General features: G+C 57.2%; 52 protein-coding genes (2 of these 52 running past the window's edge). 23 read left to right on the forward strand and 29 right to left on the reverse strand.

The features are described 5' to 3' along the window. Positions 1 to 553, forward strand: the final stretch of a protein-coding gene (gene ppk1 / locus ACT3UM_RS04800) for a polyphosphate kinase 1 (RefSeq protein ID WP_498896588.1). The gene continues 1637 nt to the left of window position 1, outside the view; the window shows 553 of its 2190 coding nt (coding positions 1638-2190); its start codon lies off the left edge, out of view; the stop codon is at positions 551 to 553. Positions 554 to 620: 67 nt separating this feature from the next. On the opposite strand, the gene metE is transcribed toward ppk1, so the two are convergent. Further along, complete coding sequence (metE, locus tag ACT3UM_RS04805; protein WP_498896590.1) at positions 621 to 2918, reverse strand: 5-methyltetrahydropteroyltriglutamate--homocysteine S-methyltransferase; 2298 nt, start codon at positions 2916 to 2918, stop codon at positions 621 to 623. A gap of 115 nt (positions 2919 to 3033) precedes the next feature. On the opposite strand from metE, the gene ACT3UM_RS04810 reads away from it, so the two are divergent. Further along, positions 3034 to 3972: a LysR family transcriptional regulator gene (locus ACT3UM_RS04810; protein ID WP_498896592.1), complete on the forward strand. Its 939-nt coding sequence runs from the start codon at positions 3034 to 3036 to the stop codon at positions 3970 to 3972. On the opposite strand, the gene ACT3UM_RS04815 is transcribed toward ACT3UM_RS04810, so the two are convergent. From ACT3UM_RS04815 to ACT3UM_RS04830, 4 genes are all read right to left on the reverse strand, one after another. Continuing rightward, positions 3935 to 5530, reverse strand: a complete 1596-nt coding sequence (locus tag ACT3UM_RS04815; RefSeq protein WP_498896594.1) for an ATP-binding protein — start codon at positions 5528 to 5530, stop codon at positions 3935 to 3937. The genes ACT3UM_RS04810 and ACT3UM_RS04815 overlap by 38 nt on opposite strands. Before the next feature lie 20 nt (positions 5531 to 5550). Further along, entirely contained in the window at positions 5551 to 6309 is a 759-nt protein-coding gene (locus ACT3UM_RS04820; protein WP_498896596.1) for a winged helix-turn-helix domain-containing protein, read from the reverse strand. 483 nt (positions 6310 to 6792) lie between these two features. Further along, positions 6793 to 7308, reverse strand: coding sequence for a retropepsin-like aspartic protease family protein (locus ACT3UM_RS04825; RefSeq protein ID WP_498896597.1), 516 nt, complete (start codon positions 7306 to 7308; stop codon positions 6793 to 6795). Between the two features lie 58 nt (positions 7309 to 7366). Continuing rightward, on the reverse strand, positions 7367 to 8719 hold the full coding sequence (locus ACT3UM_RS04830; RefSeq protein WP_498896599.1) for an MFS transporter: 1353 nt from the start codon (positions 8717 to 8719) through the stop codon (positions 7367 to 7369). A 221-nt stretch (positions 8720 to 8940) separates the two neighbouring features. Between ACT3UM_RS04830 and ACT3UM_RS04835 the strand changes: the two genes are divergently transcribed. Genes ACT3UM_RS04835 through ACT3UM_RS04845 form a run of 3 tightly spaced genes read left to right on the forward strand, consistent with a single transcriptional unit; the run spans position 8941 to position 11687 of the window. After that, positions 8941 to 9645: a substrate-binding periplasmic protein gene (locus ACT3UM_RS04835; protein ID WP_498896601.1), complete on the forward strand. Its 705-nt coding sequence runs from the start codon at positions 8941 to 8943 to the stop codon at positions 9643 to 9645. 6 nt (positions 9646 to 9651) lie between these two features. Further along, on the forward strand, positions 9652 to 10404 hold the full coding sequence (locus tag ACT3UM_RS04840) for a substrate-binding periplasmic protein (protein ID WP_498896603.1): 753 nt from the start codon (positions 9652 to 9654) through the stop codon (positions 10402 to 10404). Further along, the gene (locus tag ACT3UM_RS04845) at positions 10401 to 11687 is read left to right on the forward strand and encodes a GGDEF domain-containing protein (RefSeq protein ID WP_498896605.1); all 1287 of its coding nucleotides are present in this window, start codon (positions 10401 to 10403) and stop codon (positions 11685 to 11687) included. Before ACT3UM_RS04840 ends, ACT3UM_RS04845 begins: the two co-directional genes overlap by 4 nt. A gap of 40 nt (positions 11688 to 11727) precedes the next feature. On the opposite strand, the gene ACT3UM_RS04850 is transcribed toward ACT3UM_RS04845, so the two are convergent. Together ACT3UM_RS04850 and ACT3UM_RS04855 are read right to left on the reverse strand one after the other, a co-directional pair. Further along, positions 11728 to 11880, reverse strand: coding sequence for a hypothetical protein (locus tag ACT3UM_RS04850; RefSeq protein ID WP_498896606.1), 153 nt, complete (start codon positions 11878 to 11880; stop codon positions 11728 to 11730). Between the two features lie 85 nt (positions 11881 to 11965). Next, on the reverse strand, positions 11966 to 13591 hold the full coding sequence (locus tag ACT3UM_RS04855; RefSeq protein ID WP_498896608.1) for a BCCT family transporter: 1626 nt from the start codon (positions 13589 to 13591) through the stop codon (positions 11966 to 11968). Positions 13592 to 13820: 229 nt separating this feature from the next. On the opposite strand from ACT3UM_RS04855, the gene ACT3UM_RS04860 reads away from it, so the two are divergent. After that, entirely contained in the window at positions 13821 to 14192 is a 372-nt protein-coding gene (locus ACT3UM_RS04860; RefSeq protein WP_498896610.1) for a hypothetical protein, read from the forward strand. A gap of 27 nt (positions 14193 to 14219) precedes the next feature. On the opposite strand, the gene ACT3UM_RS04865 is transcribed toward ACT3UM_RS04860, so the two are convergent. From ACT3UM_RS04865 to trmB, 6 genes are all read right to left on the reverse strand, one after another. Next, positions 14220 to 15113 carry an AEC family transporter gene (locus tag ACT3UM_RS04865; protein WP_498896612.1) on the reverse strand — a complete coding sequence of 298 codons (894 nt, stop codon included), beginning with the start codon at positions 15111 to 15113 and terminating at the stop codon, positions 14220 to 14222. Between the two features lie 69 nt (positions 15114 to 15182). Next, positions 15183 to 18170 (reverse strand): bifunctional [glutamate--ammonia ligase]-adenylyl-L-tyrosine phosphorylase/[glutamate--ammonia-ligase] adenylyltransferase, encoded by a 2988-nt coding sequence (gene glnE / locus ACT3UM_RS04870; protein ID WP_498896613.1) that lies wholly within the window; start codon positions 18168 to 18170, stop codon positions 15183 to 15185. A gap of 48 nt (positions 18171 to 18218) precedes the next feature. After that, positions 18219 to 18590 carry a diacylglycerol kinase gene (locus tag ACT3UM_RS04875; protein WP_035585554.1) on the reverse strand — a complete coding sequence of 124 codons (372 nt, stop codon included), beginning with the start codon at positions 18588 to 18590 and terminating at the stop codon, positions 18219 to 18221. A 34-nt stretch (positions 18591 to 18624) separates the two neighbouring features. Then, entirely contained in the window at positions 18625 to 20097 is a 1473-nt protein-coding gene (gene dacB, locus ACT3UM_RS04880) for a D-alanyl-D-alanine carboxypeptidase/D-alanyl-D-alanine endopeptidase (RefSeq protein ID WP_498896615.1), read from the reverse strand. Positions 20098 to 20106: 9 nt separating this feature from the next. Next, the gene (locus tag ACT3UM_RS04885; protein ID WP_035585558.1) at positions 20107 to 20436 is read right to left on the reverse strand and encodes a DMT family transporter; all 330 of its coding nucleotides are present in this window, start codon (positions 20434 to 20436) and stop codon (positions 20107 to 20109) included. Continuing rightward, positions 20433 to 21098, reverse strand: a complete 666-nt coding sequence (trmB, locus tag ACT3UM_RS04890; protein ID WP_498896618.1) for a tRNA (guanine(46)-N(7))-methyltransferase TrmB — start codon at positions 21096 to 21098, stop codon at positions 20433 to 20435. Before trmB ends, ACT3UM_RS04885 begins: the two co-directional genes overlap by 4 nt. 217 nt (positions 21099 to 21315) lie before the next feature. Between trmB and ACT3UM_RS04895 the strand changes: the two genes are divergently transcribed. The 7 genes from ACT3UM_RS04895 to ACT3UM_RS04925 all read left to right on the forward strand — a co-directional run bounded on the left by ACT3UM_RS04895 (position 21316) and on the right by ACT3UM_RS04925 (position 28433). Further along, positions 21316 to 23199 (forward strand): beta-ketoacyl synthase, encoded by a 1884-nt coding sequence (locus ACT3UM_RS04895; RefSeq protein WP_498896711.1) that lies wholly within the window; start codon positions 21316 to 21318, stop codon positions 23197 to 23199. Continuing rightward, a complete protein-coding gene (gene coaD / locus ACT3UM_RS04900) occupies positions 23196 to 23690 on the forward strand; it encodes a pantetheine-phosphate adenylyltransferase (RefSeq protein ID WP_498896620.1) in 495 nt (164 codons plus the stop codon). Before ACT3UM_RS04895 ends, coaD begins: the two co-directional genes overlap by 4 nt. Positions 23691 to 23763: 73 nt before the next feature. Continuing rightward, positions 23764 to 24012 carry a YfhL family 4Fe-4S dicluster ferredoxin gene (locus tag ACT3UM_RS04905; RefSeq protein ID WP_035585565.1) on the forward strand — a complete coding sequence of 83 codons (249 nt, stop codon included), beginning with the start codon at positions 23764 to 23766 and terminating at the stop codon, positions 24010 to 24012. Between the two features lie 5 nt (positions 24013 to 24017). Next, positions 24018 to 25307, forward strand: coding sequence for an MATE family efflux transporter (locus ACT3UM_RS04910; RefSeq protein WP_498896622.1), 1290 nt, complete (start codon positions 24018 to 24020; stop codon positions 25305 to 25307). A gap of 152 nt (positions 25308 to 25459) precedes the next feature. Then, entirely contained in the window at positions 25460 to 26770 is a 1311-nt protein-coding gene (locus ACT3UM_RS04915) for a short-chain fatty acid transporter (protein WP_498896624.1), read from the forward strand. 87 nt (positions 26771 to 26857) lie between these two features. Continuing rightward, positions 26858 to 27394, forward strand: coding sequence for an acyl-CoA thioesterase (locus ACT3UM_RS04920; RefSeq protein WP_498896626.1), 537 nt, complete (start codon positions 26858 to 26860; stop codon positions 27392 to 27394). Positions 27395 to 27428: 34 nt separating this feature from the next. Beyond that, positions 27429 to 28433, forward strand: coding sequence for an ion transporter (locus tag ACT3UM_RS04925; protein WP_498896628.1), 1005 nt, complete (start codon positions 27429 to 27431; stop codon positions 28431 to 28433). Between the two features lies 1 nt (position 28434). Here the strand turns inward: ACT3UM_RS04925 and ACT3UM_RS04930 are convergent, their stop codons facing one another. Then, complete coding sequence (locus tag ACT3UM_RS04930; RefSeq protein ID WP_498896630.1) at positions 28435 to 29829, reverse strand: aminotransferase-like domain-containing protein; 1395 nt, start codon at positions 29827 to 29829, stop codon at positions 28435 to 28437. Between the two features lie 96 nt (positions 29830 to 29925). Here ACT3UM_RS04930 and ACT3UM_RS04935 point away from each other — a divergent pair, with 96 nt between their 5' ends. Continuing rightward, positions 29926 to 30531, forward strand: a complete 606-nt coding sequence (locus ACT3UM_RS04935; protein ID WP_498896632.1) for a LysE family translocator — start codon at positions 29926 to 29928, stop codon at positions 30529 to 30531. Here the strand turns inward: ACT3UM_RS04935 and ACT3UM_RS04940 are convergent. Together ACT3UM_RS04940 and ACT3UM_RS04945 are read right to left on the reverse strand one after the other, a co-directional pair. Further along, the gene (locus ACT3UM_RS04940) at positions 30528 to 30899 is read right to left on the reverse strand and encodes an I78 family peptidase inhibitor (protein ID WP_498896634.1); all 372 of its coding nucleotides are present in this window, start codon (positions 30897 to 30899) and stop codon (positions 30528 to 30530) included. The genes ACT3UM_RS04935 and ACT3UM_RS04940 overlap by 4 nt on opposite strands. 101 nt (positions 30900 to 31000) lie before the next feature. Beyond that, a complete protein-coding gene (locus tag ACT3UM_RS04945; RefSeq protein WP_498896636.1) occupies positions 31001 to 31132 on the reverse strand; it encodes an entericidin A/B family lipoprotein in 132 nt (43 codons plus the stop codon). A 174-nt stretch (positions 31133 to 31306) separates the two neighbouring features. Here ACT3UM_RS04945 and ACT3UM_RS04950 point away from each other — a divergent pair, with 174 nt between their 5' ends. Then, entirely contained in the window at positions 31307 to 31726 is a 420-nt protein-coding gene (locus ACT3UM_RS04950) for an HIT domain-containing protein (RefSeq protein WP_498896638.1), read from the forward strand. Between the two features lie 8 nt (positions 31727 to 31734). Here the strand turns inward: ACT3UM_RS04950 and ACT3UM_RS04955 are convergent, their stop codons facing one another. From ACT3UM_RS04955 to ACT3UM_RS04970, 4 genes are all read right to left on the reverse strand, one after another. Beyond that, a complete protein-coding gene (locus tag ACT3UM_RS04955; protein WP_498896640.1) occupies positions 31735 to 32748 on the reverse strand; it encodes a nickel/cobalt transporter in 1014 nt (337 codons plus the stop codon). 79 nt (positions 32749 to 32827) lie between these two features. Beyond that, positions 32828 to 33487, reverse strand: a complete 660-nt coding sequence (locus ACT3UM_RS04960; protein ID WP_498896642.1) for a DUF1007 family protein — start codon at positions 33485 to 33487, stop codon at positions 32828 to 32830. After that, the gene (locus tag ACT3UM_RS04965) at positions 33484 to 33843 is read right to left on the reverse strand and encodes a hypothetical protein (RefSeq protein WP_498896644.1); all 360 of its coding nucleotides are present in this window, start codon (positions 33841 to 33843) and stop codon (positions 33484 to 33486) included. Before ACT3UM_RS04965 ends, ACT3UM_RS04960 begins: the two co-directional genes overlap by 4 nt. Next, positions 33840 to 34394 carry a hypothetical protein gene (locus tag ACT3UM_RS04970; protein ID WP_035561998.1) on the reverse strand — a complete coding sequence of 185 codons (555 nt, stop codon included), beginning with the start codon at positions 34392 to 34394 and terminating at the stop codon, positions 33840 to 33842. Before ACT3UM_RS04970 ends, ACT3UM_RS04965 begins: the two co-directional genes overlap by 4 nt. A 106-nt stretch (positions 34395 to 34500) precedes the next feature. Between ACT3UM_RS04970 and ACT3UM_RS04975 the strand changes: the two genes are divergently transcribed. Together ACT3UM_RS04975 and ACT3UM_RS04980 are read left to right on the forward strand one after the other, a co-directional pair. Next, positions 34501 to 35634, forward strand: coding sequence for a glycerate kinase (locus ACT3UM_RS04975; protein WP_498896646.1), 1134 nt, complete (start codon positions 34501 to 34503; stop codon positions 35632 to 35634). A 251-nt stretch (positions 35635 to 35885) separates the two neighbouring features. Continuing rightward, a complete protein-coding gene (locus ACT3UM_RS04980) occupies positions 35886 to 36362 on the forward strand; it encodes a Dps family protein (RefSeq protein ID WP_022522067.1) in 477 nt (158 codons plus the stop codon). Positions 36363 to 36425: 63 nt separating this feature from the next. Here the strand turns inward: ACT3UM_RS04980 and ACT3UM_RS04985 are convergent, their stop codons facing one another. After that, entirely contained in the window at positions 36426 to 37892 is a 1467-nt protein-coding gene (locus ACT3UM_RS04985; protein WP_498896649.1) for an aminoacyl-histidine dipeptidase, read from the reverse strand. 27 nt (positions 37893 to 37919) lie between these two features. Then, on the reverse strand, positions 37920 to 40082 hold the full coding sequence (locus ACT3UM_RS04990; protein WP_498896651.1) for a tRNA(Met) cytidine acetyltransferase TmcA: 2163 nt from the start codon (positions 40080 to 40082) through the stop codon (positions 37920 to 37922). Positions 40083 to 40441: 359 nt separating this feature from the next. Between ACT3UM_RS04990 and dctP the strand changes: the two genes are divergently transcribed. The 4 genes from dctP (at position 40442) to ACT3UM_RS05010 (ending at position 45331) form a co-directional block, all read left to right on the forward strand. After that, complete coding sequence (gene dctP / locus ACT3UM_RS04995) at positions 40442 to 41545, forward strand: TRAP transporter substrate-binding protein DctP (RefSeq protein WP_498896653.1); 1104 nt, start codon at positions 40442 to 40444, stop codon at positions 41543 to 41545. 62 nt (positions 41546 to 41607) lie between these two features. Further along, positions 41608 to 42111 (forward strand): TRAP transporter small permease subunit, encoded by a 504-nt coding sequence (locus ACT3UM_RS05000; protein ID WP_498896655.1) that lies wholly within the window; start codon positions 41608 to 41610, stop codon positions 42109 to 42111. Continuing rightward, positions 42108 to 43445, forward strand: coding sequence for a TRAP transporter large permease (locus tag ACT3UM_RS05005; protein WP_498896657.1), 1338 nt, complete (start codon positions 42108 to 42110; stop codon positions 43443 to 43445). Before ACT3UM_RS05000 ends, ACT3UM_RS05005 begins: the two co-directional genes overlap by 4 nt. 200 nt (positions 43446 to 43645) lie before the next feature. Continuing rightward, complete coding sequence (locus ACT3UM_RS05010) at positions 43646 to 45331, forward strand: ABC transporter permease (RefSeq protein WP_498896659.1); 1686 nt, start codon at positions 43646 to 43648, stop codon at positions 45329 to 45331. A 6-nt stretch (positions 45332 to 45337) separates the two neighbouring features. Here the strand turns inward: ACT3UM_RS05010 and ACT3UM_RS05015 are convergent, their stop codons facing one another. Continuing rightward, positions 45338 to 46441: an ABC transporter ATP-binding protein gene (locus ACT3UM_RS05015; protein WP_498896661.1), complete on the reverse strand. Its 1104-nt coding sequence runs from the start codon at positions 46439 to 46441 to the stop codon at positions 45338 to 45340. A 226-nt stretch (positions 46442 to 46667) separates the two neighbouring features. On the opposite strand from ACT3UM_RS05015, the gene ACT3UM_RS05020 reads away from it, so the two are divergent. Continuing rightward, the gene (locus tag ACT3UM_RS05020) at positions 46668 to 47693 is read left to right on the forward strand and encodes a Fe(3+) ABC transporter substrate-binding protein (protein WP_498896663.1); all 1026 of its coding nucleotides are present in this window, start codon (positions 46668 to 46670) and stop codon (positions 47691 to 47693) included. A gap of 74 nt (positions 47694 to 47767) precedes the next feature. Here ACT3UM_RS05020 and cydC read toward each other — a convergent pair whose 3' ends face one another. From cydC to polA, 6 genes are all read right to left on the reverse strand, one after another. Further along, complete coding sequence (cydC, locus tag ACT3UM_RS05025) at positions 47768 to 49504, reverse strand: thiol reductant ABC exporter subunit CydC (RefSeq protein WP_498896665.1); 1737 nt, start codon at positions 49502 to 49504, stop codon at positions 47768 to 47770. Continuing rightward, on the reverse strand, positions 49492 to 51207 hold the full coding sequence (cydD, locus tag ACT3UM_RS05030) for a thiol reductant ABC exporter subunit CydD (RefSeq protein ID WP_498896667.1): 1716 nt from the start codon (positions 51205 to 51207) through the stop codon (positions 49492 to 49494). Before cydD ends, cydC begins: the two co-directional genes overlap by 13 nt. After that, entirely contained in the window at positions 51191 to 51310 is a 120-nt protein-coding gene (gene cydX / locus ACT3UM_RS05035; protein ID WP_035561958.1) for a cytochrome bd-I oxidase subunit CydX, read from the reverse strand. Before cydX ends, cydD begins: the two co-directional genes overlap by 17 nt. A gap of 12 nt (positions 51311 to 51322) precedes the next feature. Next, on the reverse strand, positions 51323 to 52465 hold the full coding sequence (gene cydB, locus ACT3UM_RS05040) for a cytochrome d ubiquinol oxidase subunit II (protein ID WP_498896670.1): 1143 nt from the start codon (positions 52463 to 52465) through the stop codon (positions 51323 to 51325). Beyond that, positions 52462 to 54042 (reverse strand): cytochrome ubiquinol oxidase subunit I, encoded by a 1581-nt coding sequence (locus tag ACT3UM_RS05045; RefSeq protein ID WP_498896672.1) that lies wholly within the window; start codon positions 54040 to 54042, stop codon positions 52462 to 52464. Before ACT3UM_RS05045 ends, cydB begins: the two co-directional genes overlap by 4 nt. Before the next feature lie 181 nt (positions 54043 to 54223). Next, entirely contained in the window at positions 54224 to 57007 is a 2784-nt protein-coding gene (gene polA / locus ACT3UM_RS05050) for a DNA polymerase I (RefSeq protein ID WP_498896674.1), read from the reverse strand. Positions 57008 to 57182: 175 nt separating this feature from the next. Between polA and ACT3UM_RS05055 the strand changes: the two genes are divergently transcribed. Next, positions 57183 to 57671, forward strand: partial view of a homoserine kinase gene (locus ACT3UM_RS05055; RefSeq protein ID WP_498896676.1) — the 5' portion only. It continues 471 nt past the right edge of the window; only the first 489 of its 960 coding nucleotides appear in the window; it begins with the start codon at positions 57183 to 57185; the stop codon falls past the right edge of the window.

The following is a 57671-nucleotide window of genomic DNA, read 5'->3' on the forward strand; positions in this document are numbered from 1 at the left end:
GCTATTGCACGCGCCGTTCACGCTACATGAGCGGCTAGTGGCAATGATTGAGCGCGAGGCGCAGATAGCGCGCAAGGGTAAGCGCGGGCATATCATTATTAAGTGCAACTCGTTAACCGAGCCCAAGCTTATCAAAGCACTCTACCGAGCCTCCCAGGCGGGGGTCGAGTGTGATTTGATTATTCGCGGTATGTGCTGTTTGAAACCAGGCGTGCCGGGGGTTTCCGACAACATTCGCGTGCGCTCGATTATTGGCCGGCTGCTGGAGCATACCCGGGTATTCCATTTCCACAATGACGGCAAGTCGGAGACCTGGTGTTCTAGCGCGGACTTTATGTCGCGCAATATGTTCCACCGTGTAGAGACCTGCTTTCCGCTGCTGGATAAGAAGCTCGCCACCCGGGTGCGTAAAGACCTGGAGACGTACTTGGTGGATAACTGCCAGAGCTGGATACTCCAGACCGACGGCAGCTACCAGCTACAAGACCCAGGTGATGCCGACGCAATCAGTGCCCAGGAAACCCTGCTCTATGCCTATGCCTCGAAAAGCTAGGCCTCGAAAAGCTAGCAAGGAGTGGGTATCGGGGGCTTAACAAGCCAGTAAGCCCCCTTACTTTCAGTCAAGCATAGCGCTGACGGAGTGCCTTGGCGGCTTTCGCCATATTGGCCAGCGCTGGCTCTACTTCCGCCCAATTGCGGGTTTTTAGCCCACAGTCAGGGTTGACCCACAGCCGCTCGGCGGGGATCTTCTCCAGGGCTTTTTCCATCAACTCAACCATCCAGCTCACCTCGGGAATATTGGGGGTGTGGATATCGTAAACCCCTGGGCCAATTTCGTTGGGATAAGCGAAGTCCTGAAAGGCATCCAACAGGTGCATATCCGAGCGCGACGTTTCAATGGTAATCACATCGGCATCAAGGGCTGCGATCGCGCCAATGATGTCATTGAACTCCGAGTAGCACATATGGGTATGAATCTGAGTGGCATCACCAACACCCGCAGCGCTTAGCTGGAAGCTCTCCACCGCCCAATCAAGGTACGACTGCCACTCATGCTGGCGCAGCGGCAATCCCTCCCGCAGCGCCGGTTCGTCTATTTGAATAATCTTGATCCCAGCTTTTTCCAGATCCAGCACCTCATCGCGTAGCGCCAAGGCAATCTGGCGGCAGGTGGTTTCCCGCGGCTGGTCATCGCGTACAAACGACCACTGCAGAATCGTCACCGGGCCGGTCAGCATGCCCTTCATGGGTTTGTCGGTCAGGGTTTGGGCGTACTCGCTCCAGCGTACCGTCATTGGCGTAGGGCGAGAGACATCACCAAAAATCACCGGCGGCTTAACGCAACGGGAACCATAGCTCTGCACCCAGCCAAAGCGAGTAAAGGCAAACCCTTCAAGCCGCTCACCAAAGTACTCCACCATGTCGTTACGTTCGGCTTCACCGTGCACCGGCACATCGATATCCAGAGCTTGCTGGCGCTCAACGGCGTAGGCGATCTCGGCCTGCATCCGGGCTTCGTAGTCGGTTAGCGCTAGCTCGCCGGTTTTAAAAGCGCGACGGGCGGCACGAATATCATCGGTTTGCGGGAAAGAGCCAATCGTGGTGGTGGGAAATAGCGGCAGCTTTAGCGCCCGCCGCTGAGCCTCAGCACGGACAGGATAAGGCGCCTGGCGTTGGCTATCGGCGGGGCTAACCGCTGCCAAGCGCTGGCTGACCACATATTGGTGAATACGGCTTGATTCGCGTCGGGCATCCAAGGCCCGAGTGGCCTGATCCAGACGCTGCTCATCGGCAGGTGTGGCGCGGTTATCGATCAAGCGCGCCAGGGTCACTACCTCGTCTAGCTTCTGCCGCGCAAAGGCCAGCCAGCTGATTAACTCATCATCAAGATCGCTTTCCTGCGCTAAATCCACCGGCACATGCAGCAGCGAACAGCTGGGAGCCAACCAAAGCCGCTGGCCCAGGCGCACTTTTAACGGCAGCAGGCGTTCGCGCAAGGTGGCCAAATCGGCCCGCCAGATGTTGCGACCATCAACAAAGCCCACCGATAGCACCTGGTGCGGACCAAGGCGGTCAATCACGCTTTCTACCTGCTGCGGCGCGCGCACGGCATCAATGTGTAGACCCTCCACAGGCAGGCGGGTCGCCAGCGAGAGATTATCGCCCAAGCCCCCGAAGTAAGTAGCCAGCAATAGCTTTAGCGGCGCAGACTGAAGACGGTGGTAAGCGCGCTCATAGGCCTGCTGCCATGCCAGCGGCAAGTCCTGCACCAGCGCAGGCTCATCCAGCTGCACCCACTCGATGCCTTGGGTGGCGAGCCGCGCCAATATTTCGCCATACACGTTGAGTACGCTGTCGAGCAGCGTCAGGCGGTCAAAGTCCTCTCCCTTGGTTTTGCCTAACCATAACCAGGTTAGCGGCCCCGTTAGCGTTACCTTAGGGGTGAATCCTGCGCGTAGCGCTTCCTCCACTTCATCAAATAAACGGTTAGACGCCAGGGTAAAGGTTTGCCCTGCGTGCAGTTCCGGGACCAGGTAGTGGTAGTTGGTATCGAAGTACTTGGTCATTTCACACGCCGCGGCGGGCTCACCGCTGGGCGCTCGACCGCGGGCCATGCGAAAGGTAGTATCAAGGTCGATCTCGCCGTCAGCCACCTCTGCTTGAGCGTTAAAGCGGCCAGGCACCGCCCCCAGCGCCACTGAAATGTTAAGCACTTGATCGTAAAAGGCGAAATCGCCCACGCTCACTAAATCCAACCCGGCATCCTGCTGCGCCTGCCAGTGGCGTAAACGCAACGCGCGGCCGGTGCTTTCCAGCTCGCTACGCGTGCACTCGCCTTTCCAGTAAGCTTCCGTGGCCTTTTTAAGCTCGCGCTGGCCGCCGATGCGGGGATAGCCGAGAATATGAGAAACTGTCATGATGAACCCTACCAACGTGAATAATTTCACACAGTCTGGGCACTACACCTTAGTGAATCAAACTAAAGTTTCTAATAGTAAAGATGAAAAATACTCACAATGATTGAGCCACTACATGATTGAGTTACGACATCTACGCACGCTGCTAGCGCTGCGCGAAACCGGCTCTCTGGTCGATGCCGCTGATCGCGTGCATTTGACCCAATCGGCGCTATCGCACCAGCTCAAAGATCTTGAGAGCCGCGTAAACAGCGCGCTGTTTGTGCGCAAAACCCGCCCGGTGGAATTTACCCGCGCGGGGCTGCGCCTGCTCGCCCTGGCCGATCAGGTAATGCCGGAAGTCCGCAAGGCGGAACGTGATTTGGCGCGCCTGGCAGGCACGGAACAGGGCCGTTTGCATATGGCCATTGAGTGCCACAGCTGTTTCCAGTGGCTAATGCCGACGGTGGATTATTTTCGCGATCACTGGCCAGAAGTAGAAATCGATATTCCCAGCGGCCACCATTTTGACCCGCTTCCAGCGCTTGCCCGCGAGCAGCTAGATCTCGTCATCACCGCCGATCCCCAGCCCCTTGAAGGTATTCACTACGCGCCGCTATTTCGCTATGAAGGGCTATTGGCCGTCGCCCGCCAGCACCCTTTTGCAGGTAGAGGCTTTATAGAGCCCCAGGCGCTGGCCGATGAAACCTTAATTACCTACCCCGTCGAGCAGTCGCGGCTGGATATTTTTACCCAATTTTTGCAGCCAGCGAATGTGCGGCCTAAGGAGATCCGCACCGCCGAGTTGACGATCATGATGATGCAGCTGGTAGCTAGCGGGCGCGGCGTCTGCGCACTGCCCAACTGGGCGCTAACCGAGTATTTAGAGCGCGATTACGTCTGTGCGGTGAAACTGGGTGAGCAGGGGGTATGGAGCACGCTGTATGCGGCGATTCGCGAAGAGACCCGAGAAGCGCCGTGGATGCAGGATTTCTTACGCACTGCGCGGGAAACCTCCTTTGCAGTGCTAACCGGGGTTAAACCGGCGGATCGCGACGCGGAACCAGCAGCGTAAAGCGCGCCCCGCCCAAGGTCGGGCTGGTATCGATAGTGACGCTTCCCCCATGCCCGGCCATGATTTTCTGCACAATCGAAAGCCCTAAGCCATAGCCACCGGAGCTACGGGCACGGCTATCGTCCAATCGGGCAAAGGGTTTGAAGATATCCCCCCGCGCTTCCGGCGGAATACCCGGGCCATCATCCTCGACATCGATACGCACTAGGTTGGGCTCATCCCAGAGTTGAATCACCACCTGAGATTTAGCATAGCGACAGGCGTTACCGACTAAATTCTGTACCGCGCGCTGAAGATAGCGCGGCTCTGCCAGCAGCTCGATTTCAGGGCTCGGGGCAAGCGCCAGCGCTAAACCTCTGTGTAGCGGCGACAGCGTATCAATCACCCGTTCGGCCATGGCCCGACACTCCACCAGGGCTGTTTCAAGCTCGGCACCGTTAACCGTTTCTCCGCCCAGACGGGCATAGGTGAGGATTTCATCGACCAGTTCATCGAGTTCAGCAATATCCGCATCAATGCCCTGAAGCTGGCGGCGGATGGCGGGCTGGTCAGTCATATCCTCAACCATTTGCACAGCAAAACGGATGCGCGCTACCGGGGTGCGTAGCTCGTGGGAAACCGCCCGGATCATCTCCTGCTGACCGCGCAGCAGGCTTTGCACCTGATTGGCCATACCGTTAAACGCCATGCCCAAGCGGCCTAAAAAGTCACCGCTCTCGACCTTCACTCGGGTTTCCAAGCGGCCACTGGCGATCCGCGTGGCGGCCAATTCCAAGCGTGCCATGCGGGCTTCGATACTACGCATAATCAAATAGATAATTAGGCTGAGCACGATCATCAGCCCCACCAGAAGGGGTAAGTGCAAATTCAGCGGCAAGGTGTCACCCCGGGATATAGGCCCTGCTTGCAGCCATTGTGGCTCGCCGGGTAACTGATAGAGCAGGGTAATCGACAGCTTATCGGACACTAGCCGGGTGATGACGCTACCGTTGGCTAGTTGGGCCTGCTGCTGCGCCGTTAACTCCGCAGGCAACGATGACAAAAGCTGCAAAGGCCAGCTTCCTGGGCGCAATTTAGCGATACGGTCGTCTCGCGCTTGCGCGGGCGCTGCGGCGAGCCACTCGCCCAGCAGCTCAATGCTGCCATACCACTGGTGCTCGCTCCAGTCATCCAGGCGCGCTTGCAGCAGCCAGGTGTCGCCGGGCAGACGCTGTTGCAATAGCCATGGGCTTTCGGCGACCAGTATTTTGCCCTGCTCCAAACGAGATCGGTCAAAATAGTCCAAAGCCGCCTCGTTGATGGGCTGCAAGGTCAGTTGCACACCCAACTGCTGTGAGAAACGTTCAAGCAAAGCATTACGCTGTTCTAGCGGCGCGTCGGCGAGCTGTTGCGTCATCAGCGACATGGGTAGCGCGGCGAGCTGCTCACGGTAATCTTCGCGGCGTACCTGTTCGATAAAGGAGCGTCCCGCTAGCGCGATCGCAAACACCACCAATAGCGCAATTCCCAGCAACACATAGAAGCGTAAAAAAGAGCCGTTACTGAGCACCCGCCGCATGATGCTGTCCCTATGAATAATCAACTGTCCTTAACGAAGAGATAACCTTTACTGCGCACGGTTTTGATCCGATGAGGCTGATTAGGATCATCGCCAATCTTAGGACGTATGCGCGATACGCGTACATCAATAGAGCGGTCTTGGCCGTCATACTTAATACCTCGTAAGTCGCTAAATATCTCTTCACGGGTGAGCACACGGCCAGCGTTGCGGCCCAGCAGCCAAAGCAGGTCGAACTCGGCGCTGGTTAAGTCGATACGCTCGCCAGACAACCAGGCCTCACGAGTGGCGTTATCAATTTCCAGATTTTCAAAGCGCAGCCGCATTTCGCCGTCCGGGGCTGGCCCGTCAGCGCGGCGCAGTAGTGCGCGCATACGCGCCAACAGCACACGTGGTTGTACCGGTTTCGGCACATAGTCGTCAGCGCCCATTTCAAGACCCAACACCTGGTCAAGGTCATCGGTGCGCGCTGTCAGCATCATGATCGGGCCAGCAAAATTGGGTCTAACCCGGCGACAAATCGCCAAGCCATCTTCCCCTGGCAGCATTAAGTCTAAAATCACCAGATCGGGCTGCAGGGTTAAAATACGATCGACTCCTTTAGCCCCGTCGGCTTCCAGAGTTACTTGGAAGCCGTTTGCTTCCAAGTAATCACGGGTAAGCTCGGCTAGACGCTTATCGTCCTCTATGATCAAGACATGATCTTGATCGGGATAGTCAGGCATTACAGACTCTTGCGATTCAAGCGCCTGAAATTGCTGTTCCAAATGATCTACCATCCTCTTTATGCACTCCGCTTAGGCAGTTTATATTTTCACCCGCTCACCCAAAATCAACGCAGGCGCCCATTATTGACACTCAGGATAACTCAAAACCATCAAAACACCCGCTTCTGTCGTTACAATCACGCTTATTGATGGATACGTTCACCCTAACACTTGATTCTCGCACCTGCGGGAGCTAGTGTTAAAGCGCTAACTGTCGACAATTTGACAGGAGGAACCTGTTATGGGAAGTAGCAAAACGAAAAGTGTCATTAAACGTGTTTACGTTCCAACCCAAGTGCGCGACCTGCCCAATGGGGAAAAGTTGAAAATCCCGGGGCATTATAAGGCGCCGCCCGGTGAAGGAAACGACACCCTTGAGTAATGTATGATTGAGTAACGATGACTAAAGCATACCAAAAAGGCAGACCCTCAGAGGTCTGCCTTTTTTGCCTTAAGCTTCCGGCCAACTATCAATCCCACACTCACCACTTGAACTCACTGCTCGGGAAGGCTCAACACCATCTCGCCCGCCTGTATTTCAATCGACAATAAATTCAGAAAGCTCATGCCGAGAAGTACCGTGTCGCGCTCCATGCCGGGACTAATTGAGCCCTGGACATTCTGCACTTTTAGTCCGCCCAGGGAAATCTCATCCAGTTCGGTTAAAGTGCCTTCAACTCGGCCATTGGCGGTATTAAACCAAGCGCTACGCCCAGGCTGCAAACCGAGCTCGTTGGCTAGCTCAGACGGTACCGCCACATAAGTGGCACCCGTGTCGAGCAAAAAGGTCACCGGCGTACCATTGATGCGCCCCGGCGCCTCATAATGCCCAGCACGGTTACGCTTTAAGGTAACCGGCTCACCCGCAGGCAGCGTATGCACAATATTCGCGTTGGGCCGCATCATCTCTTCCAGGCCACCGTGAATCCACCAAGTACCTACCGCCATTAACAGTACCCAAAACAGTAGCATCATAACGATGCCACCGCGCTGGGTCGTTTGACTTGCCATGTGCGTTGCCATACTCCACCTCACTGAGGTCAGACGCCCTTTCAAGCCTTATGGCTGTTTAGGACTGTTTGGCTTCCCAGGCGAGCGCTGCCTCACGGCCACGGCGCTCGTTGACCCTGGCGCAAATCAGCATCGCGATAACGAACAGGGCCACACAGAGTAGAATAGACGCTTGCAAGCCAATCAGCGTTTGCAGGACACCCAGCATGACAATGCCCAATACCCCCGCTAGCTTATTTGCCAACCCCCAGAAACCGAAAAATTCTGCTGATTTAGCCAAGGGCGAAAACAACCCCACCAGCGCTCTGCTCGCCGACTGGCTAGAGCCTAGGCTAAGGCCCGCCAGGCAGCCAACCACCAGAAACAGGTGCTGGGCCTGCCACTGCAGGTCAAAACGGCCGTTGATCCACTGGGTAAGTTCAGGCGTTGCCCAGATAGCAATAATCGCCAGCACCCATAGCGCCAGGGTCATTTGGTAAGTGCGTTTGGCGCCTAGCTGATCCTGTATCCAGCCAAATCCCAGGGCCCCTGCCGCAGCGGTAATTTGGACAATAATGAACATGATATTGCGCACGCTTTCATCCCAGCCAATCACCTGAGCGCCATATATGAAGGCGAACGCAATGATGATGTAGACCCCGGCCATCGAGAACAGCAGCGAAATCAGAAATACGGTCAGGTCTTTAAAATAGCGCAATTCGTGAAGCGTGGTGGTGACACGGTTAATGGCAATATGCCGATAAGAAACGCCACGAGGCTGGGGCGTACCGCGCTCTTTCAGCCATAAAAAAGTCGGAATAGCGGTAATCAGGAAAAAACCGGCAGCAAAGGGGCCCACCCAACGGATGCGTTCAAAATTTTCCGCGCTGGCCTCGCCTAACACCACCAGGGTGAAGCCCGCCGCAAATAACCCGCCAATATAGCCTAACGCCCAGCCAAAGCCGGAAATTTTGCCCAACGATTGCGGCGGCCCAAGCTCGGGTAAAAAAGCGGCAATAAACGACTCCCCCATGGAATAAGCGTAGTTGGACAGCACAATCAGTAACAGCCCGATGACGACATAGCCCGGTTCAACAAAATAAAGCATCGCCGTAGTGACCACAGTGGCAAGGTAGCTGATGAGCAGAAAGCGCTTTTTCTCCGCTCGATAATCCATCACCGCGCCGCACAGCGGTGCCGTAATCACCACCATCAGATAACTAACCGCCAGGGCCAGACTCCATAAGAAGTTGGCAAGCCGGAAGTTATCGCCCCTATCACCCACAATGACGGTAGTAAACAGCTCGCCAAAGACCACCGTAATAATCAGTAGCGTGTAGGCCTGGTTGGCAAAATCAAACATCGCCCAACCGAAAATCTCTCGACGCGATGCGTAGCCATCCGGCGCCTTAACAGTGTTAGCAGGCAGCATTAGTTTTCTCTCACAGGGGGAGCCGTAAGGCTAGCAGATGAAACCGCCAAGGCGCCACGGCTTGCGTTGGCAGATTAAAGGTGACAGCCGACCAGCGTTGCTCTAAGTTTGATTGATAGATCAGTAATACGGATAAAACTGCGATGGGATTAGCCCAGTCATCTCTACGGCCATTGTACCGACAACCCTTAGTCAGGTTGGTGGTCGCGCTATGCCTCTGGATGGCAATCGTCGCAAACGGACAGGCTGATGAGCCCGACAGCTTGGCGGCATTAACCTTTATTACTGAAGAGTACCCACCCTATAACTATATCGATAATCAACAATTAACCGGTATATCAATTGATTTATTAGAGGCTATTTTTGCGGCCACTAAGACGCCTCTCAGCCGCGATGACGTGCGCTACTACCCCTGGGTTCGCGGCTATGAGCTGGTGCTAAGTCAGCCTAACACGGTGCTGTTCTCAACCACTCGCACCCCAGCCCGAGAAGCCAGTTTTCACTGGGTGGGGCCGATTGCTCAAGATCGGGTCGTACTACTTGCCCATCGCGACGCACCGGTGACGATTGAGTCTTTGACGCAGGCGATTGATCGTGACCTGACCGTGGTGGTCATTCGCGAAGATATTGGCGCCCAGGCGCTGCTGGAAGCAGGCTACCCTGAACACTTACTGGTACCCGCCATTGATAACCGCAGCGCGTTCAATATGCTGACCCGCGGGCGCGTTGATTTATGGGCTTATAGTAAAGATGTGGCAGCCTGGATAGCGGAGTCCGAAGGTTATCCTCAAGATGATTTAATCCCGATACACACTCTCAGTGAATCTTCGCTATACTTTGCCATAAACCAAGCCACCGACCAACGCTTGGTAACGCTGATGCAGCAGGCATTAGACAAGGTGATAGCGGAACGGCCCCAGAGGTAGTTGACGATGGCTAATGACGTTACTCGCCGATGGCGGTACCGCATGGGCGTTGCTCTGCTCACTACGCTCGGCAGCTACGGTATGCCACTCTCTGCGATGCCGCTAGAGGCTTCAACAGAAACACTGCCGCTAACGATCAACACTGAAGAGTACCCACCGTTCAACTATTTGGACGACCAAGGGCGAATTATCGGCAGTGCAACGTTGCTGCTACGGAATGCGCTACGCCAAGCAGGCATCAAGGCTTATTTTCGGCTACTGCCCTGGGCACGCGCTTACACTGAAGCACGCTTACGTGATAATCACTGCGTCTACTCCACGACCCGCACCCAGGAGCGTGAAGCGCTGTTTCACTGGGTGGGGCCGCTGGTGGTCAATGAGTGGGCTGCGTTTAGTTTAGCCGAGCGCGGACTCCGCATCGATTCACTTTCTGAGCTTAGCGCTTGGCGAGTGGGCGGTTTTCGCGAAGATGCCGTAGGCGATTACGTTGCCTCTAACGGCACTAATGTTCTCCTTGCTCCTACGGAGCGAGAAAATATCGCGCGTTTAAAGGCGGGCCTGCTAGATGTGATCGTGACAGGTAAAGCAACCGGTGAATTTATGGCACAAGAACAGGACATCGCGTTAGCGCATTTGTTTACCTTTTACCGCACCCCCCTCTATCTCGCTTGCCACCCCAGTGTGTCTGAAGCGCTGCTGGCGCGACTGCAAACGCAGTTGGATACCCTGCACCGCAATATGCAGGAGGAGCGCCAGTGATCAGCCCCCGCCCGCGGATTCCTCTCTCAGCCCCCGGCCCTAAAAAAGGCAGCCTGACCACCAAGCAAGCGCTACTCACACTGCTGATTGCCATGTTGATTAGTGGTATAGCGGGCAGTATTGAACTGCTCAGCCACGCTACCCACATCCGCCAGGAGACCGAACAACGAATCAGCCATCAACTGGCGATTGTCAACGGCGCCGCAGCTGAAGCCGCTTTCCAGCTTAACCCCGACCTCGCCCACCAAATTGCCTACGGGCTATTTAATAACAATGAGGTCGCATGGGTGTCGATTCGTGACGATTTTGGCCGCGCGCTAGCTGAATTTGATAGGCCCAAACAGGCTGATTCGACCTGGTTCAGCCAGTACTTATTTGGCGATATACTGCACTATCGAACTTCCCTCGCTTATTACATGGGCAGCGATATGCCGGAAGCGGTCGTCGGTGAAATTGAACTGATGCTGGCAGAAGGCTACTTAACCCAGCAGTTTTTGGCGCGTATTTATACGGTGGTTGGGGTGAGTATTTTAGAGGCGTTTATTCTAAGCCTTGTCATCATCACCTTTTTTCATCTTTTCATTACCCGACCCCTGCTCAAAGTACACGCAGCTATTGCCCAAACGGACCCCACCCAACCTGGAAAATGGACCAAGCCAGCGCTGAAGGGCCATCAGTATGATGAATTGGGTCATCTGGTGGATAGTTTGGATCATTTGCTAACAGCGTTTCAGCAAGGCTTGGAACAGCGCGACCAACTCCATCACCTCTCTAATATGGATGGCTTAACGGGCGTGGCGAACCGTCGCCAATTTGATGAGTTCTATCAACACCACTGGCACTTGGCACAGCAAACGCAGCAGCCGCTCTCAGTGATTTTTATCGATATCGATAACTTTAAAGAGTTTAACGATCACTATGGTCACGCCATGGGTGACGATACGCTACGCGCGGTGGCTAATGCGCTCAATCAGTGTATCGACCCCGCCAGGGATTTATTCGCCCGCTACGGTGGCGAAGAGTTTGTCTGTGTACTGCCGGACCAGGATCATGACGACGCAGTCAGCATTGCCAACTGCTTGCGCGAAGCCGTGCTGTCGCTGGCCATTCCCCACGCTTTTTCAAGCACCCACTCAGACCTCACCGTTAGCATGGGCGTTGCCAGCATGTCGCCCGGCTTTTTGATTAGCGCTGACGCGCTGATAGAACGCGCCGACCAGCACCTCTACCGCGCCAAACGACTGGGCCGAAACCGGGTCGAGACACGCAAACGCCCGGCATAAAGCCAGGCGTTAAGCACCAACATTGCTGAGAGCAAGCGTTTTAGAGTAGCCAGTGCGCAGCCACAGCAGCCAGACCAATGACCATCGCCGTTAGCACCGCCACTGTCACTACCCGATCTAGCCAGCGATCAAAGGCAACCCCCTTGGATCGCCTTCGCGTCGCGCCATGGCGCCCTTGCCGCGCCATTAGCATGTTCGCTTCATGTGTCACTGCTCCCGAATTACCCCGCCCCGCAACCCCAGGCTTGGTTACTTTTTATTAGTGCTGATGAGTGATGCTAACTATTAATGCGCCGGTTGACCACACTCGGGGCACGGCGTAAGCGCTCTTCCTCACCTAATAGCTCGGCTTCAAAGGCGTCGGCGCCCACCGGCGTTTCGCCATGGCGACGATAAAGCTGGGTAAGCATGGCTTTGCGGTCTGCGCGTAGCTCCTGGACTAACACAAACACCATCATATACAGGATAAAGGTGAACGGCAGTGCTGATAGCACCGAGGCCGACTGAAGACCGGTTAAGCCACCCGAGGCGATCAGCGTCAGGCAGATAGCGGCGATCAGCACCCCCCAAATGACGCGCTTGTAAAGCGGCGGATTGATCGAACCATTATCGGTCATTTGCGCCACGATATACGAGGCCGAGTCCGCGGAGGTCACCAGGAAAATAAAGATCAGCAGCATCGCGACCACTGACAGCGCGCCCGTGAAGGGCATTAACTCAAACATCTCGAATAGCGCGACGGTGATATTATCCTGGGTCGCAGCCGCAAGCCCCACATCGGTGCCATTCAACTCCATATGCAGCGCCGCGCCACCAAACACACCGATCCACAAACAGGCTAGCAGCGGCGGCACAAACAGCACCCCAAAGACATACTCTTTGATGGTACGGCCACGGGATACCCGGGCAATAAAGGTGCCGACAAAGGGCGACCAGGCAATGACCCAGGCCCAGTAGAAAATCGTCCAGCTGCTCGCCCACTCATTATCACTATAGGGCGAAATGCGCAGGCTCATACCAATAAAGTTCTGCAGATAGTCACCAATGCCCACCGTGATGGTCTCTAGTATCGCCACGGTCGGGCCAGTGAACAGCACATACAGCATTAGCCCGATACATAGAATCATATTGAGGTTAGAGAGGCGTTTAATACCTTTATCCAAGCCCGACCAAGTCGATGCCATATAGGCACAGAACATTACGAAGAGAATCACAAACTGCCAAAAACCGTTCTCCGGCAGGCCAAAAACGGCGTTTAAACCACCGTTCATCTGCAGCACACCCAAGCCCAACGAGGTAGCAACCCCCATCACCGTGGCCACCACCGCAAACACATCCAACCAGGAAGCGTAGGGGCGAATTTTAGGATTCTTAGCCGTAATTGATGACAGCACGGAAGAGACTAACCCAGCCTGCCCCTTACGAAACTGAAAATAGGCAATAATCAAACCGACGATCGAGAAGGCTGCCCACTGGTGTATCCCCCAGTTAAAGTAGCTGTATTGAATCGCGTAGCGGGCTGCCGCTTCGGTTTCGGCGGTTCTATCGCCATAAGGCGGCTCAATGAAGTGAAACATAGGCTCAGCCATGCCATAGAACACCAGCCCGACACCAAAGCCTGCGGCCAGCAGCATGCTGATCCACGAGAAAAACGTATAGTTGGGCCGACTGTCCTGAGGACCTAAACGCACCTTGCCATATTTGCTCATGGCCAGACCAAATAGAAAGATCACAAAACCGAACACTGAGAATAGATAAAACCACCCGAATAGCCCGGTAATGGTGGTCAGCGCACCCTCTGCCGCGTTAGCAAACCCTTCAGGAAACGACGCTCCAACAATTACCAAGCCAAAGATAATCACCACTGATGCGATGAAGACCGACTTGCCTCCATGATTAGCCATATAACCGTCCTGTTAGATGAGCTCTGTTTAGAAAAGCACTGCGCAACTATCCGCATGCTTGTACAGCTAAACTTGTCCTGTACAGCTTAATGGTAACAGTTGAAAAACCTAATCGCACTGTACGCAGATAATCGTAGGTATAGTCGACACACCTCCGCACTATTGCCCAGCAGTGAACTTGCTAGATCAATTGTGTTCCAATGGGTGCGAATAACCGATGGAGGCTCTTATGCCACAGATGAATCGCGACCAACGCAACGCTGCATGGCAAGCGGCAAACCAATGGCGCGCCCGTGCTGCGCAAACCCAACCGACCGGCTTGGCAGGCAGCCTAAAGCTGCTGTTCACATGGTTGGCGTTTGGCGCGTTAATGATAGTCGGCGTGGTACTCGGCCTGTTTTTCTTACTGATTGGCTGGGCAATGATGCCGTTTGTAAGGCATAAAATGAAAAAACGTATGGAGCAGATGCGCGCCCAGCAGGCGCAGGATATCGGCGGTGGCTACTCTGAAGGGAATACAAACCCTCACGCTTCTGCGCAACATCGTCCAGGCCATCAGGACGCGTTAGAAGGCAGTTATGAAGTCAAAAGTGATCGTTAAAAAGTTAGTCATTCATTCCACCGCCGGTTAAATCGGTGCATATACCCACGTGAATGCCGCTGCCAAGGTTAGCGGCATTACAACTAAACTCCCCAGATTACCAATCAGTACCAGCGAAGCCACTTTTTGCGGTGCTAGCTGGTACTGCTCTGCGACCAAATAATTCAACACCGCAGGTGGTAGCGCTGCAAACACCAGCAGCACTGCTGCCTGCAATGCATTGAGCGGCAATAGCCACATTAACGGCAAGGCAATCACTAACCCGGACAGCGGGCAGAGTATCGCTCCCAGAATCCCAGTACGCCAGTCGCTAAAGTCGATCTCCAACAGCCGCACCCCCAACGCAAACAGCATTAGCGGAATACATACCCCGCCCAGCATATGCATCGCCTCTAGCAGCCAGCCTGGCAGCGGTAGCCCACTGATATTCACCGCCAAGCCCGCCAGGCTCGCGAGCACAATCGGCATGCGCAGCATTCGCCACAGTGAGGTGCGCGGGTTGAGCATGTAAAGTCCCACCGAAAAGTGCAGCAGCATTTCAACGATAAATACCACCACCGCCGCGGGCAGCGCCTCATCACCAAACGCCAAAACCAGCAGCGGCACGCCCATATTACCGGCGTTGTTGAACATCATCGGGGGAAGGAAGATTTTGCTATCCAGCTTTAGCCACTTGGCCAGCGGCCACAACGCCACCCCCGAGCCAAGCACTACCGCAATGGCCGCCGTAGCAAGCCAGGCATATTCTGCCAACGGCGCTTGACGGTCGGCCAGCACAGCGAATACCAATAGCGGAACGAACAGCTCCATATTGAGCGTATTGAGACTGCGAATATCCGGCGTACGGTAGCGCCCATAGACAGCGCCACAACCGGCGATTAAAAACACCGGCAGTAGCGTGGCCAGAATATGTCCAATCATACGGGCCACCCTGCCCTATTCCTTGTTATCACTGTTTCTTCCTGATTAGTCGGGAAAAAAGCCGTCTGACTAGTGGTTATCAGCGCTGGAAGGCTCAAGAAAACGCTGCCAGAGCGCGGTGACGATATCGCGATGAGTACGGAACTCTTCACCGTCGCTAAGCGCTTTTTCACCGGTAAGCGCCGCTCGATGGGTAGCACTACGATAAGCCAGATAAGCCTCGCGAAGGCGCTCCGCCTCTTCTGCAGGTAAGTGCCCACTCTCGGTCAGGCTCTCTAGAATGCGGATATTATCGCTGTAGGTCAGTAACCCAGGGGTTTGGTGAGCAAGTGCTAACACCGCGTATTGGCAGAGAAACTCAATATCCACCATACCGCCCGCATCTTGTTTGATATTGAAAGTGTTACTGGTGGTTTTACTACCCAGGTGGTCGCGCATTTTGTGGCGCATCTTGACCACCTCTTCGCGCAACGCAGCTTTATCGCGCTCAGCGCCTAGGATATCGCCCCGCAACTGGCTGAACTTCTCGGCCAGCGCAGCGCTACCCGCCACCACTCGGGCACGCACCAAGGCCTGGTGCTCCCAGGTCCAGGCATTCTGACGCTGGTAATCGGCAAAGGCTTTGAGCGATGTCACCAATAGCCCGGAATTTCCCGATGGCCGCAGGCGCATATCCACTTCATAAAGCGTGCCGGTGGGCGTTACCGCGGTAAGCAGGTGAATAATCCGCTGCCCCAGGCGGGTAAAAAACACCGCTGTATCAATGGGCCGTGGGCCGTCGGTCGCGCCTTGTCCATCGCTATCGTGCAGAAACACCAAGTCTAAATCCGAGCTATAGCCAAGCTCAATGCCCCCCAGCTTGCCGTAGCCGATAATCAGAAACTCAGCCTCTCCTGCGTTCAGCCCCTTAGGAACGCCGTGCTTACGGGTAATATGTTTCCAGGCCATGGCTAACACGGCATCGAGAATCACTTCGGCGATAAAGGTTAAGTAATCGCTTACTTTCATTAGATGTCGCGTGCCCGCGATATCCGACGCCGCCACGTGCAGCGTTTGCGCGTGTTTGAAAACGCGCAGCGCCTCTAGCTGGGCCTCTTCATCATCCTCTGGCAGGCGATTCAGCGTTTGACGCAGCTCATCGGCCAGGCGCGCTTTATCGGCGGGGGTATACAGCGTTTCAGGGGTTAGCAGCTCGTCGAGCAGGATCGGGTAGCGCGACAGCTGTTCGGCGATCCATGGGCTGGCGGCGCATAGGCGCATCAGGTGCTCAAGCGCCTGAGGGTTTTCGCGCAACAGCGCTAGATAAGCGGTGCGTCGCAGCACGGCTTCAATCAGCGGCTGCACCCGCACCAGCGCAGTATCCGGTGCGTCATTGTCTGCCACGGCATCCAGCAGTAGCGGCATTAACGCATCCAGGCGCTCAAAGCCAATTCGCTGCATGCTTTGCACTTGCCGGGAGTGGTAAAGGCTCTGCAGCCGCTTCAAGGCTTTTTCAGGGGCGTGGAAACCCGCCTCTGCGAGGTGCGCGCAGGCCTCCTCCGCCTCTAACTCGCCGCGCCAAATAAGCCGCCACTGGGCCAAGCCAAGCTGGCTATCATCATTGGCCTCGTCGACATCCTCCTCGGGGTCGGCAATCACGGCATCAAAGTGCTGGCGCACTCGCTCGCGCACCTCATCAAGCTGGGCGACCAGCCCCGGCCAGTCTTCATGGCCCATGGCGAAGGCTACCCGTTCGCGGTCACTGTCATCGCTGGGCAGAGTTTGCGTCTGGCGGTCTTCCAGCGCCTGGAGCGCATGCTCCACATCGCGTAAAAAGGCGTAATCAGGCAGCAGCTCATCAACCACTTCCTGGGGCAGCAGGCCTAGCTCGGGCAGGCGATTGAGCGCCGTTTTCAGCGATGTCACCTGCAGCTCCGTATCGCGGCCGCCGCGAATCAATTGAAACGCTTGCACCACGAACTCTACCTCGCGGATGCCGCCGGGACCGAGCTTGATATTGCTCTGCATGCCTTTGCGCTTTACTTCGCGGTTGATCATCGCCTTCAGCTCGCGCAGCGACTCAATGGCGCCAAAATCGAGATATTTGCGATACACGAAGGGGCGCAGCCCGGCCAGAAGTTCGTCGCCCGCGTCTAGATCCCCGGCGACCGGGCGCGCTTTCAACATCGCGTAGCGCTCCCACTCGCGGCCTTGGTCCTGGTAATAGCTGGAGAGCATGGCAAAATTGCCCACCAACGGGCCGCCGTCCCCCAGCGGCCGCAAGCGCATATCAACGCGGAAAGCGAAGCCGTCGGCGGTCATGGCATCTAACGCGGCGATCAGCTTTTGCCCCAGCTTGGTAAAGTACTCCTGATGCTCTAACGGCTTGCGCCCGCCTTGGGTTTCGCCTTTTTCAGGGAAGGCAAAGATCAGATCGATATCGGAAGAGAGATTCAGTTCTCCCGCGCCCAGCTTGCCCATGCCCAGAATCACCAGCCGCTGGGGCGTGCCGTCCTGCCGAGGGGCAGGCAAGCCCCAACGCGGCGCATAAAACTGTTCAAGCCAGGTTAATGCCGCCTCTAAACAAATTTCAGCCAGCTCGGATACTGCCCTGGCGGTATCCCACATGCGATGGCCGGGAGCACGGTTAAGGTCGCGCCAAATAATCCCCAGCATACGCTTGCGGCGAAAACGGCGAACCGCCCGCTGCAGGGCTTCTTCGTCCTCGGCGCTCTCAAGCGACTCACTCAGCCAACTGGCCAGCTCATCACGCCCAGGGTTTACATCCAGTTCTCCGGCTATATCCAGCTCAACCAGCCAGTGAGGAAAACGCACCAGGGTATCCAGCGCAAAGGTCGAAATCGCCAGCACTTTAGCCAGCGCTTCACGGCGCTGCTCCGATAGCCCCTGCCAGCTACTAGAAGGGAGTTCCTGTTTGGTCATCTCGGCGACATTGTCGGCTTGAGCAAGCGCCTCGCTTAGCCGCTTCCAGGCGGATTGAGTGGCTTTTTGTAACGACGCTGGCAGCGTCGACAACGGTAAAAAATCGTCGTTCCTAAGTCCTTTAAATGCTTGCATAATGACCTCGCTGACAGCGTGTTAAAAAAGTGCGGCTTTTAACTCAGCTTAGCCAAAGAATTTTTCCCAGCCCAATAGCCCCCAGGTGAGGCCGGCCATCATCAGCGACAGCATCACCGCCGCCGAACCAATATCCTTGGCCCTTCCAGAAAGCTCGTGGTGCTCGGTGCCGATCCGGTCAACGACATTTTCAATCGCACTGTTAAGCAGCTCTACTATGAGGACAAAAAACAGGCTACTCACCAGCAGTAGCCAGCTGATGGGGCCTTCGCCAATCCACCAGGCGAAGGGTAGCAACACTACCGTAATGCCTACCTCTTGGCGGAAAGCCGCTTCGTTTCTAAACGCCGCTTTTAAGCCTTTCCACGAATAACGCGTGGAGTGAACCAAATGGGTTAAACCGGTATGCCCAGGTTTCATGCAAGTCGCCTCACCTTGTGAGCGTGGAGTTTGATTAGTTGGCTAATATCATTGCTTCTAGATCCAGTGACAACGGATCCAGCACTTCAGACCAGCTTAAATACGGCGTGCTGCTGTTACCATTGACCATAACGCTAAACACCCCCCAACGCCCCTGCGCGGTGCGAAAATAGCCCGCTGCTGCGCGCACGGCAAAGGGTTGGTTAAGCGTGCCGGTTTTGATCATGACGTTGTTTTGAAACGTGGAGGAACCTCGCCGAATAAAGCGCATTACCCCGTTAGCTGGCGACTGAAAGGCCGCCACAAAGCTGGGAAACAGGCTGCTTTGACGAAACATATTTTCCAGCATCACGTTAACGCCCTGGGCCGATGTGCGGTTTTCAGTGGTCAGCCCGCTGCCACTGTACAGGGTTAACGGCCCGTGCCCGGGCAGGCTCTGAGCGAACGTTTCAATCGCTTGGCCGGCTTGGCGTAGCTGCGCCTGGGGCGTCTCGACGAGATCCAGCGCCAGCACATCAGCCATGTAGTTATTGGAGTAGTTCATGATGCGCAGCAATAGCTCTTGCAGTGGTTGGCTGTCCACCGCGGCCAAACGCTGGGCACTGCCGGGCGGTTGAGACGAGCTGACGCGCCACGGTTCGCGCACCTGTATCCCCGCCTGATTCAACATGCCCATCAACACTTGTGCGGTGGTTTCGGCGGCATCCCCCGCGCCACGATAGACATCCCGGGCAGTGGCATTGGTAGAAATCTGCCCCGTCAGCCGCATCACGTCGCCGCGCTCATCAGTGATACGCTCAGCGCTAATCTCAGTACCACTATTAGCCGGTCGAGTGACGACTTGGTTATCGATGGTAATCAGCGATGTCTGGCTATCGCACAGCCCCACCTGGGCAGGTGCCCCGGCGCTAGTGGCAGGGGCGACATTGACGCACCAACTGCCGAAGTTAACCCCTGCCGAGGAGAGCGGCGCGCTATACGCATTGGCGACCCGATTGAGCGCATTGCAGCGGTCGGTGGTAATACAGTCCACCGACCCAAAGCGCCACTGGCTGACCACCAAAGCCCCATCAACCTCGCGTACCCCGGCTAAGTGTAAACGCTGCACCAAACGCCACAGATTTTCAGTGGTGAGGCCCGGGTCCCCACCGCCCTCAAACACCAAATCGCCGCGCAGCACGCCATTATCAATGCTAGCTGTGCTGACCAGTTGGCTGGTAAAGCGGTGTTGGGGGCCAAAACGGTTCAGCGCCGCCGCGGATAGGTAGGCTTTAGTGACCGAAGCGGGTGACAGCTGGCGATCCGGGGTGATGCTGCCTAACAGTGCATTGGCGCCTGAGTCAGCATCCAAAAGGCGGGCCTCGGCGCTAATCGAAAAGCCTTTATTTTGCAGCTGACCCAGGCGATTAAAATCGGCGAGCAGGCTGGTACTGGCACACAGCGCCAGCGTGGCAACACCGGTCACCAGCGACCAGCGCCGCATACGCTTACGAGCAAAACGACCCATTACGATACCTCAATGCACATTCATTTTAGAAAACACTTGCAGCATGACTACACCGGCGACTATCAAGCTAATCCCTACTACCGCCGGTAAATCAGGCTTTTCACCGAACACCACTATGCCGACTAAGGTGACCAGCACAATGCCTAGGCCCGCCCAAATTGCATAGGCGACCCCCACCGGCAGCGTACGCAGTACCAGGCTGAGCAAATAAAAGGCTAGCCCGTAACCCACCACGACCACCACGCTGGGCAGCGGGCGGGTAAATCCCAAGGAGGCCTTTAGGGCACTCGTGGCGATCACTTCGGCCACAATCGCCAACACCAAATAAACAAACGTCATGTTCGCTCCAAATCAACACATAAACGCCACAGTGCTTGGCCACTTCGAGCATACTTAGCCTCGAACGGCGTTAAATAGTCGTTTTTAGGCGCAATTTCAGTCACCGCTGCCTGTTGACCGGTTACCTGGGCCACCGCCAAAGCAAACTCTTCAACATAAAGTGACCAGTTGGAGCGCAATTCAAGGCGCCCACCAAGCGCCAACAGTGTGGGTAAAACCGCATGCCCATGCCAGCGCATTTTTAGATGTCCCGCCTTGGGGTAAGGGTTGGGATAAAGCAGAAAGTGATACTCAGGCGCCCAGCCAGCTTGGTAGGCCAAACGCCAAAAGTCGACAAGATCGGCTCTTACCAGCAATGCGTTGTCTGGCAGCTTGCCGTGATCACGCCCCAGGCGATCTTCGCTGCGATCAATGCCCATCACCGCATGGCCGGGGAACTGCGCCGCCAGTTGGCGTGTCGATACCCCCACACCGCAGCCTGAATCCAGTATCAACGGTGCTTGACGGCTAGCTAACCACTCAGCCGCCTGGGCAAAATTACCCTGGGTGTGTTCGGCGATCGGTTTACGTAGTGGATGGGCCAGCGCGCGATTGACTCGGCGGGCCAAATCCTGGTGCGGGCCTGGCTGATTAGACGTCACTGTTCGAGAATTATGCTGCATGCCATCACTCGGCTGAAAAGCGTAATTCTATCAGTCTCGAACGCTTGCGGCATGACGCCGTTGCGCACCCGGTGCTATGATCACGCCTAACGAATTTATTAGTGACCTTATTAAGCGCATGGTACTGGGCCAAATCTGCCATGACCGTTGCCAATAATTGTTACCACCACCGTATTAAGAGGAACCCGGCTTGTCACACTTACCGGTGATTGTCGGCATGGGCGGCATCAATCCCGCTGGCAGAACCTCTGGCCATCAGGCCTTCCGCCGCACTGTGCTTGATGCCCTTCCTGCTGACCAGCAACGCCAAACACTTGAAGGCTTGGCGGCGCTTATGCGTCTAGTAGAGCACTCCGAAAAAGGGTGGCACGACAGTCAAGGCCACCCCATAGAGGCCCCGGCTCAATCGCTGCGTGATCAGGTATTGAACCACACCCTGATCCGCCGCAATGAAGACCCGCGCTTTCTAGCTCCCGGCATGCCGTCTAATCGGCACGCCAGCATGCAGTTGGCCGAGCCGCTACGTTTTACCCTGCGCCGCCGCCAACTGCCTGAAAATTTGCCCGCTGATTGGCAGATACGCGATATTGATGCCCGCGAGGTAGAAGTCAGTGTACCCGCCGGGGTGCTGGAAGTACTGCTGCCCGACGCCCAGCCACCCAAGGTTCGCGCGGCGGCTCAGCTACCCAGCGGCTTTGACCCGGCGAGCCTCTACCGCAGTGTGCACCACCCCCGCGGCCTATCGCTGGCGGTATTTGGCGCCAGCGACTGCCTGGGCGCCAGCGGCCTCTCCTGGGAGACGCTGCGTCAGCAGTTAAACCCGGATCATATTGCCGTGTACGCGGGTAACTCCATTGGTCAGTTAGACGATCAGGGCTGGGGCGGCTTACTGAAAAGCCTGGTGAGCGGCCAGCGTGCCACCTCCAAGCAGATGCCGCTGGGCTATGGTCAGATGCCCGCCGACTTTTTGAATGCCTATGTACTCGGCAGCGTGGGCGGCACCGGGGCGGCTCTTGGCGCTTGCGCTAGTTTTCTCTACAACCTGCGGCTGGGCATTGACGACATTCGCGCCGGACGCCGCCGTGTGGTGATGGTCGGCACCGCGGACGCCCCCATTACGCCGGAGATTATAGAGGGCTTCAGGGCCATGGGCGCGCTGGCCGACGACGCGGGCCTGAAAGCCCTGGATGCGCTGGAGCTACTCACCGACAGCGACTACCAGCGCGCCTGCCGCCCCTTTGCGCGCAACTGCGGCTTTACCATGGCGGAAGCCAGCCAGTTTGTGCTGCTGATGGACGATGCGCTGGCAATGGAAGTCGGCGCGGATATTCTCGGCGCAGTGCCTGACGTATTCGTCAATGCTGACGGTTACAAGCGCTCGATTTCGGCGCCGGGGATTGGTAATTACATCACCCTGGGTAAAGCGACTGCGCTGGTGCGCGATATGCTGGGTGAAAAAGCCCTTAAAGAGCGCAGCTTTTTGCATGCGCACGGCACCAGCACCCCCAAAAACCGCATTACCGAATCCCATGTATTCGACGAAATCGCCCGCGCCAACGGCATTAACGACTGGCCGGTGGTGGCCATCAAAGCCTTTATCGGTCACTCCCAAGGCTCCGCGGCGGGAGACCAGTTGGCAAGCGCCCTGGGCAGCTTTGCCCACGACTTGCTGCCAGGCATCCCTACCCTGGATGCCGTCGCCGACGATGTGTATGCCGAACGGCTACGCTTCTCGCAAACGGCACAAACATTTCGTGCAGACGCTGCCTTTATTAACGCCAAGGGCTTCGGCGGCAACAATGCCACCGGCGTGGTGCTGTCACCTGCAGTCACCGAGCGCCTGCTGACTCAGCGCCACGGCGCAGAAGCGGTAAGCGCCTGGAAAACGCGTCGGGTCGCAACCCGCGAAGCAGCAGCGGCCTACCTTGCCCAGGCAGACTTTGGCCACTACGCACCACGCTACCAGTTTGGCGAAGCGGTACTCGAAGGCCCAGAGCTGGACATTCATGCGGATCGGATTCATATCCCCGGTTACGCTCATGCCGTCTCATTAACCAGCGACAATCCGTTTGGCCGCCTGGACGAGGAGAGCGAGGAATGAGCACGCGCAAGCTGAATATCGCCGTTTACCCCGGCACCTTCGACCCTATCACCAACGGCCATTTTGATCTCATTGAACGTGGTGCACGCATGTTCGACAAAGTGGTCATCGCCGTGGCGGCAAGCCCCGGCAAAAGCCCCCACCTCGACCTGGAAACACGCATAGCGCTGGCCAAAACGGTGTGTGCGTCGCTGCCCAACGTTGAGGTAATCGGTTTTTCGACCCTGCTCACCACCATGATGCATGAGCAGGGGGCGACGATCATTCTGCGCGGCCTGCGCGCGGTCTCCGACTTTGAGTACGAGCTGCAGCTGGCCAATATGAACCGGGCGCAGAATCCGGAGCTGGAGAGCGTATTTTTAACCCCCGCAGTGGAAAATTCATATATCTCCTCAACCATGGTGCGCGAAATTGCCAAGCTGGGTGGCGATATTTCCCCTCTGGTGCATCCACAGGTCGCCGAAGCGCTGCGTAACCACTACACTAGCTAACCAACGTCATTGTTGAGCAAAACACTCGGGTATTTGATAGCCTGAGTGCGAACGCCATCTGCGAGGTACGCCCATGGCCCTGATGATTACCGACGAATGCATTAACTGCGACGTCTGCGAGCCCGAATGCCCCAACGATGCTATCTCCCCCGGCGAGGAGATCTACGTCATCGACCCAAACCTATGCACCGAGTGCGTCGGTCACTACGACGAACCTCAGTGCCAGCAAGTCTGCCCGGTGGACTGCATTCCACTTGACCCTGAGCGCCACGAGACCCAAGAGCAGCTAATGAAGAAGTACCGCATCATCACTGCGGCCTAAGCCTCATGCGGATTTGGGCCCTCGCCTGGCCAATCATCCTTTCTAATATCACCGTCCCGCTACTTGGGCTGGTGGATACCGCTGTGGTCGGGCACCTGCCCGACTCCCGCTATCTAGCGGGCGTCACCCTCGGCGCTACACTGTTTAGCTTCCTCTACTGGGGCTTTGGCTTTTTGCGCATGGGCACCACAGGGCTAGTCGCCCAAGCCATGGGCCGCGAGAGTGACTCGGATGTGCGCAATCTACTGGGGCAATCGCTGATCATGGCGCTGGTGATCGGCAGCCTGCTGATTGTGTTTGCCTCACCGCTGATTACGCTGGGTTTGTGGCTGTTAGATGGCAGCGAAGTAGCCACCCACTTAGCGCGAGAGTACGCCCATATTCGCCTCTGGTCTGCGCCCGCGGTGCTTGCCAACTACGCCATTCTGGGCTGGTTTTTGGGCCAACAGAATTCCCGCGTCACGCTAATGATTCTGCTGCTCACCAACAGCGTTAATATCGTGCTGGATTTATGGTTCGTGGTGGGCCTAGGGATGACCAGCAATGGCGTGGCCTGGGCCAGCGTGATCGCCGACTATAGTGCATTGGCCTTCGGCAGCTACTTAGTGCTGCGCCAGCTAGCCCGACTAGAGGGCCATTTTTTGCGCGAGCGTCTGCTGGCACTGGCGGCCTACACAGCGCTATTTAACGTCAACGCCAACCTGTTTGTGCGTACCCTCGGCCTGCTATTTGCCGTGGCGTTCTTTACCGCCCAAGGCGCGCGTCAGGGTGATACGGTGCTCGCTGCCAACGCTGTCCTGCTGCAATTTATTATGCTCACCAGCTATGCTCTGGATGGCTTTGCCCATGCCGCCGAATCGCTGATTGGGCGCGCCTATGGGCGCAAGGATTGGCGTGAGTTTGCGACCACCGTGCGCGCTGCTGCGCGTTTCTCATTCTGGACAGCGGGTACCGCCGCCCTGTTGTTCGCGCTAGGCGGCAATGCATTGATTGCGCTGCTCACTGGCCTAGAAGAGGTGCGCGCGACCGCGGCACAGTATTTGCCATGGATGGTGGTTATGCCGCTGATCGCTGTATGGAGCTATCTGCTGGATGGGGTGTTTATTGGCACCACCGCGGTACGTGAAATGCGCAACAGTATCTTTATTGGCCTGGCCGCCTACCTTCCCGTCTGGTGGCTAACCCAGGGGCTGGGCAATCATGGGCTGTGGCTTTCGTTTATGCTGTTTACGCTGGTTCGCTCGGCGGTGCTAATTGTCTACTATCGCCACTATCGGTTAAACCATTGGCGCTAAAACAGACACAATTAATGACAACTACGTTAACGTGATTTTAAGCGGGCAGCTTCAACGTGAAAAATTCCCGACTCACCCGTATATTAGCTATGTCGTTGCACTTCCAAGACCTTGCTTAGCCACTTCCTAATAATGAATAAAGAGAGCATCCCATGCTTAAAATGATCTCAAAACCGGCGGTAAAGCTGGTAGAGCGCTATCTCCCCGATCCGTATATTTTCGTGCTGCTGCTAACGTTAATTGCCTCGATCGCCGCCATCGCCATTGAGCGCCAAACACCCCTGGCGGTGCTGCGCTTCTGGGGCGATGGCTTCTGGGGCTTGCTGACGTTCTCGATGCAGATGCTGCTGGTGTTGGTCACCGGTTTTATGCTGGCAAGTTCGCCGCCAGTAAAACGTATTCTGCAGAAAATCGCTGGCACCGCTAAATCTCCCGGCGGCGCTATTATCCTGGTCACGCTGGTGTCATTGGCGGCCAGTTGGATTAACTGGGGGTTTGGCTTGGTAGTCGGGGCACTCTTTGCCAAAGAGCTGGCCCGGCTGATCCGCGTTGACTACCGGCTACTCGTCGCCAGCGCCTACTCTGGTTTTGTGGTGTGGCACGGCGGTTTGGCGGGTTCGATACCGCTGACCATCGCCACCGAAGGGCATTTTTCCGCCGACCAGATTGGCGTGATTGGCACCGGCTCAACGATTTTCGCCTTATTTAACCTCGGCATCGTGGTCTGCCTGTTTATTGCCATTCCGTTGGTAAACCGCATGATGCTGCCGGATGAGAAGGATAGCGTCTACGTCGACCCCAGCGTGCTGAATGATGAGCCGGAACCGGTTGGTCGCCTTACCCGCCCGGCGGAGCGCCTGGAAAACAGCATGACCCTTGCCCTGCTGGTTGGCGTGCCGGGGCTGCTGTTCTTGCTTGATCACTTTTTGCTGCGCGGCGGCGGTTTAAACCTTAACGTCGTCAATTTCCTGTTTCTGTTCCTGGCCATTGTGCTGCACCGCACGCCCCGCAACCTGCTCAATAGCTTGAACGAAGCGATTAAAGGCGGCGCTGGGATTGTCATTCAATTCCCCTTTTATGCGGGCATTATGGCCATTATGGTTCAGTCTGGGCTGGCAGAAAGCATGTCCGAGTGGCTGGTCTCCTTTGCCACTGCCACGACACTGCCATTCTGGTCGTTTATCAGCGCCGGGATTGTCAATCTGTTCATCCCCTCCGGCGGCGGCCAGTGGGCTGTGCAAGCGCCAGTGATGCTGCCTGCCGCTGAGGCCCTGGGGGCTGATATTCCACGGGTAGCCATGGCCGTGGCCTGGGGCGATGCCTGGACCAACCTACTGCAACCTTTCTGGGCGCTACCGGTACTCGCCATTGCCGGGCTGAAGGCCAAAGATATTATGGGCTTCTGCCTGATTCAGCTTTTTATCACCGGTATTATCATCTCCGTGGGCCTATTGTGGTTTTAATAAGCGCATCGTTTTAAATCAATAGCCAACGGCTGCCCTGCGGAAGGGGCAGTCATTAAGCGTAGCAAATAACCGCAGGAGCACCGTATGACAGACGCCGAACTCAACGCGAACGCTGCCCTGCCTGGGCAGCATGAACTCTCCATGACCGTACTGATGACGCCCGATATGGCAAATTTCAGCGGTAAAGTGCATGGTGGCGCGATTCTTAAAAAGCTCGATGAAGTCGCTTATGCTTGCGCCAGCCGCTATTCGAGCCACTATGTGGTGACACTGTCGGTGGATCAGGTGCTGTTTAAACAGCCGATTCATGTCGGCGAGCTGGTGACCTTTTTAGCCAGCGTCAATCATGTTGGCCGCTCGTCAATGGAAGTGGGCATTAAGGTGGTAGCGGAAGATATTCGTAATAAGCTGATCCGTCATACCAACAGCTGCTACCTGACCATGGTCGCGGTGGATGAGGACGGAACACCCGCCAGCGTACCGCCGCTCAGCCTGGCAACCCCCTTACAGCAGCTACGCTTTGAAAAGGCGGCTTTACGCAAGAAGTTACGCAAACAGGCCGAGAAAGAAGAGCTGTTTACCCAGCATCAGTACCCGCCTGAGACCCAGTCAACAACATAGCCCTCGAGGCCCCATCCAACGACAAGGAGTTCGTATGCCCGCCAAGGAACGCTACCCGCACTTGCCTAAAGCGGTTGAATACGCCCATATTGGTTGGGATTTTTTCATTCTGACGCTGGTGGTGATTAACCTCGCACTCCTGCTGTTTGATTCACTGTTTCTACTCGGCCCTATTAACCAAGGCATCGCCAACCTCGCGCCCGGTTTTCATACTTTCTACGATGAGGTGATTCATAGCCGTTTCATCACCATCGACTTGGTATTTGTCAGCTTTTTTATCGCCGATGTACTGCTGGGCTGGTCAATTGCCATTGCCGAACGGCGCTACCACCGCTGGTTTTTCTACCCCTTCGTACACTGGTATGACGTGCTGGGCTGCATTCCCCTCGCAGGCTTCCGCCTGCTACGTATTCTACGCGTGGTATCGTTAATCAATCGGCTGCATCGCCTCGGTCTTATTGATGTTACCCACTGGTATGTCTATCAATTTGTTGCCAAGTATTACGATATCCTGTTGGAGGAGCTTTCCGACCGTATCGCACTACGGCTGTTGGGCAATGTACAGCAGCAGATACGCGCCAGCGATTCGCTGACCGAGCGCGTGATTGAACGTGTGATCATGCCCCGCAAGTCGCAGCTGATTCATGAGATTGCGCAGCGGTTGGAGAGCACTATCGGCAAAGCGTACCAGCACAACCGTCAATCCATTATGGCGGCGATCAGCGATTTGGTTAGCCGTACGCTGCGGGAAAGCCCCGAGATTCAGCGCCTTAACCGCCTGCCCATGGGGCAGCAGGCCACCAGCGCTATGGAGGCATCACTCAGTGGTGTCGCCCAACGACTAGTCGATGAGCTGCTGCTAGGTATTCATTCCAACGAGTTTAGGCAGTTAGTTGAGCGCACCGCCGACAGCGGCTTCGACACTTGGCTAACGGTTGACGAAGGCAGCAATCGCGTTACCGAGCAGGTGCTGTATGACGTCCTCGAAATGCTTAAAGACCAGATAAGCCACCAAGCCTGGAAAGACCGCTATGAATAATTCACAAGGTGGCGGGGGCTAACGGGCGCTCGCCCAAACAGGCGGCGACAATGCCCAATGCCTGAATGAGCTCGCTGCGATCCGCCGCGGCCCCAACACATAGACGAATGGCTTGGGGTGCGGGGGTGCTGCCTACACAAAAGGGCTCCGCGCTGCTTACCTTAACGCCCCGCTGCAGTAGCCGATCACACAACTCTACAGCCCGGCTTCCCTCTGGCAGCGTCAACCATACATTACTGCTGTGGGAACGCCCGCTTAGGGTAAACCCTTGCAGCCACTGGGCGGCCAACTGTTGACGCTCCGCTAACTCTTGAGTCTGCCAGGTGAGTAGCTTTTCAGCCGCGGCTTGGTTAATCCAGTGGCAGACCACGTCGACCATTAGTGGCGGCACCATCCAACTCTGGGCGCGCAGGCCAGTCGCTAGCCGCTCGTGCAAACGTTTAGGCGCCCGCAGCACGCCAATTCGCAGCCCTCCCGCCAACACTTTAGCGGTACTAAACACAAACAGCGTGCGTTCCGGCGCAAGTTTATACAGAGGCGTGCCGCGCTGCTCAGCGGGTAGATATTGCACGCCGTCTTCAATCAACCAGATATCATGGCGCCTCGCCAGCGCCACCAGCTGTTCGCGACGCGGCGCGCTTAAACACGCGCCGGTGGGGTTGTTCTGCTCCGGCGTAAGATAAATCGCTCTCGGCGGCTGCCGGGCACACTGCGCCTCCAGCAGATCCATGCGCATCCCTTCGCTGTCTTGACCAATCCCTACCAATTTGAGATGAAATTGCTGCGCTGCGCTGATGGCACCGGGGTAGGTCAAGGCATCGGCAGCCAGCAGCTCGCCCGGCCGCAGCAAGGTGCTGAGCGCCAGACTAATGCCGTGTTGGCCACCTTGGGTGATCAGCAGTTCATCAGCCATCAGTGGCATGCCTAAGGTATTTAGCCAGCGAGCCAGCACCTCTCGATGCTCGCGACGCCCCTGAGACTCTTGGTAGGTCACACCCCGCGCTAATGCTGCCCCGGATTGGCTTAAGGCGAGCAACGCTTCGCTCAACAGCGACTGTCGCAACGGGTGGGGCGGAGGCAGACTAAGACTTAAATCGATCACACCGGCCGTTTCATCAGCAGGAAACGTTAGGCTAACAGCGTTGTCCTGCGTTTTGCTCCTCACATAGGTGCCGCTCCCCACCCGTGCCGATACCCAACCGCTGCGTTCAGCTTCAGCGTAACCCCGGGTTACCGTGCCGATGGTCACCCCTAGCGCATCTGCCAAACGGCGCTGGGGGGGCAAGCGCTGCCCAGGCAGTAGTTCACCTGCCTGGATAGCGGCTTCAATGGCGCTGGCAATAGCGCGATAGCGTGAACCAGAAAACTCAGCGAGCGAAGGCACCCACATTGTCATGGTGACAATAAAACCTTTGACGTTAATTTAATCCCCATTATGCTAACAATAGCCGCTTTAAAGCAATACTCAATCATAATTGTATGGATACAAAAAATGAACAGCGAATGGGTAATCCTCGGTCCGGCCGCGCTCTATATGATGTCGATGACGCTTACCCCTGGGCCAAATAACGTTATGCTCACCGCTTCTGGCGCCAACTTCGGCTTTAAGCGCACGCTGCCGCATATGTGGGGAATTTTAGGTGGCTGCTTTTTACTCTTTGCGGGCATAGCGCTGGGCTTGGGGGTGCTGTTTGAACGCTACCCGGCGATTCAAACCGCACTACGCTGGGTCGGCAGCGCCTATTTGCTCTACTTGGCATGGAAAATCGCCAGCGCGCCGCCGCCCAATCTTAACGTCCAAGCCCATAGCGTACCGTTTACGTTCTGGCAGGCGGCGGCTTTTCAGTTCGCCAATCCTAAAGCATGGGTGATGGGGCTGGCATTGATGGCAGGCTTTCTACCCGAAAACGGCCCGCCGATAGTCAACGCGCTAGTGCTTGCAGGCTTTGCTGAGCTAGTGGGACTGCCGTGCATCGCTTTGTGGGCCGCCTTTGGCAGTGCGATTGGGCAGTGGATCAAAAGCGACGGCGCATGGCGGGCGTTCAATATGACGATGGGGGTGTTGACCGCCGCCTGCGTCTTACTGATCTTAGGTTAGCCGCAGCGAAGTTCCTCGATGACATCTTGATCATCAAGATGAATATTCAAACGATCCGGGCGGTGGTCCATGGTAGCCATATCCCCAGGGCGCAGCACACGCACTTGTCGAGCACCGCTATCGCTTTTTAACTGCGACCCCATCGATTCAACGAAGGGCTCACCGATGGCGGATTGGATAGCATCAAGATCGCAGGCAGTTGCCTGCTCTTGATTAGATCCGTTAGACCCTCCCGTTGGCGGCGGTGGCGCTGCATCTACGTCGTCGTTGGCTGGGGAAATCGGCATTTGGGAGCTAACGCACGCTGTTAGCAGTATTGCAGAGGCACTTACAAGGGCAAGCTTGACCAGGGTCATACAAGGCTTCATCCGTGAATCTCCAGATAGCAGGTTATGGAATACAGGCGCGACTCGCCACTGGGCCGGGCATTTGCCCGGCCCAGTGATGAACATTATCGTGCTAGTGCAGCTTAACTGGCCGCATCTTGAACGGCTTGACCGCCCTCTTGCACATCCTGGCCAGCGCCAGCGATGGTGTTACAACCAGTTAGAACACCCGCCGTCATCAGCAGCATAAAGCTCATGGCCAATAATTTTTTCATTTTCCGTTCTCCTTAACGAGTCATTCAACATCGGGAAACTCCACTGGCAACGTAATTTGCCACTTGGGAGTTTTTTCAGGGTAACAGCGTTTTGGCAATTGCGCTCGCTTTCCCTAATTCACTTCGCGGCGACTATACTAGCCATTATCCAAACCACTGTCTGGAGTCTAACATTTGATCAATTTCGAGCTGGATGAACGCCTTGCCGCCGACACCTTACCTATCGCCGAGCTCCCATTAAGCCGCGTGCTGCTAATGAACGACGCGCGTTATCCCTGGGTGATTTTAGTACCGCGCCACGCTTCTATCAGTGAAGTGTTTGAGCTTTCTGCCAATGACCAGCAGCAGCTTTGGCGTGAAGCCACTCAGCTAGGCGACGCAATGAAAGAAGCGCTGGGTGGGGACAAAGTTAATATTGCCGCGCTCGGCAATGTGGTTAGCCAACTGCATGTACACGTTGTTATCCGTCGGCACAGCGATGCAACCTGGCCTGCCCCAGTATGGGGCAACGGCTCACCTAAACCTTACGATCTGGATGACCAAGCGCAGTTACGCGACCAACTGCTGGCGCTTATCGATGGACTGGATATATAGCCTAACCGCTACCCCGTTAATGGATGGCCTTGCCGCGCAGGTGGCTCGTTGAGAAGTGGCCCACTCGCAGGCTGGGCGATACCCGCGACGCTAAGTGAGATGCCCAGTACGACAATCAGCGTACCACCGGCCAGGGCCATCCAGCCGGTGGCTTTTTGTACACTGCGCTGGCTGTGCTGCTGCTTGGACAAACGCCGCTGCGCCCAGCCGCGGGCTAAAATACTGGTCAGTGCGAGTGCTGACACCGTGAGCCCCGTGCCCAGCGACATAACCACAACAGACGCCACGCCGACTGCGAACTGGCCGAGCAGGCTAGCCGCCCCCAACATTAACACTGCCCCGCTGCATGGGCGCATGCCTATGGCACCGACCGTCATTATCGCCGTACGCCAATCTAACGCCTGCTGCGGCTCAACATGGTGGGCACCGCCGCAACAGTGGCTATGATCATGGTCTTGATGATGCTCGTGGCCTGGGCTGTACGCATGAGCCGCTCGCTCAGGCTGATAGGCTCGCCGCAATTGCTTGACGGCTCGCCAGCATAGCCACGCCCCTAGCGCCGCCACCAGCAGAAAGCTGGCCTGCTCCACCCAGGCAACGCTACCCATGGCCTGGCGAGTGATCCAGCCCAGGCCGTAAACCAGCACCACAATCAGCGCAATGGCGGTCACCCCTTGCAGCAAAGAGGCGGCAAACGACAGCCCCAGGGCGCGCTTTACCGCACCACCGTGGGTGGCTAAGTAGGTCGCCAGGACGGCTTTACCGTGCCCCGGACCGGCGGCATGAAAGACGCCATAGGCGAAGCTAACACTCAGCAAGCTCACCCACGTTGCCATACTGGGGGTACGCGACAATTCGGTAATCGCCAGCGTTAGCGAGCGGTGCAGATCACGCTGCCAGCCAAGTAGCTGATAGCTAACGCTCTGAAAACCGCCTTGCCAAACAATGATAAGCACTGCTGCGACTAGCAACAGGCCCAGCATTAACCCTAAGTGACGTGTGAAGGGCCTTGTTAAGGACATCTTAACGCTCCAACGCAAAAAATGTTACAAGATAACATATCTATAAAACAGCACGCCACTGCCTGTTTTCGAACAGCACCTAGCGACAATCAACTTGGCCGGTTTCGGCAAAATAGCGCCCCAGGCCTGGCTCACCACTCTCATCCTTGTCGAGCAGCGCCGCTTGCATCACCCGCTCAGGATCTGGGTCCGCGGGGAGAATAGCCAACTCACAGGCAGGCTCGCCGTGCAGTATCAGCGCATCATCCCGAGGCTGACCGCCCGCCTCCTCGTGCACCACTTCGATGTAGTAGGTGGGATCAAACACCTGGTAGCTAAGCAGGGCGTCTGTCAGCGGCTGCGGCGTTTCCAGCGGCAGGATAAACATAAAGGTCAGCCGCCCATCGCGCTCCATGGCGGTATACTCGCTTACCTCACCCAATGCCTGGCGTTCACCGTTAATACGCACTTCAGTTAAGTAGTGCTGCGCGGCAAGGTTATCGCGAATCTCTTTGCCTAGCTGGTCGAGCCCCTGTTCGAGGCTGGCACCCTCTACCTGCTGGAGCTCTTCAAAAACCACCAGGCTATAAAAAGGATCCATACGCCAGGTTTGATGCAGGCCACTCACCACGCCCTGATCATCGGTGATGACCCGCACACTCAGATCGATCCAACCGTGAGGGTGGGCGTGGGCATCGTGGCTGACCAGAACGCTACTCATCCCCAAGCAAACGGCGATTGCGCTACCGGCCCACTTCATGGCGCGACACCCAGTTTATGCTGCAAGGCGACCAGCCAAGGGTCGAGCAACTGGGGCGGTATTGGCTGACTCCCCCTAAGTGCCGACACCCGCACGCGGCTGCCACTACCCTCGTCGGTCACCTGCAGTTGCAAACGGTATTCCGGCCAGCGGGCCAGCGATGCCTCAGCCCGCCCCAGCGATAGATCCGCATGGCGAACCACATAGCCCTGCTCCACCATCAACTCGACGGCTTCGCGGAAGGTCTCTTCTGATGAAGTGCTATAAGCCAACTCACGGGGCTCCAAGGGCGTGGTCGTTGCACAGCCGACCAATCCACCCAATAGCCCAATTAACAACCAGTGGCGAAGCGTCATAACGGCCTCCCGGTGGCGGGGACGGTTTGCGTAAAGCGGGTTTGAAAGCGCTGACAGAAATCGTCGTTGCTGGCACTGTAGGATTCGCGCAGATCACCCCAGTGATCGAAGCGGCGAATATCGCGGGATATGCGTATATGCGTATCGTCGACCAATAGCGACACACGCTCAACCTCTACCGGCTGCTGGCCTACGCCACCGCCAAAACTGCTCCCTATACCGAACCCGACACCGGAACCTCGGCCGATACCCAAGCCACCAAAGACCCGCATTCCGCGCCCATAGCCGTAGGCATCATCGTAAGGATCATAATAGCCGTGTAGCGCACGTTCTCGACTGGCGCTAATCAAACCCAAGGCGGTATCAGTAGAGTTCAGGGTAAAGCCCCATTCGGTGAGCACCTCAACACTGGTTTCTAACGCCCGCTCATGGTTGGCGGGAAAATAGCACGCAGCCGCAGGCGCTGGTTCCGCTTGCGGCAGGCGATCAGGAATCACTTGGCAGCCAGCCAGTGCTAGCAGACAGGTTAAGCTTATGGGTATCGACTTCATGTTAGATCCTCTAACGGACGAGGCCGCTGGTTTAGCTCGCCGAAGCTAGTCATGCTTAAATGAAATGACATTGTAGTGAAGACACTGTTTTGTGGAGAACGTGCTGATGAATGTTTTACTTTGCCCCGACAGCTTCAAAGATGCGCTGAGCGCCCAAGACGCCGCGGCCGCCATGGCGCGGGGCGTGCAGCGCGCCATACCCGAGGCGCACGTTCAAACCTGCCCATTAGCTGACGGCGGCGAAGGCAGTTTAGACGCTCTGATCGCCGCCACTGGCGCTGAGCGGCGCCAGCTCAACGTTCAAGACGCCCTGGGGCGTCCTCGCCAAGCGGCCTGGGGCTGGCTGCGCGACCAGCGTACCGCGTTTATTGAGTTGGCAGAAGCCAGTGGTTTACAGCACCTCGGCGTCGATGAGCGCAATGCGCTGCACACCTCCACCTTTGGAGTGGGTGAACTGCTGCTGGCGGCGCTGGATCAAGGCGCCGAAAAAGCGCTTTTACTGCTCGGCGGCAGCGCTACCAATGACGCTGGGGCAGGCATGCTGCAGGCACTGGGCGTGCGCTTTTTAGATCAAAGCGGCAAACCGCTACCTCCCGGCGGCGCAGCGCTTAGCCAGCTGGCTAGCTTAGCGCTTGACGGGCTAGACCCGCGGTTAGCCAAACTCAGCCTAGAAGCCGCCGTTGATGTGGATAACCCGCTGCTGGGAGAGCGCGGGGCCAGCGCGATATTTGGCCCGCAAAAAGGGGCATCGCCTGAAGAAGTTGAGCAATTGGATCGAGCGCTTAGCCACTTCGCCGATATCAGCGCGCAGGCGTTAGGCGATGATTTCCGAACGCTGCCGGGCGCAGGCGCCGCGGGCGGCATGGGGTTTGCAGCCAAGGCGTTCTTAAATGCCACGTTAAAACCCGGTATTGAGATGATTATGCAGCAAGCGGATATGGCCACGCACTTGGCCAGTGCCGACTTGGTGATCACCGGTGAAGGGCGTCTGGATGGCCAAAGCTTGTCGGGTAAAACCCCCATTGGGGTCTCCCGCGCCGCCAAGCGCCTTAACAAACCCGTTATCGTGTTGGCAGGCAGCCTAGGCGATGGCTGGCAGGCTTGCTTTGACGAAGGGGTAACGGCAGCGTTTGCGTTGGCCGACGGCCCGATGACCTTAGCCAATGCGCTACCGCGCACCGCTGAACTGTTGGAAGCGCGCTGCGAAAGCTTGCTGCGGCTGTGGGTGCATAGTCCTTAAAACACCATGTGCAGCCCTTGAAAAAAGCCCTCATCGCCAGCATCTAATGCAATAGCCAAAGGGTAAAGGCAACGACTTAATGTCGAAGCACTGATGCCAAAGAACTGATGGCAAAGAACTATGGCAGCGATGCAAAAAACTTGTTTTGCACCGGCGCTAAGACACCCTATTCTGGTAACACGCATTAACCGCCGCACATTGCGACACAAACACTGTTGCACAAATACTGCGGCATAAAGAGGAAGCAGGATATGACTGATACTAATAGCATTGGCCTACACGAAGGTAGCGCTAGTCAACTCGCCGAAAAGCTCAACCACCTGCTGGCCAACTACCAAATTTTCTACATGAACGTACGCGGCTACCACTGGAATGTTCGTGGGAACGATTTTTTTGAACTGCACGCCAAGTTTGAAGAGTTTTACACCGACCTGTTGACCAAAGTGGACGAGGTTGCCGAACGCATCCTGACCCTGGGCCACAAGCCGGTACACGCTTACAGCGACTACGTAACGCTATCGCGCATTCAGGAAGACAAAGACGTTCACGACGGCAACACCTGCGTCAAAGGCGTGCTCAAAGGCTACCAAACGATCATTGAGCTGCAGCGTGAACTGCTGTCGCTCGCCTCTGACGCCGACGATGAAGGCACCGCGGCGCAAGCCGGTGACTACATCCGCGAGCAGGAAAAAACCATCTGGATGCTCAACGCCTATTTAAGCAAGTAAGCGTCAGTTTTTGAGCTAACAACGGCACCTTCGAGGTGCCGTTTTTGTGTTCGCGTGGGGCGATCAGCGCTGGTCGGCAAGATCCTCGATCAACGCCCGCAGCAGCGGCCAGAACTCTTCCACCGAAGCTAACTCCACCCGCTCATCCGGTGAGTGGGCGCCGCGAATCAATGGCCCAAAGGAGATCATATCCAGCTGCGGGTATTTGCTGCCAAGAATACCGCACTCAAGCCCCGCGTGGATGACCTTCACCTCCGGCTCACGGCCCAGCAGCGCCGCGTGGCGGGCTTTAAAGGTCGCCAATAGCGCGCCATCAGGATTAGGCGCCCAGCCCGGGTAGCTGTTTTCCACCTTTACCCGCGCACCAATCAACCCAAACAGCGCTTTAAAGCGATCCGCCATGGCGACCACCGCACTGTCGTGCAGTGAACGAACCAGCGCGCAAAGATGCAGCCGCCCATTCTCCAGGCTGAGCACGCCCAGGTTATTGGAGGTTTCTACGACTCCCGGCACATCGGCGCTCATCCGCTCGACCCCACAGGGGGCGGCGTGAAGTGCTGCCAGCAGCATAGCGCTGGCGTCCAACGTTAGCGGTTCGGCTTCGGGCGCCTCGGTTAGGCGTTGAACACTGATGCCAAGGCCACTATCACCACTGCCCAATTCTCTTAGCAGAATCGTTTCCAGCCCCGCAATAGCGACCATGGCGGCATCGACTTCATCGGCAGGCAGCGCCACCTGGGCAAAGGCTTCCCGGGGAATCGCATTACGCAAGGTGCCGCCATGGTAGCTAATCAAGCGCGCATCAAACGCTTCCAAGGAGCGCAAAACTCGAACCAACAACCGGTTGGCGTTGCCCAGCGGTTTATGGATATCCGCGCCGGAGTGCCCCCCATTCAGGCCGGTCAAGGCGATCTCGATCACTCGCTCGTGATCGCCAACGGCAGCGCTGGGCAACTGGGCATCCACTTCAACGTCGGCACCGCCCGCGCAGCCAATATAGACCTGCCCCCGGTCTTCGCTGTCCAGGTTGAGCAGCAGCGAGCCTTCAAGCCAGTTCTCCGCCAGGTTCAGCGCGCCGCCCATGGAGGTCTCTTCCTCCAGGGTAAACAGCGCTTCCAGTGGCCCGTGACGAAGATCAGGATCTTCCAGCACGGCAAGAATCGCCGCCACGCCCAGCCCGTTATCTGCTCCTAGGGTGGTGCCATCGGCGTGCAGCCAGCCATCGGCTACATAGGTGCTGATCGGGTCACGGGTGAAATCGTGGGCGTGATCGCTATTGGCTTGCGCAACCATATCCAGGTGCCCCTGGAGCACCACGCCGGGAGCCTGCTCGCAGCCGGGGGAGGCCGATTTACGAAGGCGTAAATTACCGAAGCTATCGCGGTCGTGGGCGAGGCCTTGGGCATCGGCCCAGCTTTCGAGGGTAGCGACGAGTGCCGCCTCATGCCCAGAGGGGCGCGGCGTATTACACAGCGTTCGAAAGTGGCGCCAAACCAATGAGGGCTCAAGCGCGTCAAGATGTGCGTTCATAAGGACTCTTCGTTATCGGTAACCAGCCTACTTTACCTCAATGAGGCTGTTGGCAGCGAGGCGTAGGGCTTTCAAAGCATCGCCGTGGGCATCCGCCAGGGGACTATTTTGAAACGCCCAGGCGGCTAGCTGTTGATGTGCCTGCTGCTGGGACGCGGTTAAAGTGCAGCGGCTGACTTCCCGGGCCAAGGCTTGCAGCGCCGGGCGGGCAAGGACGGGGTCGCGATGTGCGGTGGCTACATCCTCAATATCCTGCCACTCGCGGTCACTCAGCGGCATGCTCGACAGTTGACCGAGCAGCAATACCAGCACCGCAGCAGGCAATGCCGTCAGTTCAAACGCCAGCAGACTAGGCAAGCCTGCCTGGAAGCGCTCGCTAAGATCAGCAAGCACCGCCTCGCCTTCTGAATTCAGCGCTTTGGCCACCATAACAGCGAACTCACCGGTGGATGTCTCCCGGCTAATCCCCAGGCGTACCGGCCTAAATCCCAGTGCCAGCCAAAAACTTAGCAGTGACGCCTCTGCCCCGAAGGTCGCGCCATAGAGCGCAACCCCCTGCTGCCTGGCGGCAGCCATATCGTCGTGCAGCAACGCTTGCCCCAAGCCTTGGCGACGCCGCTCGGGGTGGGTCGCGATACGCACCACCCGCCGCCAGCGGGCTGTGAGCGCATCTCGGCTTCCCGCATGGGTCGCCAGCGACTGCGCCAACAAATGCCCCTGGGGGCGGCGTTCACCACGGGCGACCTGCTCGGCAAGGGAGGCCTCAAAGCCGCCCTCTTCGCTGGTTACCAATACCGCTTGAGGCTCGCCTGCCTGCGCAATTAAGCGCAATTGAGTGCCTGGGCCGTCAAGAAGTTGGCGCAGGTTGTTGGGAGAGGTGCGGTAGTGGGACTGCACCAGCAGTCCAAACAGTTTCTCCAAGAGGGCATCTTGTTGGGCAAGCCAGGCGCGATCAATCACCTTGGTTGCCACGACGCTGCCATCCGTCTGAGCGCTGGGCAGCGGCGCTTTTAACAACAGCAGTTGATTGACCAGAACTTCCAGCGGGTCGCCGCTGCGCCAGCGGATGGGCGCGTCAAGCGTGAGCGCTTTCCACTGGGGCGTCAGCCGATCAAGGGTTGCGCGAAAGCGCAAGGCAAAGCCTCTTCCCGAGCCCTCATAGCCGTGCACCGTGGTGGCGAAAGCAATCCGCGGAAAGGCGGCCAGCCACTGCCCTAACAGCGCAGCGGGAATCGCCGCCGCCTCATCGACCATTAAGTAGCTGCCATCACCGCCCTGCTGCTGGGCGTTGATCTGCTCGGTTAGGCCATCCGGGGGTAAAAAAATCAGCTCGCTGCCTTCGGCCAACACAAAGTGGCCTGGGGCCACCCGACGGCCATCCGGGCAGAGTGCCGCGACCCGTTCAAACACGCTCTCCACTGCACTCAGCCGCGGCGCGGTGAGCACTACGCGTTGGGCTTTGCGCATTAGCAGCCGTGCGCAGGCGATACCCAAGGCGGCGCTTTTGCCGCGCCCACGATCAGCGGTGATAACCAACGGGCGACGCCGTTTTAAGCCAATCAGTTTTTTCACTGCGTAGGCCTGGTCTGAGCTTAGGCAATCACTATCAGCCGTTGCTGTATCGTCTACTTTGCGCGCAGGCAGGTGAGGCAGATGCAACGAATGATCAACGTCCCAGCGCACTAGCTGAGCTGAGGCCTGCAACTGGCGCGCCAAGCGCGAAAGATAGTGGCAGCTCAGCTCGGACCAGCGCCAGGGATGATCGGCAAAACGCGCATAGTCCGGGTCAGGTGCCGCTCCCCACGGGTGTGGCGTGAGTAATATCAGCAAACCACCGGCAGTAATCGTGCCCGCCAGCGCCCCCAACGCCTCAGGATCAAATCCGCTGCCGTGGGTATCGAGCACTACCAACTGATGCTCTGCCCCCAGTCGCGTGCGCGCCTTGCGAGGCGAAAGATGCCCATCACCCACCCACAGCGGTGCATGCCAGGGGTGGGCTTGCCATAACGCCTGCGCGAGGGATTGGCACTGCTGAGCATCGCCGCTTAGCCACACTAGCTGGCGCCAGCGGCGGCGGGCTAAACGCTGTGCGTGATGCACTAACGCGGCCACTCTTCGCGTTTGCTGTTGGTTCTCTAGCACGTGGTTATTAGGCAAATAATTTCCTGTTCCAGCGCGACTGCTTCCCATTACGTTAGCCTATCAGTGTATCAGCGTGCCGCTGAGCGCTTTGTGGCAAGCTTTCTACTTACAACTTTGGTTGAATAATTTAACTACTTTCAACGTTTTAAAGCGATCTTATCACTCACTCTTACGCTAAAAATATTCGATAACTCTTTGTTTAAATTGCATATATGAATTTTTTTCTAAAACCTGCCGATGAGGCCGCTTACATTACTGATATTGCACTGCAGCGGGGTTGTTGTGCTAATTTAGCTCTGCAGCGCTAAAAGCCCTTGTTTACGTAAACGTAATCCAGCGGTGCTGCACTTTCCTGCATTCAGGTAACCAACACTAATAACGCCACACGCCAAACCAGGAAATACATCATGAAAAAAATGACCAAATTCGCCCTCACCGGCCTTGCCGCTGGTATTGCCTTCGCTACGTTAACGACCACCGCCCAAGCACAAGAAGAGTGGACAATGACCACCACCTGGCCGGAAAACCTTGATCTGATCAAGATTGACCAGCACTGGGTGGAACTGGTCAATAAACTGGCGGGTGAAGAGCTGCAGATCAATTTCCGCGCAGGCGGTACGCTAATGCCCGGCACGGAAGTATTTGACGCCACTGAAACGGGCAGCATTGAAGCCGCAGGCGACTGGCCGGGCTACTGGGCAGGCTTAAACCCCGCCTTTTCGCCACTGGCCACCACGACCAGCCTGTTTAATGGCGTTGACTACCTCAACTGGATTCAGCAATGGGGCGGCCGCGAGCTGTACGAAGAGATTTATGGCCAGTTCAACATGGTTTATCTCCCTTACGGCATCACGAACAATGAGTCGGGCTTTATGGGCCGTACCCCGATTGAGAGCATTGCCGATTTAGACGGCAAGCGTCTACGTCTTTCGGGCCGCGACCAGGGCCGCGTGCTTGAAGAGCTGGGCGGTTCCCAGGTCACCCTGGCAGGCGGTGAAGTCTACCAAGCCATTGAGCGCGGCGTCATCGATGCGGGTGAGTTCTCTACCCCTGGGGTCGACTTTAATGCAGGTTTTGCCGAAGTGGCCGACTACTGGGCAACGCCCGGCTGGCACCAGTCGGCCAGCGTATTTGGCGTAATGATCAATAAAGACGCCTGGGATGCGCTCTCCGAAGAGACCCAAGAGACCCTGCGCATCGCGGCGGATGCAACCATGGCATGGTCATTGTCCTGGTCTGAGCGCCAGTCCACCGAAGCCACTCAGAAGTTTATTGACGCGGGGGTAACGATCAACCAATTCTCTGAAGAGGATCTGGCACGCATCCAGGAGGTTACCAACGAGGTGATTCTACGCGGCGCTTGCGAAGACTCTGACCACGCCAAAGTCTACCAATCAATGATTGCCTATCTTGAGCACTATGCGACGTGGCGCGATGTTTCCGCACCCTACAATATGAGCCGCGTGATGGACAATCTGCCTTCACTGGAAGAGATCGAAGCCTGCCTGTAAGGCGCTTCTGTGCCGCCTCGGTTTCCGGGGCGGTTTTTTTGTGCTGACCGCGGAGATCTTCCATGAATGCGATTGCCAAGGCGATCGATGCCATCAATGAAGCCTTTGGGCGCATCATCGCTCCATTGATTGCCATCATTACCCTGATTGTTCTGTTCGATATTGCGTCACGGTTTCTGTTTGGGCGCCCCAGCGACTGGGCCTTTGACGTGACCAAAATGCTGTTTGGCGCCCACTTCATGCTGATGGCGGCCTACGGGCTCAAGCACCACACCCATGTGGAAGTCGACGTGCTCAAGCGTCTGTTATCGCGTAAGAAGCAAGCCGTGCTTGACGTCCTCGGCTATCTGATTTTCTTTGTCCCCTTTATCTGGATGCTGATCACCCTGGGCTGGAGTTTCTTTGAACGCGCCTGGAGTCGCGGTGAAACCACCTATGGCATGGTCTCGATCCCGGTCTACCCGATTAAAGGGGTGATTGTGGTCGCTGCTATCCTGATCTTGCTGCAGGCCATTGCCATTGTGTTGCGCGCCATCATGCAGCTTCGCGAGGAGACATCAGCATGAACCTAAGTCCTGAATTACTCACGCTGGTAATGTTTGGCGGCCTAATGATCGGGCTGTTTATGGGTCACCCGCTGGCGTTTGTGCTGGGCGGTGTAGCGGTTATCGGCGCCTTTCTCGGCCCCGGTGAGCGCATACTCGGCACCCTGATCAACAATATTTTCGGTAACGCCATGGACAACTATGTGCTGGTGGCGATACCGCTGTTTATCCTAATGGCGCGGTTCTTAAACGACTCCGGCGTTACCGAGAAGATGTTTGACGCCATGCGGCTACTACTGGCGAACCTGCGCGGCGGCCTGGCGCTTACCGTGGTTATCGTCTCGGTGCTGCTAGCGGCCACCACTGGCATTGTCGGTGCCTCGATTGCGGTGATGGGCATGATTGCCCTGGTACCGATGCTCAAGTATGGCTACAACAAAGAGCTCAGCGCCGGGGTCATTATGGCCAGCGGCTGTTTGGGCATTTTGATTCCGCCCAGCATTATGCTGATCCTCATGGCCAGCTACTCACCGGTCTCCGTGGGCGCCCTGTTTGCTGGTGCGCTGATTCCCGGTTTGCTGCTCGGGGTCATGTATGCACTCTATGTGTTGATCATCTGCTTTATCAAACCCAGCTATGGCCCCAAGGTACCAGCGGAAGAGCGTGCTGAAGTCAGCACTAAACAACTGCTGATCATGCTGGCGAAGTACGTAGTGCCGCCAATGTCATTAATCCTGGGTGTATTGGGCGCGCTATTTACCGGCGTCGCTACGGCCACCGAGGCCTCGGCCATCGGCGTATTTATCGCCTTTATTCTGTTTTTGATTTTCGGTGACCGTAAAGTCTCCACCTGCTTCTGGACGATGATCGAAGCGGGTAAAACCACCACCATGGTAATGCTCGTGCTGGTGGGCGCCACGGCATTTACCGGCGTGTTCTCCCGCGGTGGCGGTATGACCGTGATCAGCGACCTAGTATTGGCCATGCCTGGCGGTACCGTTGGGGCGCTGATCCTAATGCTGTTCCTGGTATTTATCCTGGGTATGTTCTTGGATTGGACCGGCATTGTGCTGCTGAGCTTCCCGATCATGCTGCCCATCGTCGAAACCATGGGTGTGGATATGCTCTGGTTCGTGGTGATGGTGGCGGTGGTACTACAGACCTCCTTCCTGACCCCACCCTTCGGCTATGCGCTGTTCTACTTGAAAGGAGTGGCACCACCCGGGGTCGAAATCGTTGACCTGTACAAGGCAGTCGTGCCCTTCGTTGCGCTGATTTTACTGGCGTGTACGCTAATGGCGTTCTTCCCCTGGCTGATTACCGGCCTGCCTAGAATGCTGTTGGGGGGTTACTAAGCCGCCACAGCTTAAAACTTATCGTCCCACCACGATGGCCCGCCTCGGCGGGCTTACTTTTGCACTGCCGACGAGCCTGCAAAGCTGCAGCAGCGCGGCGCCAATGCTACTATTCACGCCCGTCACTATTTCGCATTAAGTGTGCTGCGCTACTTTCCGGCTTTCCACTACTGCGTTCCATCAATGCAAGGAGTGTTCGCTTGTTCAGATCCGGCTATCGCGGGCTATTCGCCTTCTCCTCTTCGCTTAGCCGTCGCGCAACCCCCTGGTCGGTTGCCTTGATCGCGGTAGCATTCGTGGTGGCGCTGCCTGTGCTGGTGGTGTTTGCGCATATCGCGATGCCCACCGATGGCGTTTGGCAACATTTGGCCAGCACCGTACTTGGCCGCTATTTGAACAACACCTTCTGGCTCGTTGTGACCGTAGGCCTCGGCACGCTGATCATCGGTACCGGGACGGCCTGGCTGGTGGTGATGTGCCGGTTTCCCGGCAAACGGCTCTTCGAGTGGGCACTGCTGCTGCCGCTGGCGGTACCCACCTACGTCATCGCCTACGCCTACACTGACTTTTTGCAGTTTGCCGGGCCGTTACAGAGCCTGCTGCGCGAGACGTTTGGCTGGGGCTATGGCGACTACTACTTTCCCAACATTCGCTCCCTGGGTGGCGCCGCAACGGTGATTACCCTGGTGCTCTACCCCTACGTCTACCTGCTGGCCCGCGCTTCATTTCTTGAGCAATCGGTATGCGTGCTGGATGTAGGGCGCACGCTAGGGCGCGGCCCCTGGAAACTGTTTGCCAGCGTCGCCGTACCCCTGGCACGCCCGGCGCTGGTGGGCGGGGTATCGCTGGTATTGATGGAGACGCTTAACGAGTTCGGCGCCGTTCAGTTCTTCGGCGTTGATACCTTTACCACCGGTATCTACCGCACCTGGTTTGGCATGGGCGAGCAGGTGGCGGCGGCGCAGTTAGCGGCGTGCCTGCTCACCTTCGTGATTGTGTTAGTGCTGCTGGAACGCTGGTCGCGGGGTAAGCGGCGCTATTTCCATACCACCAATCGCTATCAGCAGTTGCCCGAATACGCGCTGCACGGCTGGCGCGCAGCGGCAGCGACGCTGGCCTGTCTGGTGCCGGTGCTGGTGGGCTTTTTACTGCCCAGCGGCATTCTACTCAATTTAGCCCTGCAGGGGGGCGATTCGCTGTGGGGCTCGCGCTTTATCGGCTATGCCTGGAACAGCCTGGGGCTGGCAACCGTGGCCGCGCTGATCGCCGTGGGCTTGGCGGTGGTGCTGAGTTACGGCGTACGCATGCACGATACGACGTTTGCGCGGGTGGCTTCCCGGGTCGCCTCCATGGGCTACGCGATTCCGGGTTCGGTGGTCGCGGTGGGTATTTTAATCCCATTTGCCTGGTTGGATAACGCCCTTAACACCTGGCTCAATAATCACTATGGCTACATCATTGGCCTGGTATTCAGTGGGTCGGCGTTTATCTTGCTATACGCCTACGTGGTGCGCTTTTTAGCCGTCTCGTTCAATGCCGTTGAGGCGAGCCTAGGCAAAGTAACACCCAGTATGGATGCCGCTTCGCGTACCCTGGGGCAAACCGCAGGCGGCACGCTGCGCCATATTCACACACCGATGATGCGCAGCAGCCTACTGGCGGCGGGGATTTTAGTCTTCGTTGACGTCATGAAGGAGCTGCCCGCGACGATTATTCTGCGCCCCTTCAATTTCGACACCCTGGCCGTACGGGCACATAACCTGGCCTCTGACGAGCGGTTGGCCGAAGCCTCCACCTCGTCGCTGGCCATTGTTGTGGTGGGCATTTTGCCGGTTATTCTGCTCAGCATGGCCATGCGCCGCTCACGCCCCGGGGCTCAGTCCTGATTAAGATTAAGCCGTGAGCGGGAAAACAAATACTTGTGAAAGGTCGAGGTGAATATCCACCGGTTGGCCTTCTGCGGGTAGAAACACCCCCGGTACGCGCGCGTGTAGGTGAGCCTCAAGGCCGTTTTCGCTATGGGCACACAGGTGTAGCAGGCTGGAGCGTCCGAGTAGCTTCGCCATGACCACATGGCTATGGCGATGGGCATTCGCTGGCAGATCTCGCTCAACAATGCGCAGCGCCTCGGGGCGGATCATGATTTGCGCGTCGCTGCCCTCGGCTAACCCGGGGGCAGGTACCCGCCCTACTGGCGTGCTCACAGCGCCATTATGCACTTTGCCCTGCAGCTCATTGACGTCGCCGAAAAAGGTCACCACAAAGGGGTCTTGAGGCGCGCAGTAAAGCTCACGTGGCGTTCCCGTCTGCACGATTCGCCCATCGCGCATCAGCGCGATGCGATCGGCCATAAACATGGCTTCTTCGGGATCGTGGGTTACCAGCAGCGTCGCCGCGCCGACCTTTTTTAGCACGTGGAGAGTATCGTCGCGGATGCGGTCGCGTAGACGCGCATCCAGACTTGAGAACGGCTCATCCAACAGCATTAAACGCGGCGATGGCGCCAGCGCACGCGCCAGCGCCACTCGCTGCTGCTGCCCACCAGAGAGCATATGCGGGTAAACATCCATATACGCGGCCATACCCAGCTGTTCAAGCAACTGTGCCGCCCGCTCGCGACGCTCGCGAGAGGTTAAATGCTTAAGCCCAAAGGTGACATTTTCCAACACTGTTAGATGGGGGAAAAGCGCCGAGTCTTGGAATGCCAGCCCAACATTACGCTTCTCCGGCGGCACATGGCGCTGACCTGGGCCTGCAATATACACATCTTCCAAGGACACGCTGCCCTCTTGTAGCACTTCAAGGCCCGCAGCGATTCGCAGCAGCGTTGTTTTACCGCACCCTGAGGGGCCCAGCAGGCAAACTACCTCGCCTGGGGAAACGCTTAAATCCACGCCTTTGACTACCGTATGGCCATCATAGGCATGACGTACATTGTGCAGCGTTAACGCTGATGCGCTAGGCACCGCCGAGGCGACCTTCAGGGTTGCTGTCATAAATCACCACTTGCAGCTGGTCAAACCGCACCGACAAACGTCTAAACGCGGATTGGGTACATTTGGAAGTTGTTTGCATTCTATTTTTTATTGGTGAGTTATGCACGCATCGCATTTCTTCTACCAATGTTTTACTAATAGGGTCTTGACGGACAGCATACGAAACGCTTCAATAACAATGTTAATAATGCAACTTATTATCATTTAATAAATAAGGATGTACTCAATGAAAACCATACGCTTTGTTGCTCCGATGGCAGCGATGATGGTGGGCGCCTCGTTTGCCGGTCAGGCCGCGGCAGACGAGCTCAACCTCTATTCCGCTCGCCACTATGACTCTGACGAGCATCTCTACGATGCTTTCACCGAAGAGACCGGCATCGAAGTTAACATCCTTGAAGGCGACTCTGATCAGTTGATTGAGCGCATTCAGCGTGAAGGCGTGGCGAGTCCGGCTGATGTCATGATGACCGTCGACGCAGGCCGTCTATGGCGTGCGGAAGATGAAGGCATCTTCCAAAGCGTCGAGTCAGACGTTCTCAACGAGCGGCTACCTGAATCCATGCGCCACCCTGACGGCCTGTGGTTTGGCTTTAGTCAGCGCGCCCGGGCGATTTACTATAACCGTGAAAACTTCGATCCGAGCCAGATTACTAGCTACGAAGACCTTGCCGACCCGCAGTTTGAAGGCAAAATATGCATTCGCTCTTCCAACAATATTTATAACCAGTCGCTGCTGGCCTCAATGATTGAGCACCACGGCGAAGAGGGTGCCGAAGAGTGGGCCCAGGGCGTTGTGAATAACATGGCGCGGGATCCGGAAGGTGGCGATACCGACCAGATTCTCGGCGTTGCTAGCGGCGAGTGCGATATTGCCGTGGCCAACCACTACTATTATGTTCGCCTGCTGAAATCTGACGATGACGCCGAGCGTGAAGCGGCGCGTAAAGTGGGTATTATTTTCCCCAACCAGGATGACCGCGGCACCCACGTGAACGTTGGCGGCGCCGGTGTCGTAGAAGGTGCGCCTAACCGCGAAAATGCGGTGCGCTTCCTTGAGTACCTGGCTTCCGACACCGCTCAGGAAATCTTTGCCTCCGGCAACAACGAGTTCCCGGTGGTTGAAGGCATCAAGAAAGACCCGGTGCTGGAATCCTGGGGCAACTTCAAAACGGATGACGTTAACATCAGCGTACTAGGTGAGAACAACCCTGAAGCGATCCGCATTTTTGATCGCGTCGGCTGGCGTTAAGCCTCTGCCCGCTTTAAGGGCAAGTAGTTACAACTGCTATCAACACCCGCAGCCAGCGCTGCGGGTGTTTTGCGTTATAGCACTGCTACGCTTGCTGGCACTGGCGGAGAGCTCTGGAGACGGCCATCTTCCTGGATATAGAGGCTACGCATCCGGCTTGCTGGCAGCTCTAAGGGCACGTGGCTGACAATAACCACGATCCCATGCCTTGTACGGCGCACAAGGCTAGCAACCACTTGCTGCCGTGTCATGGCATCCAGCCCGGCTAATGGCTCGTCAAGCAGTAGAATCGGCCGTCGCGCCAGCAGCACTCGTCCCAGGGCGATACGCCGCGCCTGCCCGCCGGAAACGGCGGCACCATACTCACCCAAAGGCGTCTCCAGTCCCTGGGGTAAGTCGCGTGCCCACGCGCCCAGCGCCAGATCGTCGAGAATGCGCCATAGTTCGCTATCGCTGGCATCGCGGTCACCGAGACGTAGGTTTTCCGCCAGGCTCATATCAAACAAGTCCCACTGCTGGGGCAGATAGCCGACGATAGGGTGAAGCGACCACTGCTCAATGGGGTGGCCATTAAGACAATACTCCCCAGATAGCGGCAGCAACTCACCGGCCAAGACCTGCAACAGGGTCGATTTCCCACACCCTGAGGGGCCATGCACACAGAGTATTTCCCCGCTCTGCAACGCCAGACTGATCCCCTGAGGCCCCACCAGCGCACCGGGCTGGCGCGCTGTTAACTGGTTGACATTCAAGTGCCAGATGAGCGGCGAGGTTTGCGACTCCTCAATGGTAGTTTGCGCCGTCTTTGGCGGCACTTGCGTCAAGGCATTGAGACAATTCCGCGCGGCAAGGCTCGCCCCCAAGGCCAGAAAGCTGTTGGCCAACGGCGCCAAAATCTCCCCTAATGCCAGGATCGCCAATACCGCGGCTAATAGCATCGGCACCGTCAAATGGCTAGCCGCCAATAGCCCTTCTGCCTGCCATAGCACGCCCACAATGGCGCCTCCCAACGCTACCTGCTGCAACGCGGTGGTCAGGCTAGCCAGCAACTGCTGCCGCTCCTGGTGGGCCAGATAGTCGGCATCGTGACTTTTCACCCGTTGCGCCATCTCCGCCCACCGCCCCCACAGCACCAGTGAGGTAATCGCCGTCAAAGGTTCGATCAGCGCCACTCGGCGGCGCTCGGCAAACTCGGCACTCCGGCGGGCCTGACCAATACCGCGCCATAACGCCAACAGCGGCAACCCCAGCCAAGCCACCAGCAACCCCGGCATCGCGGCCCACAGCAGAGGAGCACTCAGCCAGTAAAGGCCTGCCATAACGACCATCACCATTAGCCCGGCCCAGCCCCAGGGTAGTAGCGCTCGCAAGACTACCTGATCAAGCTGATCGATATCGCTGACCAGCCGATGCATGGTGCTGGCCGTGCCGTGGTGCGAAGAATGGGAAGCCGACTGTAAAGGCGTTTGTCCCAATGCCATAAAAAGCCGACAGCGCAGGTCTTTTAGCAACCCCAGGGCGGCATCGTGGGAGGCTAGGCGCTCACCGTAGCGCCCGGCCGTGCGGACGATGGCACACAGACGAATCAAAGCCGCGGGACGAAAATAGTCGAAGCCGAAGGCGCTCGCAGTCACCGTCCCGGCCACCGCCGCAGCGGTGATAAACCAACCGGAAATGGCCAGCAAGCCGATAACGGCCAGCAGCGTGGCGGCGCCCAGCAGGAACGCCAGCGACCAGCCGCCGCGCCTAAGCAGCAGCACATCACGCAGCCGGATGGTGGAGGTAGACGGTGTCTGGTTTAGCCGCAACATGCCATAGCCTCTTGCAATGACAGCTCTACTCGCCGGTCAACCCACCCCAGCCCCGCCGACTCGTGGCTGACGACAATCACGCTACGCCCGCGACTAAGCTGCCCGATCAATGTATTGAGTTGCCAGGCGGCATCCGGATCGAGATGGGCCGTGGGCTCATCGAACAGCCATAGCGCTGCATCGCGAAGCAGCAGCTGCGCCAACCCCAAGCGTTGCAGCTGGCCGCCGGAAAGCCCCTGCCCACGCTCACCCAACTGCGTGGCAAGCCCATTACCACGAACCAGAATTGGCCAAAGTCCGACCTGGGTGAGCACTTCAATAAGCTCTGCATCAGATTTGTCTGGGGCCGCCAAGCGCAGATTCTCCGCAATGCTGCCGGACTGTATCGGCGGTTGCTGACTAAGGTAGCCAAGCTGGCCTTGCCAGGCGTCGCGAGGCCATTGGGAAAGCTCGCGACCATTTGCCTTCAGGCTGCCCTGGTAGGCGGTAAACCCCAGCAGCGCTTGCAACAGGCTCGACTTGCCCGCCCCGCTCTCCCCCTGCACCAGCAGCCGTTCGCCCGCGGCCAGCGTCAGGTTAAGCGGCGCCAGCCGAAGCCTCCCGACCTCACCGCTAACACTTAACTCGCGGCATTCAACAGCGAGAGAATCACCGCTTACCGCTGTTGGAGAGAGCGGCGCCCCTTGGGGTTGCCAAGTGTCGGCCTCCAGCAGCGGCGTCAACGCCTGCATGGCACCGACGGCTTCTGCACGGGCATGGTAATCGCTGCCCAATTGGCGTAGCGGTGCATAAAACTCGGGCGCCAGCAGCAAAATAAACAGCGCCCCCTGATACGGCACCGGAACGTCTGCTTTCGCCCAGGGCAATAGGCCAAGCAAGCCCAAGCCAAGATAGAGCGCCACCAGGGCAATCGCCAGCGCGGCAAAAAACTCCAGCACCGCGCTGGATAGAAAGGCCAGTCTAAGCACCCGCATGGTACGCCCACGATAGGCGTCGCTTGCCTGGGCGACCTTGGCCTCCGCCTGGTCGGTCGCCCCCATGCGCTGCAGCGTCGCCATCCCTCGAACCAGGTCGAGAAAGCGGCCACCCATACGCGCCAGCGCCGTGAACTGCTGCTCACTGGCACCCGCCGCGGCACGCCCAACGAGGATCATAAACAGCGGCACCAAGGGTGCGGTCATGAGCATTAATCCTGCGGCCAACGGGCTATGCAACGCCACCACCGCCGCGATCAGGCAGGGCACTAACACCGCCAGCAGGCTCTGTACCCGATAGCGGCTGATATAACCATCCAAGGCGTCCACCTGCTCCAGCACCTGAGTGGCCAAGGCACCATCGCTGCCAAATTGGCGTCTAACCGGCCCCAATCGCCCAAGCTGCTTTAGTAACTGGCTACGTAACGAATCTCGGGCACGCAGACTGGCCTGCCGAGACAGCCACTCACGGCCAGCGTGGAGAAAAGGGCGTAGCACCATACAAACGGCCAGCCCGGCTAGCCATGCCGATGGGTGGCCCAGCGACTCCCGGCCCTGCCAGAGCAGTAACCAGTGATGGAACAGTGCCGCCAGCAGCCAACTCTGGGTAATCAGCAGTACCACGCCGATCAGCGCGAGCAGTGTGGCGCCCCGCAACCACCAGCGTTGCGGGGCCAGGCAGCAGTTCAGCCGCTGCCCTGGGTCAATAGCGTCAGTCGCTCCGCTCATGCTCGGCTTCGCCTTCATAGCCATTCACCTCAAGCCGCATGGCGATAAGAACAGTGACGACAGCCGCCAGCGTGACACCCAAAATCCAGGCGAAATACCACATAGGATAATCTCCTCAGTAAAGTGCTTTGTCGTTATCACGAATAAACTGCTCATTTAGGCGACCGCGCATGACCCAATAACTCCAGGCGGTATAGAGCAATATCAACGGCACGAAGATACACACCACCACAAACATGATCTTGAGCGTCAGCTCACTCGCCGTGGCATCCCACATGGTGAGGCTATGATTAGGGTTGAGTGTCGACGGCATCACGAAAGGGAACATCGTCACGCCGGTGGTGACCACCACCATGGCCATAGCGATGGCCGAACTGGTAAATGCCAGCGCATGCCGCCCCAGTTTCATGGTCAACGAGCAGAGTACAAAACCCAATGCCCCCACTGCTGGCAGTAGCCATAACAGCGGGAAGCGGCTGTAGTTGGCACTCCAACCGCCAACACTGACCGTGACGATTTTGCCAGTGGTATCGTTGTAGCCCTGGGTGTCGATCACGCTGGCCACCTGGTAGCCATCAATGCCCCATAGCAGCCAGACCCCACCCAGCACGAACAGTGCCGCGCACACCAATGCGGTGAGGCTGCCGATAGCTGCACTCCGCCTGCGCAGTTCGCCCTCGGTTTTGAGTTGCAGCCAGGCCGCGCCGTGGGTGACAAACATCAGCAGGCTCAACAGCCCGGCCAACAGCGCAAACGGATTCAATAGCCCCAGTAAGCCGCCTTGATACTCCAAGCGCAGATAGTCATCGAACTGGAAGGGAACGCCCTGGAGAAGATTGCCAAAGGCGACACCAAAGATCAGCGCAGGAACGGCGGAGCCGATCGTCAGCCCCCAGTCCCAGCGACTGCGCCAGCTGGGGTTGTCCAACTTGGAGCGGTAATCAAATGCTAAAGGGCGCAGGAAAAGCGCGAACAGCGTCAGCATCAAGGCGAAATAGAAGCCGTTGAAAGCGGTTGCGTAAACCGGCGGCCAGGCAGCAAACAGTGCTCCCCCAGCGGTCACCAGCCAGACCTGATTGCCGTCCCAGTGAGGCGCCATGGAGTTGATCATCACCCGACGTTCAAGATCGTTGCGGCCAACGACCTTAAGCAAGGTGGCAACGCCCATATCAAATCCATCGGTGACCGCGAAGCCGATCAACAGCACGCCGATCAGCACCCACCAGACAAACCTAAGTGTTTCGTAGTCCATTATCATGCCTCCCGCGCAGGGGTTGGGATTGGATGGGTTGGGATTGGATAGTCAGCGTCATCATCCAGGTAACCGCTACCGGAAGGCCCCTTGCGGGCAAAGTGCTGCATCAACCACATTTCGATAATGACGAAGGTGGTGTAGAGGACGCCGATGGCAATCAGGGTAGTGAGCACCTGCTCAGCAGTCAGACTGGAAATAGCCAGGTGCACCGGGAGGATCTCGCCGATGGCCCACGGCTGACGGCCATACTCGGCCACAAACCAGCCCGCTTCACAGGCGATCCAGGGCAGCGGCAGGCTGAACAGCGCAAAGCGCAGTAACCAAGGCGACTTCTCAGGCTGACAGCGCACGCTATGCCAGAGGGCCAGGGCAAACAGCAACAGCATGCTAAAGCCAGCGGCTACCATGGCCCGAAAAGACCAGAACAGCGGCCAAACCTTGGGAATCGACGCCTCTACGGCCTGGTTAATCTCGGCGGCCGTCGCATTGGCCACATCGTCGCTATAAGCGCTAAGCAGTAGCCCATAGCCGAGATCGCTGCGCACCTCCTCGAACCGGGCCTGATCCCCTTCACGCTCTTCACCGCTGCGCAGGCGCTGCATAAGGGCATAGGCTTCCTGGCCGTTGACGATGCGTTCGCGGTGCTCCGCCTTAAGCTCTCGGATCCCCATCACTTCAGTATCCAGCGAGCGCGTAGCGATCAAGCCCATCACGCCAGGTATCTTGATGGCTAGGTCGGTGCGCTGTTCAGCCTCGTTGGGCAGCCCAAACAGCGTAAAGGCGGCCGGGGCGGGATGGGTTTGCCATTCGGCCTCGATGGCGGCCAGCTTGACCTTTTGGACATCTCCCAGCTCATAACCAGATTCGTCGCCGAGGACAATCACCGACAGCACACTGGCCAACCCGAAGGCAGACGCAATCGCGAAGCTGCGCCGGGCAAAGGCGATCTCGCGACCCTTGAGCAGGTACCAGCTTGAAATCGCCAGCACGAACACCGCGCCGGTGACGTAGCCCGCCGACACGGTATGCACGAATTTGACTTGGGCAACGGGGTTGAGCAGCACTTCAGTAAAGCTGACCAACTCCATACGCATGGTGGCAAGGTTAAGCTCCGACCCCACCGGATGCTGCATCCAGCCATTGGCCACCAGAATCCACAGGGCCGACATATTGGTCGCCAGCGCCATCAGCCAGGTAACCGCCAGATGTTTCTCTTTTGACAGGCGATCCCAGCCGAAAAAGAACAGCCCGACCAGGGTCGACTCAAGGAAGAACGCCATCAAGGCTTCTATCGCCAGCGGCGCACCGAAGATATCGCCGACATAGTGAGAGTAGTACGACCAGTTGGTGCCGAACTGAAACTCCATGGCGATGCCGGTGGTGACCCCCAGCGCAAAGTTAATACCGAACAGCTTGCCCCAGAACTTGGTCATCTGACGATAAATGGTTTTACCGGTCATTACATAGACCGTCTCCATGATCGCCAGCAGTATCGACAGCCCTAGCGTTAAGGGTACAAACAGGAAATGCACCATCGCCGTAAAGGCGAATTGCAACCTGGATAATTCAACAATGTCCATGAGTGACTCCCGATGGATAGCTTAAACACACCTCTCGCCCCACCGGGAAGCCACTGACTGGCGCTCACCCAGGCAAAGCGATGGGTATAAGGTTATGCCTCCACCCGAGTCAAAAATTTGATCCTGGTCAATTCCTTATCTATGCATGGTGCGGTTGCGACAAAATGCCCTTATCACCTGGCTAGTGCGCCTCATCCCAATTGGCGCCGCTCTCCGCCTCTACTATTAGCGGCACTTTCAGTTCAGCCGCGCCCTGCATGCGCTTTTGCACCTGCTCGATAAACGCCTCGACCTGCTTCTCGGCCACCTCAAACACCAGCTCATCGTGCACCTGCATGACCATCAGTGCGTCGAACTCACCTTCTGCCAGCCATGCATCCACGTCGATCATCGCCTGCTTGATGATATCCGCCGCGGTGCCCTGCATCGGTGCGTTAATGGCGGTGCGCTCGGCGCCTTGACGGCGGTTGCGGTTTTGCGATTGGATTTCCGGCAGGTAGAGCCGCCGACCCAGCACGGTTTCGACAAAGCCATCTTCCGCCGCCTGGGAACGGATGCGCTCCATATAGCGTGCTACGCCGGGGTAGCGGTCGAAGTAGCGGTCGATATAGGTCTGCGCCTGGTTACGCTCGATATGCAGCTGGCGTGAAAGCCCCCAGGCGCTCATGCCATAGATCAAGCCGAAGTTAATCGCTTTGGCGCTGCGGCGCTGGTCGCCTGACACCTTCTCAAGGGAAGTGCCAAAGACCTCCGCCGCGGTGGCGGTATGGATATCACGCCCCTCGGCAAAGGCTTCCAGCAGGCCTTTGTCCTCGGAAAGGTGCGCCATAATACGTAGCTCGATCTGCGAGTAGTCGGCGGCAACAATGCGATAACCAGGGCGGGCGATAAACGCCTGACGAATTTTGCGCCCCTCTTCGGTACGAATAGGGATATTCTGCAAGTTCGGGTCCGACGACGACAGCCGCCCGGTCGCGGTCACCGCCTGGTGGTAGCTGGTGTGTACCCGGCCAGTGGCTTTATTGAGTAGCCGCGGCAGCTTATCGGTATAAGTGGATTTAAGCTTCGCCAAGCCACGATGTTCCATAATCACTTTCGGCAGCGGGTAATCCAGCGCCAGCTCTTCCAGCACGGCTTCCGCGGTTGAGGGCGCGCCTTTTGGGGTTTTCTTCAACACCGGGATTTTCTGCTCTTCAAACAGGATTTGCCCTAACTGCTTGGGTGAGCCGAGATTAAATTCGCGCCCGGCCAGCTCAAACGCTTCGCGCTCCAACTCGCCAATACGCTTTTCCAACTGCTGACTCTGCTTGTGCAGTAGGTCAGCATCCACCGCCACCCCATTACGCTCAATGCGCGAGAGCACTTTGATCAGCGGCAGTTCGATATTATCCAGTACTTCTGCCAAGCGTCCCTCGTTTTCGACCTGTGGGCGTAGCGTTTGCTGCAGCCGTAGGGTGATATCGACATCTTCGCAGGCGTAAGGCGCCGCCTGCTCCAGGGCAATCTGGTTAAAGGTGAGCTGCTTGGCGCCCTTACCGGCAATCTCTTCAAAGGAGATGGTCTTTTCGCCCAAATACTTCAGCGCCAGCGAGTCCATATCGTGGCGGGTGGCCGTGGAGTTGAGCACGTACGACGCCAGCATGGTGTCGGCAAAAGGCCCGGCAACGGAGATCGCATAGTTGGCCAGCACCGAAATATCGTACTTGAGGTTCTGGCCAATCTTGGTCTTGGTCGGGTCTTCCAGCAGCGGCTTTAGCGCCGCCAGCACCGTTTTGCGGTCAAGCTGCTGGGGGGCATCCAGATAGTCGTGGGCCAGGGGAATATAGGCCGCCTCCCCCGCTTCCAGCGACAAGCCGATGCCGACGATTTCTGCATCCATATAGTTGAGGCTGGTGGTTTCCAAATCAAAACAGAAGCGCTCGGCGTTGTGTAGCCTATCCAGCCAGCGCTCAAAGTCTGCCTGTTCGAGAATGACATAATCTTCACGGGCACTCCCATTGGCAGATGCCTCCGCGCCCTCGGGCTCGTTATCGTCAGCGCTGGCAGGGGCAGGCTCGCCGCCTTTCACATCATCCACGCCTTCATCTTTGCCTTCCAGCAACTCACCTAGCCACTGACGGAACTCCATCTCTTTATACAGCGTGACCAGCGCTTCACGGTCCGGGTGGGCAATATCCAAATCATCCAAGCCCACCGGCAAATCGCAATCAACCTTGATGGTCGCTAACTGATACGAAAGGAAGGCCTGATCGCGATGCTCTTCAAGTTTCTTGGGCAGCGTTTTTGCGCCCCGAAAAGTAAGCGTTTTGACCCGTTCTAAATCGCTATAAATGGTCTCCAGGCCACCGCCCATGCCTTGCAGTAGACCAATCGCAGTCTTTTCACCCACGCCGGGCACGCCAGGAATGTTATCGACCTTGTCACCCATCAGGGCGAGAAAATCGATAATCAGCGCAGGGGGCAGGCCGAACTTATCCTCCACGCCCCCCTCGTCCAGGGTTTCATCCTTCATGGTGTTGACCAGCGTGATATGGGCATTGACCAGTTGCGCCATATCCTTGTCGCCGGTGGAAATGACCGCATCGCGCCCTGCTTGGGTAGCGTGGTGGGCTAGAGTGCCGATCACATCGTCCGCCTCCACACCTTCAATGCACAGCAGCGGCAGGCCCAATGCTTTCACGCAGGCGTGTAGCGGCGCAATTTGGCTGCGCAGGTCATCGGGCATGGGTGGACGGTGGGCTTTGTAGTCGCTGTACATCTCATCGCGGAAGGTTTTGCCCGGCGCGTCGAAAACCACCGCCATGGGGCTTTCGGGGTAATCCTTAATCAGCCGCTTGAGCATATTCAACACGCCCTTCACCGCGCCTGTCGGCTGACCACTGGAAGTCGTTAGCGGCGGTAGCGCATGAAAGGCACGGTAAAGATAGGAGGAGCCATCGACGAGGACGATCGGAGCGCGAGCCATAACCAAGTTCCTAAAGTGAGTCGTAAAAAAATAAGTGCTAAAAAGAGTTACTCACATGATACCCGCTGCGCAGGCGGCCTGCAGAGTCAAACTCTATTCTGTTATCACAACAACGCTGCCAACTCAGCGACCAAGCCGCTACAATAATGGGCTTAGCAACCTGGGCGAGACTCTCATGGCTGTATTTACCCCGCTTAGCGACGCACAGGTCGCCGCGTTTTTAGAAAAATTTGATGTTGGCAGTTTCGTTTCCCTACAGGGGGTGGCGAGCGGCACCGAAAACTCGACGTTCTTTGTCACCACCGACCACCGCGAGCTGGTGTTAACCCTGTTCGAACAGGGGGAGCACGAAGAGCTGCCGTTCTTCGTTGAACTGCTCGACTATTTGGACGAGCACCGCCTGCCAGTGCCTGGCACCATTCACGACCGTGAAGGTATCGCGCTGCATAGCCTGGAGGGCAAACCGGCGCTGCTCTACCCGCGCTTGCCTGGACGCCATCCCGAGGCGCCTAATTTAGCCCAGTGCCACGCCCTGGGCGACACCTTGGGCCGCCTGCACGTGGTGTCAAAGCGCTTTCCTGGTCACCGCCCTAACCCGCGGGATCTAAACTGGTTGCAGGTTATGCACCATAAGGTGCTGAGCTATATCAGCCCCGCGGATCAA

The organism is Halomonas sp. AOP13-D3-9 (assembly GCF_052379125.1).
In the GTDB taxonomy this organism is placed as follows: Bacteria; Pseudomonadota; Gammaproteobacteria; order Pseudomonadales; family Halomonadaceae; genus Vreelandella.

Coding starts and splice junctions, on each gene's coding strand:
- glnE (WP_498896613.1), bottom strand. CDS start 18,170: ATGCAAGCATTTAAAGGACTTAGGAACGACGATTTTTTACCGTTGTCG.
- dacB (WP_498896615.1), bottom strand. CDS start 20,097: ATGGGTCGTTTTGCTCGTAAGCGTATGCGGCGCTGGTCGCTGGTGACC.
- ACT3UM_RS04885 (WP_035585558.1), bottom strand. CDS start 20,436: ATGACGTTTGTTTATTTGGTGTTGGCGATTGTGGCCGAAGTGATCGCC.
- cydD (WP_498896667.1), bottom strand. CDS start 51,207: ATGAGCGGAGCGACTGACGCTATTGACCCAGGGCAGCGGCTGAACTGC.
- ACT3UM_RS04970 (WP_035561998.1), bottom strand. CDS start 34,394: ATGAAGTCGATACCCATAAGCTTAACCTGTCTGCTAGCACTGGCTGGC.
- ACT3UM_RS04960 (WP_498896642.1), bottom strand. CDS start 33,487: ATGAAGTGGGCCGGTAGCGCAATCGCCGTTTGCTTGGGGATGAGTAGC.
- cydC (WP_498896665.1), bottom strand. CDS start 49,504: ATGTTGCGGCTAAACCAGACACCGTCTACCTCCACCATCCGGCTGCGT.
- ACT3UM_RS04810 (WP_498896592.1), top strand. CDS start 3,034: ATGATTGAGTTACGACATCTACGCACGCTGCTAGCGCTGCGCGAAACC.
- ACT3UM_RS04945 (WP_498896636.1), bottom strand. CDS start 31,132: ATGAAAAAATTATTGGCCATGAGCTTTATGCTGCTGATGACGGCGGGT.
- ACT3UM_RS04990 (WP_498896651.1), bottom strand. CDS start 40,082: ATGGGAAGCAGTCGCGCTGGAACAGGAAATTATTTGCCTAATAACCAC.
- ACT3UM_RS04975 (WP_498896646.1), top strand. CDS start 34,501: ATGAATGTTTTACTTTGCCCCGACAGCTTCAAAGATGCGCTGAGCGCC.
- ACT3UM_RS04850 (WP_498896606.1), bottom strand. CDS start 11,880: ATGCTAATGGCGCGGCAAGGGCGCCATGGCGCGACGCGAAGGCGATCC.
- ACT3UM_RS05045 (WP_498896672.1), bottom strand. CDS start 54,042: ATGGACATTGTTGAATTATCCAGGTTGCAATTCGCCTTTACGGCGATG.
- ACT3UM_RS04985 (WP_498896649.1), bottom strand. CDS start 37,892: ATGAACGCACATCTTGACGCGCTTGAGCCCTCATTGGTTTGGCGCCAC.
- ACT3UM_RS04860 (WP_498896610.1), top strand. CDS start 13,821: ATGCCACAGATGAATCGCGACCAACGCAACGCTGCATGGCAAGCGGCA.
- ACT3UM_RS04965 (WP_498896644.1), bottom strand. CDS start 33,843: ATGACGCTTCGCCACTGGTTGTTAATTGGGCTATTGGGTGGATTGGTC.
- ACT3UM_RS05005 (WP_498896657.1), top strand. CDS start 42,108: ATGAACCTAAGTCCTGAATTACTCACGCTGGTAATGTTTGGCGGCCTA.
- ACT3UM_RS04825 (WP_498896597.1), bottom strand. CDS start 7,308: ATGGCAAGTCAAACGACCCAGCGCGGTGGCATCGTTATGATGCTACTG.
- ACT3UM_RS04980 (WP_022522067.1), top strand. CDS start 35,886: ATGACTGATACTAATAGCATTGGCCTACACGAAGGTAGCGCTAGTCAA.
- ACT3UM_RS04830 (WP_498896599.1), bottom strand. CDS start 8,719: ATGCTGCCTGCTAACACTGTTAAGGCGCCGGATGGCTACGCATCGCGT.
- ACT3UM_RS04875 (WP_035585554.1), bottom strand. CDS start 18,590: ATGAAACCTGGGCATACCGGTTTAACCCATTTGGTTCACTCCACGCGT.
- ACT3UM_RS04895 (WP_498896711.1), top strand. CDS start 21,316: ATGGGCGGCATCAATCCCGCTGGCAGAACCTCTGGCCATCAGGCCTTC.
- ACT3UM_RS04925 (WP_498896628.1), top strand. CDS start 27,429: ATGCCCGCCAAGGAACGCTACCCGCACTTGCCTAAAGCGGTTGAATAC.
- dctP (WP_498896653.1), top strand. CDS start 40,442: ATGAAAAAAATGACCAAATTCGCCCTCACCGGCCTTGCCGCTGGTATT.
- ACT3UM_RS04935 (WP_498896632.1), top strand. CDS start 29,926: ATGAACAGCGAATGGGTAATCCTCGGTCCGGCCGCGCTCTATATGATG.
- ACT3UM_RS04930 (WP_498896630.1), bottom strand. CDS start 29,829: ATGACAATGTGGGTGCCTTCGCTCGCTGAGTTTTCTGGTTCACGCTAT.
- trmB (WP_498896618.1), bottom strand. CDS start 21,098: ATGCAGCATAATTCTCGAACAGTGACGTCTAATCAGCCAGGCCCGCAC.
- ACT3UM_RS04905 (WP_035585565.1), top strand. CDS start 23,764: ATGGCCCTGATGATTACCGACGAATGCATTAACTGCGACGTCTGCGAG.
- cydX (WP_035561958.1), bottom strand. CDS start 51,310: ATGTGGTATTTCGCCTGGATTTTGGGTGTCACGCTGGCGGCTGTCGTC.
- coaD (WP_498896620.1), top strand. CDS start 23,196: ATGAGCACGCGCAAGCTGAATATCGCCGTTTACCCCGGCACCTTCGAC.
- ACT3UM_RS04920 (WP_498896626.1), top strand. CDS start 26,858: ATGACAGACGCCGAACTCAACGCGAACGCTGCCCTGCCTGGGCAGCAT.
- ACT3UM_RS04910 (WP_498896622.1), top strand. CDS start 24,018: ATGCGGATTTGGGCCCTCGCCTGGCCAATCATCCTTTCTAATATCACC.
- ACT3UM_RS04820 (WP_498896596.1), bottom strand. CDS start 6,309: ATGGTAGATCATTTGGAACAGCAATTTCAGGCGCTTGAATCGCAAGAG.
- ACT3UM_RS04855 (WP_498896608.1), bottom strand. CDS start 13,591: ATGGCTAATCATGGAGGCAAGTCGGTCTTCATCGCATCAGTGGTGATT.
- ACT3UM_RS04840 (WP_498896603.1), top strand. CDS start 9,652: ATGGCTAATGACGTTACTCGCCGATGGCGGTACCGCATGGGCGTTGCT.
- ACT3UM_RS04940 (WP_498896634.1), bottom strand. CDS start 30,899: ATGAAGCCTTGTATGACCCTGGTCAAGCTTGCCCTTGTAAGTGCCTCT.
- ACT3UM_RS05020 (WP_498896663.1), top strand. CDS start 46,668: ATGAAAACCATACGCTTTGTTGCTCCGATGGCAGCGATGATGGTGGGC.
- cydB (WP_498896670.1), bottom strand. CDS start 52,465: ATGATAATGGACTACGAAACACTTAGGTTTGTCTGGTGGGTGCTGATC.
- polA (WP_498896674.1), bottom strand. CDS start 57,007: ATGGCTCGCGCTCCGATCGTCCTCGTCGATGGCTCCTCCTATCTTTAC.
- ACT3UM_RS04955 (WP_498896640.1), bottom strand. CDS start 32,748: ATGTCCTTAACAAGGCCCTTCACACGTCACTTAGGGTTAATGCTGGGC.
- ACT3UM_RS04815 (WP_498896594.1), bottom strand. CDS start 5,530: ATGCGGCGGGTGCTCAGTAACGGCTCTTTTTTACGCTTCTATGTGTTG.
- ACT3UM_RS05000 (WP_498896655.1), top strand. CDS start 41,608: ATGAATGCGATTGCCAAGGCGATCGATGCCATCAATGAAGCCTTTGGG.
- metE (WP_498896590.1), bottom strand. CDS start 2,918: ATGACAGTTTCTCATATTCTCGGCTATCCCCGCATCGGCGGCCAGCGC.
- ACT3UM_RS04865 (WP_498896612.1), bottom strand. CDS start 15,113: ATGATTGGACATATTCTGGCCACGCTACTGCCGGTGTTTTTAATCGCC.
- ACT3UM_RS04835 (WP_498896601.1), top strand. CDS start 8,941: ATGGCAATCGTCGCAAACGGACAGGCTGATGAGCCCGACAGCTTGGCG.
- ACT3UM_RS04915 (WP_498896624.1), top strand. CDS start 25,460: ATGCTTAAAATGATCTCAAAACCGGCGGTAAAGCTGGTAGAGCGCTAT.
- ACT3UM_RS05015 (WP_498896661.1), bottom strand. CDS start 46,441: ATGACAGCAACCCTGAAGGTCGCCTCGGCGGTGCCTAGCGCATCAGCG.